The following is a 56302-nucleotide window of genomic DNA, read 5'->3' on the forward strand; positions in this document are numbered from 1 at the left end:
ATGCTGCAAGCCAACGCGAAAGCGGACTCAGGAAAAGTGTCAACCTTACCCAAAGGGATTGATGGCGTAACGCTTGATAAAATTAGAGCCATTTTTCAACAAGCCGACATTGCTGATATTACAGCAGATGAAGCAGGTGAACGTATTGGAGCAAGCCGAACCACCGCTCGACGCTATTTGGAATTTCTAATCACGACTGGTGAGTTAGTGGCCGACTTAAATTACGGGTCGGTAGGCCGCCCAGAACGCTGCTACAACAAAGCTAGAAGATAGATTTAGCGACAACAAGTCACAAAGACAAACGCGATGCTGTCAAATAAATATAAAGCCAGTTGAATAGGCTGGTTTTGCCTTTCTCTCCATTTCCTATTATTCACTCCACCGACCAGATGCCGTTCTTTCTTGACTACAATGTTTGAGAATACCGATTTGCTTCACTCTCGGGCTCGGCGAACTGAGCTATCGATTAGAATTTGTTCGAAATGAGTCAATATTTAATCGATTGCTTTCACAGTGGTTGATGTAAATCAAATACTCATAGACAATACTGTCCCGAATAGAGGTGATAGCTTTCACCCTCGTTTACCAAACGCATTCTCAAGTGTAATAGGCACTCGCTATTGATGTAATAGCCAAGACCTATTATCTATTTTCGTATGTCACTGATACCTTTGGCGAATACTAAAAACCTTGTTTTTATAGGAAAGATGATGGTAATACCTGAAAACAGCAGCATCGTTATTTTTGGTGCATCGGGAGATCTAACTTACCGCAAGTTAATTCCTGCTTTGTACCACCTGTATGCTAGCAATCAACTACCAAAATCCTTTGCGATTCTTGGAGTGAGCCGTACTGAGTACAGCGATGAGTCTTACCGTGAGAAGCTGAAGAAGTCTCTTCAGGAAATGGAAAAAACTGAGCCAGAGACGCTGAATGCATTTATTGAACATCTGCATTACCAAGCGATCAACACTTCAGATGTAGACGACTACGCTCGTTTAGCACAACGTCTAGACAAGCTTGAACAAGACTACCAATTCGAAAACCATAACACATTATTCTACTTGGCAACCCCGCCAAGCCTATACGGTGTGATCCCAGCAAACCTTGCTGCGCATGGCCTGAACGATGAAAAGAACGGCTGGCGTCGTCTGATCATCGAGAAACCATTTGGTTACGACTTAGCATCAGCTCAAGCGTTAGATGAAGAGATCCATCATCACTTCCAAGAACACCAGATCTACCGTATCGACCATTACCTTGGTAAAGAGACGGTACAAAACCTTCTAGTGCTTCGCTTCTCAAATGCGATGTTTGAACCACTGTGGAACCGTAACTTTATTGAATACGTTGAAATCACAGGTGCTGAGTTCCTTGGCGTTGAAGAGCGTGGCGGATACTACGACGGTTCTGGCGCAGTTCGTGACATGTTCCAAAACCACTTGCTACAAGTATTAGCAATGGTTGGTATGGAGCCACCAGCTCAAATCAATGCGGATTCAATTCGTGACGAAGTGGTTAAAGTACTTCAGTGTCTGAAACCACTGGAAGAAGACGACCTGCGTAAAGATTTGGTTCTAGGTCAATACACAGCATCAGACGTTCGTGGTCAGCACTTGCCTGGTTACCGCGAAGAGCATGGTGTCGCAGACGACTCTCGTACTGAAACGTACATTGGTCTTAAAGCACACATCAACAACTGGCGTTGGAATGGGGTTCCTTTCTACGTACGTACGGGTAAACGCTTACCAACACGTGTGACTGAAATCGTGATTCACTTTAAGAACACGCCACACCCAGTATTTGGTCAAGATGCACCAGAGAATAAGCTGATTATCCGTATCCAACCGGATGAAGGTATTCAGATGAGCTTTGGTTTGAAAGAGCCGGGTGCAGGCTTCAAAGCAAAAGAAGTGAAAATGAACTTCTCTTACTCTGACTTGCCTGAAACTCAAATGCTGACGGCTTATGAGCGTCTTCTTCTTGATGCGCTGAACGGTGATGCGACTCTATTTGCACGTACCGATGCAGTAGAAGCATGTTGGAAGTACGTTCAACCGATCTTAGATCTCAAACAAGACCCTCAAGCACTGTTTGGCTATGCTTGTGGTACTTGGGGCCCGCAAGAAGCCGATGAGCTTCTGCAGCGTGATGGCCGCGCATGGCGTTTCCCATGCAAAAACTTAACAGACACGGATTACTGCGAACTATGATCAATCACAAGATCTTTGCAACGCCTGAATTGGTCGTTGAAAACCTAGCAAATGAAATGAAAGCATACAGCGAGCAGGGCAAACCTGTTCACATTTCATTGTCGGGTGGCAGCACGCCAAAAATGCTTTTCAAGCTTTTAGCTCAAGCACCATACGCAGAAGGTATTCAATGGAATAACCTTCATTTCTGGTGGGGCGACGAACGTTGCGTGGCACCAGACGATGCGGAAAGCAACTTCGGTGAAGCGAATACACTCTTATTTTCGAAACTAAAAGAGTTTACAAACGTAAACCTGCCTGCAGAGAACATCCACCGCATCCGTGGTGAAGATGAGCCTAAAGCAGAAGCAGAACGTTTCGCGAAAGAAATGGCAGATGTGATTCCAACAGAAAACGGCACGCCAGTTTTTGATTGGATTCTGCTAGGTGTTGGCGCAGACGGCCACACAGCTTCACTATTCCCAGGTGCAACTGACTACCAAGATGAGAACCTATCTGTATTAGCTTCTCACCCAGAGTCGGGTCAAATCCGTGTTTCTAAAACGGCGAAAGTTTTAGAAGCAGCAAAACGAATCAGCTACCTAGTACTGGGTGCAGGTAAAGTTGAGATCGTTAAAGAAATTCATACAACTCCTGCTTCAGAACTGCCTTACCCGGCAGCAAAAATCCAGTCTAAAACTGGCGAAACAGAGTGGTTCCTAGATTCAAATGCAGCAAGTGCTATCGCATAAGTGCGAATAGCCGCAAGGAGATAAAATAATGAAAGGTGATATCGGTGTAATTGGCCTAGCAGTAATGGGTCAGAACCTTATCCTAAACATGAACGACCACGGCTTCAAAGTTGTGGCTCACAACCGTACTGCTGCTAAAGTAGACGAGTTCCTAGAAGGCCCAGCTAAAGGTACTAACATTGTTGGTGCTTACTCTCTAGAAGAGCTAGTTGAGAAGCTAGAAGCGCCACGTAAAGTGATGCTTATGGTTCGTGCTGGTGACGTTGTAGACACGTTCATCGACAAGCTTGTACCACTTCTAGACAAAGGCGACATCATCATTGATGGTGGTAACACTAACTTCCCAGACACTAACCGTCGTGTTGCTGCTCTTCGCGAGAAAGGCATCCACTTCATCGGTACGGGTGTTTCTGGTGGTGAAGAAGGCGCTCGTTTCGGACCTTCTATCATGCCAGGTGGTTCTCCTGAAGCTTGGGAAGCGGTTAAGCCTATCTTCCAAGGTATTTCTGCGAAAACTGACGCGGGTGAGCCTTGTTGTGATTGGGTTGGTAACGACGGTGCTGGTCACTTCGTTAAGATGGTTCACAATGGCATCGAATACGGTGACATGCAGCTTATCACTGAAGCATACCAGTTCATGAAAGATGGCCTAGGTATGAACCACGACGAAATGCAGGCTGTATTTGCTGACTGGAACAAAACTGAGCTAGATAGCTACCTAGTAGAAATCACTGCTGACATCCTTGGCTACAAAGATGAAGACGGTGAAGCGCTAGTTGAGAAGATCCTAGACACTGCTGGCCAAAAAGGTACAGGCAAATGGACAGGTATCAACGCACTAGACATGGGTATCCCACTGACTCTAATCACTGAGTCTGTATTCTCTCGTTGCCTATCTGCACTTAAAGACCAACGTGTTGAAGCTGAAAAACTGTTCGGCAAGACTGTTGCTCCAGTTGAAGGCGACAAGCAAGAGTGGGTTGATGCAATTCGTCAGGCTCTACTTGCTTCTAAGATCATCTCTTACGCTCAAGGTTTCATGCTAATGCGTGAAGCGTCGAACGAAAACGGCTGGGATCTAAACTACGGTAACGTTGCTCTTATGTGGCGTGGTGGTTGTATCATCCGTTCTGCATTCCTAGGCAACATTCGTGATGCTTACGAAGCGAACCCAGAGATCGCTTTCCTAGGTTCAGATGCATACTTCAAAGGCATCCTAGACAACTGCATGGGCGCTTGGCGTAAAGTTGCAGCTAAGTCTATGGAATCTGGTATCCCAATGCCATGTATGACTTCTGCACTAACGTTCCTAGACGGCTACACTACAGCTCGTCTTCCAGCGAACCTTCTGCAAGCTCAACGTGACTACTTCGGTGCTCACACTTATGAGCGTACTGACCGTCCACGTGGTGAATTCTTCCACACAAACTGGACTGGTACAGGCGGCGACACTGCTTCTACAACTTACGACGTATAATCGTTAGTTAGAATCAGTAGAGAACAAATTTGTTCTTTCAGCTGCAAGCTAGAAAACAAAAGGATGCCAATTGGCATCCTTTTTTGTTGGTTCCCGTTCTCTTACTTAGGCCTGAATAACAAAGAAGCCATAGTTTAAGCTGTCATTAAGTGCGGCTGAGCATCGTCATTGTATTGCTCCCGAATTGCCATAAAGCCGTCTAGGTTCTGTTTAAGAGCCACAACACACTCTGGGTCGAACATTGAACCGTTCTGCGCTTCTATGTATTCCATCACTTCATCGAGTGACCACGCGTGCTTATAAGCTCTTTTGCTCATCAGTGCATCGAATACATCGGCTAATGTCACTATTCGAGCCTCTAGTGGTATCGCTGTGTTACTCAAAGCATCAGGCAACCCAGAGCCATCAAACCGTTCATGATGGTGGCGCACAATATTCTTAATGAATTGAATCTCTTCACTGCACATCGAGCTGTGGTGGGAAAGGGCAACCACGTCATCAATCATCTCTTCGCCATACAAGGTGTGATTGTTCATGATGTTTCTTTCTTCTTCATTGAAACGCGCGCTACTGAACAACACCTTATCTGGAATTCGATATTTACCTATGTCGTGGAAGGGCGCATACAACCGAATTCGATGAATGAATTGATGTGTAATTTCTCTTTTGGTGTGCGACAGCGTGCGAGCAATTTGCTCACTGTATTTACCCATGCGAATTAGGTGTTCTTTGGTTTCTGGATCTCGAGCATGACCCATATTTAAAGCGATCGCTAAAGAAGATTGAAAGTGACGTTGGCGCTCAAACCACTGAACGAAAAGGCTAGAGATGACTTGAGTGAGATAGGCGATATCACACTGAATAGTTTGGTTAGCAAAAAATCCTGTCGATGAAGCATTGATAAACACAAACCCAAGATTACTTTCTTGATGATGAATCGGTGTTGTATAACTGCTTTGATGACCGAGATCGAGTAGGTGAGATATTTGTTTGGTTGAGCTAATGGTGGTGAGGTCGTTGATGATCCGGGTATCTAAAGACTCAGCCATGCGCGACAAAGCCGATTCTGGCGTAAGTTCTTGCTCGACATGGCGATGTTCGGCTTCTTGGCACAGAGTGTCCGAAACAAAGTAATTCGACGCTCTATTTTCGTTGCATAGCACAACCGAGAGCCTAGACAGAATGGGGTAATGTTCGCGAGCTAGCCGAAAGAGATCATCAACGATGGCGATAATGTCTTTATCTTGGGCGGCTACTCTGCTGATTTTTGAGTAGTCAAACATGGTCAAAGCCAACCTTTATTTATAATTATATCATTGTTTAGTATCGTTATTTGTAGGTTTCTATACCACTTCTAACATAGCATCGCGCTGTTAATTAGCAACACTGCGTTCTAATAAATTTATAATTCATTACTTAAATTAGGGATATTTCATGCTTCTATCATGGTTTTTGTTAACTTGAACGAATTTGGTCGAAATCTAAGAGAAGCACTCGTCGGGAGTGCATGGCGGTATTGCACGCAACATTAGGATAGTAAGTGACCATTTTAAAATTAAATTGAAAGATAAATAGGATAACGAGCATGCTTTATGCCATCATAAAGGCATAGATAAGGGCAATGGATGTAATGCCCAAATGATTGAGCTAGATATGGTCAGTGATGACGGTGTTCTAGAGTATATTCAAGGCCTTTAGTTGCCTTGAAAAAGGTAAAGATATGACTGAAGAAGAAAGAATCGAACTGCAACAAAACAACCCACTGCACGGCTTAAAGCTAGATACTATGATCACTGAATTAGTGGATCATTACGGTTGGGAAATTTTGGATGCAGCAATGCGCATGAACTGCTTTAACACTAAGCCAACGGTGGCAAGTGCTGTTAAATATCTGAAGAAGACTGAATGGGCTCGTGAGAAGGTTGAAAACTTCTACCTTTACCGTTTCAAGCGTATGCCTAAAGCATCTGATATTGAATACCAGATGCCTCCGCGTTCACGTACGTTCCGCCATGGGTTAGAACCCCGTGAGCCAATGGAATTGACGGTTGAATCGATTCTAGCATCACAAGCTAAAGCAGCGTCTGCATTTAAAGAGCGCCGCGGCGGTAACGGTCGCAACTTTCGTCGTTAATAGAAATGCGTCGCTAAGTAAGGCTATCGCTAATAGAAAGCCGTCGAAATAGCCTAATCAGCTAAAGCGATAAGCATAAAATACAAAAGGAGCCCAAGTGCTCCTTTTTTAATGCGTGTCGCTTTAGTCGTTCGTCTTAAGCTTCGCGGTTCTTTCTTTGATTCTTCCAAAGGTCAACGCCATAGACAATGGCGCTGATCAGTAAGAATAGCGCTGACACAGAAAACAGAGCGGGCATTTTTAAGATCCACGCGAATGTGGCAGCAAGAAAAGCGACAAAGCAAATGAGTCGACTTGATGACATGACATGACCGAGTTTAATGTTCATAACGCCTCCTAATGAAGTCTCACTTTCGACAGGAGAATTATCCCACCTTTGGCAAAATAAAGGCTAAAAAACAGTCTAAATTGTTATCAAATTTGCTAATTGAAGGACTCGCCTCACACATTTTGCCTTGGCTATTTTATAAGCAATAAAATAGCGAGATAGGTATCGAAAGGGAAAGTATTTTCGGTCGGTCTTTCCAGCTGCAAGTCTTGTTGCACTGAATGTTTAGTTAGCATAAAACTTAGTTTGTATAGTACCTACATAGCATAGAAGAAGTAAGCGGTGATCAAAAAGCTAGCGATGATCACTGTGGTACGAACATATTGTTGAGGAATGCGGCGAGAAACTTTTGCTGAATAGTAACCACCGACTAATGTCCCAAACAAAACGGCCATGCCTGACGGCCAATCAATCGAACCATTCACAACAAAGAACACGATTGCCGCGAGTGATGCGCATGCCGATACCAACAATTTGATGCCATTCATCACGTTGATATTGGTATACCCTGCCAGTGCCAAGTAGCTCAATGTCACAATGCCTAAGCCTGCATTAAAATAACCACCATAAACACACACGACCAAAAGCAATAAAGCGGAAAAGAATACCCCTGCGCTGGTGGCGTGCTTATGTTTTGCTGTTGCTTGCTTAAGCCATTTATTGAGTGTGCCACCAAACGTGAAAAGCAAAGCAGCAAATAGCAGTAGCCAAGGAACGGATTGAGTGAACAGGGCTTCTGGCGTGTGCAGCAATAAAAATGCACCAATGCCGCCGCCAATGATACACAAACCAATGGTCAGTTTTAGCTGCTTAGTACCAGATTTAATTTCGTGGCGTAGAGCGTAGGCCCCGCTAATGTAGCCAGCGCATGAAGCAAAGGTATTGGTTGCGTTGGCTGCAATCGGTGGAACTCCAGCGAACAAAAGAGCGGGGAAGGTGATGAAGCTACCGCCACCCGCAATTGAGTTGAGCACACCGCCAATCACTCCCGATAAGAATAGAATCAACCAATCCATAGTTTTGAATCCAATGCGTTAAATGACCGTTTACCTTACTTGATTTCGTTACGAATATCAGTGTCATGTGTGTTGTAAAGGTAGGTTTGTGAGTTTGCTACCATCTTTAACCGTTGGTTCAAATTGAGCACCTAATTGAAAAAAGGAGCCAATGGCTCCTTTCGTTGAGGTTTCGTTGAATTGGTAGAGTTTTACACTTCTACTGGCTTCGATTTAAAGCTTCTAAATAGTTTTACTAAGATTGGGCTAGATAGTACCAGCACAGCCAGAATAGTGAACGTCATCGTGATTGGTCGTTCCCATAGGAAGCTCAGCTCGCCATCGCTGATCATCAATGCACGTCGTAGGTTCTCTTCCATTAATCCACCAAGGATAAAACCTAGGAGTAATGGGGCAAGTGGGAAGTTAGCTAACCTCAGCGCAATCGCAACCATCGCAACAATGAGCATTACAAAAACATCCATCGTATTGAAAGACACCAAGTACACGCCTGTGATTGAGAAGAAGATAATCATTGGCAGTAGTACCGTTCTTGGTACCGCGAGCAGTTTAGAGATGTAAGGGATCAAAGGCAGATTCAAGATAACCAGTACGATGTTACCAAAGTACATCGAGATAATTACTGACCAAAATACATCTGGGTGTTCAACGAACAAGCGAGGGCCCGGCTGAATACCGTATGCGATTAGGGCGCCAAGCATGATTGCGGTAGTACCAGAGCCGGGAATCCCAAGCGTCAGTAGCGGAACGAATGAACCACTCGAAGCTGCGTTGTTTGCAGATTCAGGAGCAACAAGACCACGAATACTGCCTTTACCAAACTCTTTCTGTTTGTCTTTTGGCGCAAGGCTACGTTCCATACCGTAACTTAGGAATGCCGCAATAGTGGCTCCTGCGCCCGGTAGAACACCGGTAAAGAAACCGAGAATAGAAGAGCGAATCGAAACTGGCGCCACTTCTTTGAACTCTTCTTTGGTAATTTTCATGCTACCAATATCAGCCATCTTTTGGCTTTCTTCGCCGCTAGTGTCTTTCTCCGGTTTCAAAATACCCATTAAAGTCTCACCTAAAGCGAAGGTTGCCATAGCAAGAAGTAGGAAACTAAAGCCATCCATCAGGTCTGTTAGACCAAACGTGAAACGCTCAACACCAACGCCTTTGTCGATGCCAACAGTAGACAGCATCAAACCAAGAATGGTCATCATCCATGCCTTGATTACCTGACCTGGGCCCGCAAACGCCGCTACTGCCGATAAACCTAACAACATCAATGCGAAGTAGTCTGAAGACTGGAAGCTCAATGACACGCTGGCTAAAGCCGGAGCCGCAATCAAAAGCATGATTGCCGAAAGCGTGCCGCCGGTAAAAGAAGAGTAGGCTGCAAGGGCAAGGGCTTTACCCGCTTGGCCTTTTTGTGCCATCGGGTAGCCATCGAATGCGGTTACTACCGTTGAAGAACAACCTGGAGCGTTGATTAATATTGATGACGTCGAGCCACCAAATACAGCGCCGTAGTACACACCAGCCATCAAGATTAGGCCAGAAGAAGGGTCTAGGCCGTATGTAATCGGGATCATCAACGCGATTGCTGAAATTGGACCGAGTCCCGGTAGCATCCCAATAAAGGTACCAACAAAACAGCCAACAATTACCATCATGATGTTCATTGGCATCACGGCGGTCGAAAGTCCTTGTAAAATTCCGTCTAACATAATGTTATCCCTACCAAAGAGTGAAGATTAAACCAGGCTCTAGGTAGATATCTAAGCCTTGAGTTAATAAAAGAAAGAACGCGATAACGAAAGGAAACGACGCGCCAAATAAGACAGCTTTGCGGCGCTCACCCAGTAGGTAAAAGCCTGCAAGTAAGAAGAAGCTGGTTGCTAAAACAAAGCCAAGATAAGTCAGCCCAACACCGTACAAAGCCATTAACACCAAGAAGCCAATAAGCAGTTTCCAGTTCAACGGCGTAGTGTCGCATGTGACTTTTTTATCTGGCTGTCCGGTTATAAGCAGGATCAACGAAAGGCCAATGCCGATAAACGTTAGCAGGATAGGTAAGGTTCTTGCTGTGAAGGGTTCGTACTCGTCACCGGGGAACAAAGGAATCAGCGTGGTTTGGTAGCCATAGCATAAACACGCAAGCATAAAGAGCATGGCTCCGATGCGATCCTTCGAAAGCAAAGATTCCTTACTCAGAAATTTGGTTGGTAAGTCCGACATATCCAACTCCATTTGGGGTGGTATAAAAAGTAAAAAAGCCGTACATGAGCGAGTTAATGAAATGTCTGGGATCACTAACCAAAGGTAAGCGAATTACGGTACTGGTTTATCAGCCACTTGCGTTTACAACGAATCGGCAAGCGTTAGTAATACGTCTACGAATAAACAAAGGAGTTTGAAGTTAACTCATGCACGGCGAAACAAGGAAAGAGTAAGAGGGCACATAGGCCCTCTATGGTTGTTGGTTATTTCAAGAAACCAAGCTCACGCATTAGGTCGCCCATCTGTTTTTCTTGATCTTCTAGGAAGGCGTAAAAATCTTTGTCAGCTTTGTAGTTGTCGATCCAACCGTTACGGTCACGAACCACTTGCCACTCATCGGTTTTGTACATTTTGCCAAGCGCTACATTCCATTCGTCGATCTTCGCTTGGCTTGTGCCAGGTGCTGCAAAGAAACCACGCCAGTTGGCAAATACAGTCTCATTGCCGTATTCAGTCAGTGTTGGGATGTTAGGTGCAGCGTCAAGACGCTTTGGCGCCGTCACAGCAAGCACTTTTACTTGGCCAGATTTAGACATCTCTAGCACTTCACCAAGGCCAGTAGAAAGCAGCTGTGTTTCGCCAGAAAGCAGTGCTGCCATCGCTTTACCGCCAGCATCGTAGGCAATGTAACGCACTTTTTTAGCATCAAAACCTTCGCCTTTGAACGCTGCCGCAACCACAAGGTGGTCCATGCTGCCACGAGCTGAGCCACCAGCAATTTTCACTTTACGTGGGTTGCTTTCGAACTCTTTAACGACGTCTTCCCAAGTGTTGTACTTAGAATCCGCAGACGCGACGATTGCACCGTAATCGGCAATGGTTGCTGCTACAGGAGTTAGGTCACGGAAAGATTGTGGGAAGATCCCCGTTAGTGAACGAACAACGATAGGCGTTGAGTTCACCATTAGCGTGTCTTCTTGGCGTTGAGCCGTTTCGATTAGGTGAGCAATCGCTTTACCGCCACCACCACCAGAAAGGTTTTGGAAAGAGACATTTTCTACGATGTCTGATTTCACCAATACATCACCCGTACCACGAGCTGTCATATCCCAACCGCCACCAGCGCCGCCAGGGATTAGGAAGTGGATTTTTTCTACGTCAGCAGCAAAAGTGTTGAAAGAAAAGGTTGCTGCGATAATAGAAGCCGCAAGAGTAGGTTTCAGTGCCTTGAACATGGTTCACGTTCCTTATGTAGGGGATCTCTTCAATGGAGAGAAACTTATGTTTTATATCCAGCTACTAAATACACGAATAGGGTATTGCTTAGTAGATGACGTTAAAGTTAACGGTGTGTTAACGAAATGTCTGTAATGCGGCGATATTGAGAATAAAGAACATTGGATTAATATTGTTCATAAAGTTCACGAGGACGTGTTGTGCGAAGGCGAAAAAAAGAGAGCCATGTCAGGCTCTCTATAAAATCTGGAATGTTTGTAAGGAATTCCTTTATTTGTCAGACGTTTAATCAGATAAGGTCGATCCTTTCAAGATCTCAGTTGCCTTGTCAAAATCAAACTCTTCCAACGAAACTTCCAGTCGTTTGAATTCTGAAGAAGATAATCCAATCTTAGCGCCATCTTCAATGTTAAGAATTATGGTGAGCGCATCGGTGTCATCATTGGCCGTTGCCTCCAATAATTGGCGGTAGAGTTGCTGATCAGTAGTCGATTGTTGCTGCTGTTCAGAGCTCTCTTCTGACTTGGTAGAACTGTTTACTGCAGAATCTTTTGATCCTTCAATTTGAGAGAAGGCTTCCGTAAGTGATTGGCTTAGTTCAAGCGATGTGCTGATCACTCTGTCTTTCAAATCGGTATTGTCTGGCTGTGCTTCCAGGTTTTCACACAACGTGTGCAGTTGTTTAGCACCCAAATTGCCAGCCACACCTTTGAGGGTGTGTAAGTAACGTTGTTGAGTACTACTTGATAGTTCGGCAGTTAAGGTGTTTTCGTCAGAATAGGCCTCGACAAATCGATGCAATAGCTTGATGTACAGCTGGTGATTATTGTTGGCCCTGATTAAGCCAAGCGTAATGTCTAGACCTTCAACTTTGGAGAGTGCTGTATCAAAGGCACTGTTGTCTTCTGACTCGTCAGTAGAGCCTACAGATTCTTCCTGATGTGATATTGAGTCAACAAACGTAACAGGACGGGAAGGTGATACCCAATTCGCGAGAGTGGCAAACATTGAACCGACATCGATCGGCTTAGCAATAATGTCACTCATGCCACAACCGAGCGCCTTTTCTTTGTCTCGCTCCATGACATTGGCTGTCATTGCGATGATAGGTATGTGTTGATCGTTGATCTGCTGACGAATGTACTCTGTTGCTTCATAACCATCCATTACCGGCATTTGGCAATCCATCAAAATACCATCGAACGGTTGTTCGTCTGTAATGGCTTGTTGGTAAAGCTCGATCGCTAGCTTGCCATTTTCGGCTACCGAAACCTGAATTTGTTGTCCTTCTAATAACTCAGTCGCGAGTTCTTGGTTGATTTCATTATCTTCAACTAAGAGTAATTTGGCTCCGGCTAATTGCTGGACGTTGGCTAACTGATTTTGTTGCTCAAGTTCACTACGTGAGACACGATCGGAATCTAGCCCATAGAGTGAGACAATAGAGTCATAGAGGTGAGACGAGGTAATTGGTTTGTCTAGAATACTCGGTACTTCAAAGCCTCTTTGTTCAATGGCTTCAGCAAGCTCTTCTCGGTCGTATGCAGTCAGCATCATGATCTTAGGCATTGTGTTTAGCTGCTGCCCATTTATGAGCTCTGCTAGTAAGTCTACGCCGTCTCGCTTAGGCATCTTCCAGTCGGAAATAACTAAATCGAATGGCTTGTTCTGAGCGTCAGCGGTATGTAACTCAATAAGAGCTTCATCAACGGATGAACTCAGTGTTGGTGTTAGCTTCAATGACTCTAGAATGTCACCTACGATCAAGCGTGCGCTGGAGTTGTCATCGACGACTAACACTTTCAAATCGTTAATTGATGCTGGAACCACCACTCGTTGCTGCTGGATAGAATGACTGACGCGAGTGGCAATCGTAAATGAAAAGGTCGAGCCTTTGCCAAGTTCTGTTGAGACTTGAATATCGCCTCCCATCAGTTGGCTCAGTTCTTTACTGATGGCGAGGCCTAAGCCTGTGCCGCCGTATTTTCGGGTTGTTGAGCTATCCGCCTGAGTGAACTTGTTGAATAACTTGGCGGCTTGCTTTTGCGTCATACCGATACCGCTGTCTGAGACGGCAAAGCTCAACTTGATGTCATCGCCTTGTCTTTCTGCAACTGAGATGGAGATCTTCACCTCACCTTTCTCTGTGAATTTGACAGCATTGTTACTTAGGTTAATCAATATTTGCCCAATTCTTAACGGGTCCCCAATCAGGTTAGTAGGCACGTCTCTGTCTACTTGAATGAGTAGTTCTAGGTCGCGTTCTGAAGCTCTTAAGCCAACTAAGTTAGTAATATTGTCGAGTACATTCTCGAGTTGGAAGTCCACTTTCTCAATGTCGAGTTTTCCCGCTTCAATTTTAGAGAAGTCGAGAATGTCATTGATTAGCCCGAGTAGGGTGTCAGAAGAGAGCTTCACTTTGTGGATATAGTTGCGCTGTGCCTTGGTTAAATCTGTTTTCAATGCTAAGTAACTCATACCAATGATGGCGTTCATTGGCGTACGAATTTCATGGCTCATATTAGCTAAGAAATCGGATTTTGCATGATTCGCTGCATCGGCTTCATCACGTGCAGCAGCTAGGCTGTGCGCGAAGGTTTCTAAAGCTGAATGCGCTTTGTTGGCCAGCAAACCCATCAACAAAATAATGACGAAGAAAATCACGCCACCCACGGCCAAATGGTAAGTTACACTGGACGAGTCTTTAACATTGACGCTTTCTGAAAGGTGACGTTGGGATACGAAACCTCGAAACTTTAAGAAGTTCTCATCCATCGCTTTGAGTAATTGGTGGCCTCGCATTTGTGAATTGACTAACTGAGTGAATTGCGATTCATAGACGCTGATATGCTCGTCAAAGGCGGTGGTTTTTACGTTTGGCGCATACAAAGTAATAAGTCGTTGCGCATTATAAGACTTGGATTGCATCTCGTTAATAACGCGCGATACTTTGTCTGCGATGAGCTTCTGTTCCTTTGAATTTGCGAGCAGAAAATCTCGGTTGAATCGATTTGAACGACTTAGTAGCGTGCGAATTGCCAATAGGTCTTGCCCTATGAGCAATTGGGAAGAGAGTTCTGCTTGAGATTGAGAAACGAGGTGATTCAGTTCCGCGACTTGGCTCTGCTTGGTTTGATAGAGTAATCCAACCGAACGCGAAAATTCAGAGCCGCTCAAAGTGACTTGATTGATGAGCGAGGCTCTTAACTTTTTAGAAGAAACCGGTATGCCTTGAAGCTGAACTAAGTTGGTGTAATAGCGATTTTTTGCCTTTTCGACAATCTCTAAAAGCTGTTGTCCTTTGTCATCTAAAATCTGATCGTGTAATTCGGTAATCAACTGTGAAGCCTTTTGCATCTCAATCTTGACCAGTGAGTAGGTCTTTAGGTTACCGTCGAGTAAATACTCTTTTTCGAGGTTTTGTATATTAACCGCGAGAGTGGTGAGTTGACTGGTTTTTAAGGCAATGTTGGTGAGTTCTTCACTGGTTAATCGCAACCCTCGAATGTTTTGACTGCTTTGATTAATGGCTTGATTGTGCCGATCCCTCATCTCTCGCAATAGCTCGGTCGCTGCATTGGAACGTTCATTCATGAGTGCTCGGGTGGATTGGTTCAATTTAATAATGTCGCCGTATTGCTTGAATTGAATCAAATACTCCGTGAGCAGATTGATTGGCAGTGACGCTGCATATTGGTCGGCATAATCATTGGCTAACGGAACAGTTGTTTCTGCTTCTTTATTAAAGCTATCAATGACTTGTTCGTTGTAGTCGTTACTGAAAGACAGTTCATAAACACGCAATTTATCGAGGGAGGTCAGCACACGAGTACTGGAAGCGTATTCTTCAACGCCGATGAAGCGGTTATTGAGATTGATCCAAGCGGCCACTGCGACGGAAAACACAACGATAGCCGCTACGAGAAAAGAGACTAAGATTATTTTCGAATCGTTAGCAAATCTTGAAACAGTATTCATAAAATACCTGTATTGATAAAGTACCAGCGAACTTAGTGTTCTGGTTCATCAGTAAAAGAGTCTTTGATCGCTAACATCTCGTCGAGCTTACTAATGAATATTGGCACTAAGTTAGGATCAAAATGATGGCCGGCTTGTTCTTGAATAAGCTCAATGGCTTTTTGAATAGGCCAAGCTTCTTTGTAAGGGCGTTCGCTGGTCAGTGCATCGAATACGTCGGCAATCGCGACAATTCGTGCGCTGAGAGGGATATCTTCACCGGATAGCTTGTGAGGGTAGCCGCTACCATCCCATTTTTCATGGTGATAGAGCGCAATTTCTTGCGCAAGCTTCAGTAATTTGGAGTCATTGTCGCCAATAATATCACCACCAATGGTGACGTGTGTTTGCATGATTTCCCATTCATCAGGATCCAGCTTTCCTGGTTTGCCTAATATGGAATCAGGGATACCAATTTTCCCTATGTCATGCATTGGTGCGGCTTGGAAAAGTAGTTCTACCCAATCCTCATTAACGTCCAAGTGTTGAGCCAGAATTTTCGAGTAGTAACTCATTCTTACAACGTGCATTCCCGTTTCATTGTCTTTGTACTCTGCTGCACGACCGAGTTTGCGGATAATCTCCAATCGACTCATTGCCAGAGCTTCCGTTCTCTGCCTTACTTTGCGAGAAAGTGCTAAATTTTGGTCATACAGAGAAATATGGGTAGCAACACGCGCTTTGACGATCGGTGGGCTAACAGGCTTGGTAATGTAATCCACAGCACCCAATTCAAAACCACGTTGCTCATCGACTACATCGGTCTTGGCGGTAACAAAGATCACTGGAATATCAGAGGTGATGGGGTCACTTTTTAGTCGTCGGCAAACTTCATAGCCATCCATAATCGGCATCATGATGTCGAGAAGAATGAGATGAGGTTTTGGTGAAGAGGAAGCTATCTTTAATGCTTTTTCGCCGGATGTCGCCGCTTTGATCTTAAAATCGTCGTTGAGGATCCCAGAGAGTGTATGGATGTTGTCCGGAATGTCATCAACAACCAGAATAATCGGTTTATCTGTCGTAATTTGATTCATTTTTCGTCCCTAAAAAATTTAATCAGATTGCTATGTTCTATGCTAATAAAGCGTAGTGGAATTTGGTGGAAATGCATGATTTCTGGAGGGTTAATTCTTGGTTTTGGAGTCTAAAAGGAAATAATGGAGTCCCTTTCTATGAATAGATATTTTATATGTTAACCTTTATTTAACAAAGAATAACGACATGGATTGTGTAGTAGTGCGATCAAGGTTGAATAGTTCAGGATCTAGTTTGCTAAGACTGAATGATTCAGAGGTACTTAGTCGTTCAAGTAACTTTTCAAATCTAAAGTGGATTTGTTACAGGGAGAACGTACGATGCCGAATACAGGGCTGACCATCATTCAGAAAGACATGCTATCGCTGTTTGCGAATGCAGATTTGGTGGGTGTTACTAAAGTTGATAAGGTTAAAATGGCTGTTGCCGCCGCAACAGAAGTTGACAGCTTAACGGGCACCATTACAGAGGCTGTGACAGGGAGTGGAACAAGCCTTGCTGGTATGATTGAAAACATAACCGAGCAGATAAAAGAAAAATTCTTGGACTATGCGAAGAGTATTACTAGCATAGCGATGGATGATATTAAGGCTCAGATTCTCGCTATGATCCCTAGTTTGGTTAAACGAATATTTGCCGATCTAGCCCCTGCGATTGATGACATCAAAGAAGCGGCAACACGAATTTACTCGGCATTGGGTAAAGCGGTTAATAACCACAAAACCCGCCACTTAAGTTCAATGACAACGATGCGTGTTGGTGCTGACGTGATCGATAAAATTCGTGGTGAGATTCGCGCTGTTGCAATCGAAGACTCAATGATTGCACTGGCTCATGGTGGTGTAATCGCGATTAACTTAGCCAGTTCAGGAATCGGTGCTACCGTAACTAGTATTGTTAAAGCCGTTCTTTCTATCTTCAATTTTTTCCGCGGTTTATACGACAAGTGGGTAATGGAGCGTAAGTTTCGTAAGTTTAAGCAAGAGTGTGTGATGCTTAATCAGAAGAGAGATGTTATTGGCGCGAACTTTTTCCGAGACTGGTTCAAAATGAAGATGGAGGAGATCCCAGTTATCGCTTCCTACATGGTTTGCATGCCTTGCTATAGTTCACCATATAATTTCCTTTCAATTACCGACATAACGCCACCACCGCCTAATATGAGGACTCGCTTAACTCGAAGAATTAAGCGTAAGTTTGGCCGTAAGGTGAATACTGATCCTTCAGTGATCAAGCTATCTTTCCAGAAGTCGACCTTGAGTGCTTATGCCACTTTGCAAGAAGAGGCCAAGGCGTTTATTGCCAATAGCGAAATTGCGCTTGAGAGTAATAAACCGGGAGTGAAACAGGCTTTAAATGCCGCGCGTGGTGAACCGAATTTTATTCCGGGAACGGATGAAAAAGCATTTTCTAAGGCGGTAAGAAAGCAGCAGGTTAAGAACTTCTTTAATGGCACGACTATCAAAGAGAGCGTTAAAGAAAGCCTAGCGCCTAAAGCATTGGCAGCCACGGTGGCTGGTGGACTAGAATCGCTTCTAGTACCTGAATAATAAAGCTATCTGAATTATTTAACCACCGAGGCCAAAAGAATACGTAATGTGCTAAATGAATGTAAAAAGCGGATGTTCAGTCATCCGTTTTTTTGTTGCCTGCTGGTATGTTCGGTTTTCCGGTTTTGCTTCAATAGAATTTGATATCGACTTGGTAGGACGTCTGAATCATCGAACCATTCCTCTAACATAACCGCAAGAGCGAACCAATCATCAAGTCGGTTTGTAACCGAGTGCTGCATTGAATAGCGAGGAGTGTAGCTTTCAAAGCGAAGCGCAACACGTTCAGTTCCCATTTTAGTGACGGAGCCAAAGTCGATGAGTTGAGCTTGTCCTTGTGGGCTGAGCACGATGTTGGATGGCTTAATATCACCATGAACGAAACCCAACCTGTGGACTTGGTTAATCGTAGCTTCTAAAGTTCGAATCCAGTGAGAGGGTAAGCATTCCGCTAAATCTGAATCTGCTTGTATTTCGAGTAGTGTTTGACCATTCATGTAAGAAAGAACTAAACAGTCACTCTTGTAACTAGAAAAGTAATCACAATAGTTCGGCCAGATATCTTTTTTATTAGAGTCGGTATTGAAATTGGTATTTGAATACAGAAACTCCGCCTCTTGTTTTAGAAAGTGACGGTGTTTTAACTCTTGAGCAGATTTTATCGTAACCAGCCCCCAACTAGGATGTTGGGCTTTGAAAACCCGTGAACTTAAACGAGAGAGGTTAGTGTATCCATGAACCTTGAACACTTGCAGAAGCTTTTCATCGTTCAAGTTCGTTTTTGAGAATATATCATCCTCAGAAGTTTGAGCTCGCCTTGATGGACAAGACGAGTTGTTTGAAAATGCGTTATCAGATACCACTTGGCAGTGAGAATCCAGAGAAGAAACCGGGAACAAATGGGTTCGATTGACCTTGAGTTTTGATGGTCAGTTTTACTTTGCTGTCGCCGTATACAAATTCAACCTGAGTATCTTGAGCAGAGGTGAAACTCACGTTTGGCTCGAACAAGCGGAACCAACTCCATGTCCCTTTTACAGTGTTCTGGCCAATTGTAGAATCCTGAGCATTGAGTTGAATGCCTAACTTCTCGATAAACTTCGCGTCACCTTGCCATGATTGTTGGCTCCATAGTGTTGGGCCATGACGATAGGTAAAGATAGGCTTATCTGAAATGATCGAAAATTCCGTGATGTTTGGCGTCATATCGACGGCTTTCAGTTGGAAATTGATCAGAATGTTCGATGGATCAGCTAAGAATAGGGCGTTCTTTATATCAGCGGCCTTATCAATCATTGTCCAAACTTCAGGCGTAATGGATAACCCTGTGCCGGGTAATAATCCCGGTAAGTAGGGTGCTTCGTCACTATCTTTAACGAATCCATTAAGGCGAGTTTGAGAGAACTTGTCGATTATGCCATTCGTAACGAAGAAGGCTTTCACATCCGCAACACTCACATCCGATTTGGATTTTCGGTTGAACGGATAAAATGAAGCTAACCGCTGCTGGTAAGGTTGATACACTTCTTTCGACCACGCTGTATTCAGGTAGTCGTGAGCCAGTGACATTACCGTCTCATTACTCTGGTGTGCCACCTTATTAATCAGCTCTTCAGCGACCGCTAAATGATTGTTGGAGAGGCTTGATAGCGACGCAATCGGATTACCAGCTTGCAACGTTACTGACAGTGTTTCAAACGCGACCTTTTGTGGCTCTTTGGTCTCGTAAAACTTGTCTCCCCACTTTTTAGCGTTAATAAATGCGGTCAGTAGGTTATCGATGAGCTTCTTACCTTGGTCATTGGCAGAAACCTGTTTTTTGTATGCTTGGAAACTAAGAGATATCTGACGAGCGGATTCTTTTTTATCAGGATCTTGAATCGGCATGCTTGCAGGGTCTTGTTCCTTGTCATCCTTGGCTGGTATCTCTAGTTCTACATAGGTGTACTTAGCGATCGTCGAGTACAAACTGACTAATGGATTATTGCTGGCTTGCGACAGGCTCGTTAACGTATTTTTTAACTGCGTAGGGTCAGACACTTCTTTGACTTCGACATTACGAACCAAATCACGCCAATAGTTAATGTAATCATTCTGGTAGGTTTGCTTCAGCTCTCGGCTGATTCGGTGAAGCTCGAGTGCACTAGGGTAAGCCCCTGCAACTCCTTCATAAGACTGTAAGGCGGATTTTAGAGTCGGGGAGTTGACCGATAAATCGAGCTCGTTAAAACCCGTCGGTGTGTAGATATAAGGAACTAAGTAGCCAGCGTAGCTTGGCGAGAATTGAAGTACTGAGTCAAAGTTATCACCTAGTTCACCACGAATATCGACGCGCTTTGCGTAGGTAGTCGAACTTTGGATATGTTCGTACAACAGGGTTTCAATGCCCGTCTGGGTGATGACTTTCTTGGCTAGGCTCTCTAAATCATGGTTCGATTTCATTGGCGTCAGGTTACGTGCAAAGATGTCATTCAATAGCACTTCTAGCTGAGCAATGTTGACGCTATCGGCCTCTCCTTGGTCTTGCAGCGTACGAACGTAGTAGTTTTTAAGCTCTTGGACATTGGTTCTGTCTTTACTGAAAAGTAAACGATAGTTATTAAGCAGAGACAGCGTTTGAGATTGATCTTCAAGGTTTACGTATACAAACAGGTCTTTCTCGATCGTATTTTCCATCGAAGGGATAAGCACTTGTTGTAGCTCCGTGAAATAGGCCTCTTCGACTTCTTCCTTGATGCTAGGGTTCGGCATAAACGGCAAGCTATACCAAGGCTCGGGCTGCTTGTAGAGGTTATAGATTCGCTGCAGCGAGAACAGGTTCGGAATATTGTCAGCCATGTTCTCGATGTCATAAGGCGATGCCGAGATTGCTTCTTTATAACGTTCCAACATTACATCCGCCCTAGTCTCACGTTGATTTTGGAAATCAAAGTCGAACTTAATCACTAATAACACGGCTGCGAGTAAACCAATCCAAGAGAGCGTGAACAGAACTTGGTTAACCAACAAGGTGTTCTCTTTGCGCTTGTTTACGCCGACTAACTCGTGTTCCGATAGGATCACGTGTGTCATGAGGTATTGGGCAAACAAAGTCTGATTAACCGGGATTTGCTCGTTCTGTTGGTAGTGTTCATGTCCTACAGAATAAGAGACCGCACTCGCAAGTAAGTCGGATTGCGAAGCGCTTTGGCCATCATGAGTGAAATAGAAGCCTCTGAACTGCAGCGCGTCACTGAGTTGCTCACCTCGGTACAATCGATTGAGGAACAGCCAAAGGTTTTGTTTCAATAGTCCAAACTGGAAAGGAGCACTGGCAATAGAGTTTCGATAATCTTGATTCAATTGACCTGCTAATGCATTGCTCATGTTCGCAATCAGTTCACTGATCAAATGATCGTATTCATCATTGAACCAGTTCGCATCGATGCCACCGTGCACAGAATAAGGGGTTGTCGCACCGAATACTTCATCTCTTTTCGACTCGTCAAAAGCAGAGAAGAACTGACAAAAGTCGCTGATGCTGCCCATATTCGAGATGACGTTATAAATCGGAAGGCTGACACCAAAAGCTTGGTTGAATGTCTTGATTGTCGATTTAAGCTCGTCAGCCTGTTGTGTTATCTGTTCGTTGTTTTCAAGTAGTGACGATACGTCAGTGGTGAGTAACAGACCATTTGCAGCTTGTCTCGGGCGCCATGCAGTTAGAGACTGACTGAGTGTCTTTAGATATTCAGGGTGCTGGTCTTCGCCCATACTTACCGACACCAAAATAGAATGCTCGCTAACCCAAAACAGGACAGGGAATTCAATGTCATTGCCGAAGTCATCAAGCTTGTAGGCTTCGTAACCCATTTGAGTGATGATGCTTTTGTCTTTGTTTGGGTTCTGACTTAGTAGTAGATAGATTGGCTGGTCGTAACGGCTGGTTAAGCGAGTTTTGCGCTTTTGCCCGTTGATCATCCGTTTGAAATGATTTGCTAATTGCTTCTTTCTTTTCTGAATCAGTTCTTTGTCGAAAGACTCTTCTTGCGATTTTGCGCTGCGCTTGATGAGCACCCAATAGCAAATGAAGCCGATAAGCGTAGAGACGATGGCGATAGTCGTCAGCGCCCACACCAAATAAGCATTGAGCGGTGTTAACAGAATGACGCTAGAGGCTACGGTAAAAAAGGCGACAGAGGCTAGGGCTGAAATACCTACTGTTTTCTTAACGTTGCCTGACTTGTTTGATTTGGCATCCGGCATAATCAGTTAGACTCTTCCTTGTTTAAGTCATGCGCAGAAGTGCGAACAATAATGGCGTTTATTTGGTCGTTTTCTACGTACCAAGCTTTGGTTGTTCTTGCTTCTTCTGAGGTGTTGGCTCTTAATATCACTCGATAGTATTTTTTGTAAGGTGAGATAATTGGCTCATAAGCGGATGGAGATAGATTTTTGATGAAAGCTTGGGCATTTTTCTTACTTGAGAACGTCGCGAGTTGGACCAACCAATTGGCTGAACTTGGCGTGAAGTTAGTCGTTTTTTCGGCCTCTACCGCGTCAGCTTTACTCGCATGACGAGGAGGGTTTTCCAAGTCGTTATCTTGGCTGATGAAGACTATGTCTTTGATTTCTCCTGATAGAACGTAGCGTTGGCTAAAGTTCGGTAAAAAGGTGAAATCACGCGAGCGCTGTGCGTGGGTTTTGTTGTACCAGAACTCTGTTAAACCAATACTGGTCGCTATCAAACAAAAGAAGAACAAGCTGGTAATGAAGTAACGTTTACGTCTAGTCGGTTTTCTTACGTCAGGAAGCTTTACCTTCGTGCGGCAGTGAACGCCACTGGCGGTACGATATTGACTGATGGTTTGTTCTAGTTGGTGGACGAATGCTTTTAACTGTTCAGCGCCGCCTTCACGATATTGGCCTTTGAATCCAATATTGATGAAGAGGTAGATAATCTCCAGAAGATCGATCAGTTTGTGTGGTTGTCTTGCGGCTTTTTCAGCAACAGAAAAGAAGAGCTCACCACCATTACGCATGCCAAATAGTTCGCTAAGCAGGGTTTTGTTTTCCCAGCTGCGTTTCTCTCCCCACTCGGTATAGATGATGAATTCATCGATGACTACAGCGTACAAAAAGCACAGCTTATCGATAACAGCAATAGGGTAGGTAAGCTCGGTTGCTTGAGCCTTTATGTCGTTAATGCCCTGAATAAACTGCTCTCGGAAAACGGTTAAATCTTCAGGTTCAGACAGCGTTGAGATCTTGAGTGTTTTGGTCAGCAAACCACTGCTGATGTTGATCAGTTGATTCTCTGCCTTATCAAAGTGACGCAGAAACTCTTCTTGGGTGCTGGTGGAGTGCACCGCAACCAATTTAGACAAAGCTTGGTCAGACTCTGTATTCGCAGAGCCTTTTGATGCTTTATCTATGACCAGTGTTTCTTCGTCTAAATAATCCATGGCCATTATCTCAACGCGTAAAGAACGACTTCGAGAGCGGGTATGCGAGCATCGACGTGCAGCGCAATCGCATCTCGCGTATCTAGCATATCCAACCAATTTCGATCTTTGGCATCGACTTCAAAATAAGCGACACCTTGCATCGGTTTGAGTTCACTCGGTGCGATCGGAAGTGGGGTTAATGAGATACCAGACAGCGAGCTTCTCACTAGCTCAACAATCTTGTTGTTACTGCTCAACTTGGCTGAAATAGGGAACAGCTCATTAAGCTCTGTGCTGCTAATATCGGACTTAACACTGAGAACGAAACGACGGTTATAAACGCTGCTAGGGTCTTTGATTAACGTGCGAAGTAAGCGGCGTTTCTCAAACAGTGAAACATCCCACTTGAACTCAATAACCGAATCTTGTTGAACTAGAGTGAGTAAGTTTCTCAGGCTCGAAAACAGTGGGTTAAAGTTGTCATAGAGTTTGTCGTATTTTAAAGGCTGGCATTCGTCTGGAATCGCTGGTGTTAACGCCATGACTTGAGCTTCAAACTGTTTCAACTTTGAATACAGTTCGTGTGTCGGGTATTTGCTGTTACTGATGGTTAATTCAAACCACGGTAGCCATGTGTTGAGCGTTTGAAGCCACAGGAAATCTTGCATCATAGACTGAGGACTTTTTTGCCCTTGGCCAGCTTCAATGCGTTTCAATAGGTTTTGAGCGCGATTACTTACCAGCGCATGAATTTCTTTGACTCGTTCGCTAAGGAGGGTTGAAGCGCCGTAATGCAAGCAAGCTGGGATGAAGGCTCTATCAAGCATCACTTCGTCTGAGTCGCTGATTTCTAAAATCTTAGCCACTGGAATGAGGGTAAAGCCAGAGGTGTCTTCTCCCGCGAATTTGAGCCCGATATTCAGCTGAGCTACGTCGACTTCGACGCTGGCGTTTTCGGAGGTAGAAGTATCGAATACATTGATTGAACGTGTGATGTAACGGCTCTGCTCTTGTCCATCTTCGCTGTAGTCATTGTTGCCTTGTAAAGAGATTGGCAGAGCAAGGTAGACGATGGTTTCAATGGTGCCTTGCGGAATATCGACAACAATCTCTTGTTTGAGGTTGAATTGGGTTCCATCGGGGAACACACCTGAACAGCTCGGTATAGATAGCTTACCGATCTTTAAGAGATCGTGGTTAAGCACTAGCTCGGTGATGCCAAAGAAAGGGGCAAAACCAGCCAGTGTTTCAATGTTCTGACGAATGTAGTTTTGCACATAGCGATCTTGCTGCTGAAAGTGCTGAGGGGCAATAAACATCCCTTCTTGCCACACTACTTTTTTGAAAGCGTCCACGTAAAATCCTTTTCTATTATTTTTATATATTGGCTTTTTTATTAAAAGATTTGCCACCAGCTCGAGTCAGGCTGTATCACGGCTAACTCTGCTTTCTTCCCTGTAATCGTTAACTCTAAGGTTTGCTCTGGATCGGAAGGCATAATCAAAACGGTCTTGGTTGTGCCATTCTGGTAATCCGCGAATTCGACCAGAGCTGCAATGTATTGCGTGTTTTTGTTGATGTCTAACGTCAGCTTTTGCTCTGAGTTAGGCAGTACTATCGGTAACACCTGTTTTGAAACTAAGTTTGCCGCCAATAGCTGCAAGTCATTGTTGTACAAATCAATAAACGGCAGCTGTTTGAACAGCTGTTGATCCGTGAGTTGGTAAAGCCTAACCACAACAGGGTTCGCTTGGTCATCATTGTATTGGTTGACGGTCGCATCAGCTTTAACGGTCAACGAATATTGAGTGACAACAGGAGTTGGATCTGATGAAGAACATGCTGTGATCAATACACAAAGAGATAAGAGTATGAGACGTTTCATTCTCTTTCCTCACTTTGCTTCTGCATGTTCTCCATAAACAACGCTTTGAATTGACGTCTGAAGTCTCCGTTGTCTTGACGGTGTTGAAAATGCTTTCGGTAAATCTTCCAATACTTTTTATCTTTGTTGGTAAAAATGCCGCTACTGACATACTCACTAAATTGGCTCTCAAGCTGCTTTGGTGCAAACTCATTTAAGAACTGATCAACGGTTTGTTCTAGGGCGTCGAACAGCGCTTTTTGTTGAAGCTGAGGATTCTGTAAGTATTGTTGATTCTTTTCGGTCAGCGTGATGAGTTTGTCGATTGACTCTTCAATGCGCGTATTGTTCTCAACATTGACGGGCAGATATTCTAACTCTGCAGAAGAGAGAGTGTTGTTATCGGCGTGAGAGATTTCGTCTACTTCAATGTTCGGTATGACTTTGTCATCGTCCAAATCTTCAAATGGATCAGATGAAAAGGGGTCGTCACTCAGAACATTCTTTGAAGAGAAATTCGAGGTCTTCTGAACGATTGCAACTTCTGGTGAGTCATCTAAAAAGTCAGTATCGCTGTCATCAAGCTTTAAGTTAAAAGGTTCTATAAAAGTTTCATCCTGTGTGGTGTTATTGGCCGCGTTGACTTTTGGATCACTCAATAGGCTAATCAGCAGTGTGTAGCCACCAAGTTTGATGATGTCGCCGTCGGTAATGACGTACTCTTTCTCTTTTGCCAAAGACTTATCGTTTAACGATACGCCGTTGTTACTGATGTCTTTAATCACGTAACCACGATCTGTCGGGTAGAGCTGGCAGTGAGTTCTAGAGATCCATTTTGATTGATCGGGTAGCGCAATATCACATGACGGAGAACGACCTAAGCTTCCGCCACTTTCGGGCAGATACGTCACTCTAGAGGAAACAACCTCTTCAGCAGGTACAGAAATCATGTGGACACTGATGGACAATGGCTACTCCTTGCACTTGGATATGGCTGAATTAAAACTGTCTAAGAAACCCGAATAGGTTTTAAGGAATCGATTCGAAAAATAGACCCCCATATCCTTGGTATCTAAATTCGTCGAATTGAAGTAATCGAGTGGTAAAGAGGCTTTATTCAACTCTCTTTTAAAGACCAACTCATCTTCTAAAACAACATCAATTTCCCTTTGTTTTAAAAGTCTTAGTAATACTTTAGCATCTCGTGGCTGCTTAACGACGTTAAATCCATTACGTTTTAGCCAAAACCATTTGTTTGAGCCAAATTTGGCAGAAAAGTTAAGGTTTAACTTTGACAATTCATCAACCTTCGGCTCCACTCCTGGGCCAAAATACCAATTCAACGTCTGTTTTGCGATGGGTGCTGAGAGCGTAGCGTATTCATCACGCTCAGAAGTTTTAGTGGCGACGAAAAAGCCGTGTTGGCTACCACTATGCACACGCAGTTGTGCGTCCGACCAAGTGGTCATCGTAAGTTGATAAGGCTGTCCCATCATGCCTAACGCGCATTTAACTTTGTCTAATGCGATGCCTTGCATCGAAGCGTTTTCATAGGTTTGGTACGGTGGCCAATCTTGTGTGGTCAGCATTAGGCGAGATGGCCCAATTTTTACTTGAGCAGAAGCACTCATCGACCAAAACGTCGAGATGAGTAGGGTGACTAGCGATAATCTGATGGTAGAGGCTCTAGTTAACATCATTAGAGTGTCCTATCACTTCAGAGATCTTCAAGATTGACACTGGCGGGTAATAGTCGAGCTTATGAGCGGCTTCGATATTAACAATATAGGAATATTGGCTAAGTGACTCTATCGGAATGTCTGAAGCTTTCTGAGTTCCTTTCAATATGTTCTTCGCTTTGTATCCAGCGAATTGACCAACATTGTAGTAACGGCTGACAATACCAAACAGGGCCTTATGTTTTCTTATCGGACTCTCGGTCGCCGAAAAAGTAGGTATGCCTGCGGAATGTAGCCCCGAGACGACTTCCCCGCCTTGGGTGATAATGTATGAATCCGGGGGTAAATAAGCCATATCGATACCATCACGTTTCATATTGTTTATCGTGATGTTAATTAAGTCGCTGTTTGACTTGGTTTTATCAATGTTTAATGGGTACAACATAACACGCTTGTTATAAATTTCCGATAACTCCATCATTTTATTTGCGGTGATAATCGAATTATTTTCGTCAGCGTTATATATAACCCCAAGGCTTGAAATGTTATTGAGCTTTTCTATCGCTTTAAACTGTATTTCATGGGGTACGATGTGCGATACACCAGTAAAGTTTCTGTCTGTTGAAGATAAATCAGTGATTAACTTCGAACCCACAGGGTCGGTCACGATACTGAACACAACCGGCGTCGTGTTGTTTATTCTAAATTCGCTTGGTTCTGTGTAAGTTCCTAATAAATTCAATGTGATAGTGGTACCAAATGAATAAATGAGGTCGGCTTCTTTATATTCTAGATCTCTAATATGTTGTTTGAGCTGAGCTTTATCTCTGTTTGCATCAAGAACGGTAAATCTCACATCAATATGTTGGGATAAATAATCCATGAAGCCTTGTTCTGCGTCCGTTACTCCTCGCCATAATAAAAGAATGACGTGTTTTTCATCACTCTTAGCAAATGAGGATGGGGACATTAAAATCAAGCTAAGAACGAACACTATAAATCTCATGATTGAACCCCTAGCTTCTGTTTATCAGACTTCAGGAATATTGAGAAAAACACAATTAAACTAAAGGAACTCGCGAGAAGCGACGCACCAAATATAAGAATAGTTTGGTCGTAACCGAAGATACTCAAACAAACCCCAGCCAGCATTGGCCCCGCGATATTACCGATACGCTCAGTAAGTCTAAATATGCCGATGATTTTTCCCTTCTCGATACCCTGACCAGATAGGAGGTCGATGACCAAAGGTATTTGTGGAGAAACACAGATGCCGTGTGCGACACCAATAATGATTACGATGAGTAGCAGCCCTAATGTACCTTGGAAGAAGTAGAAGTTGAGCAAGGCAAGGGACGAAAGTAATCCGCCAATAAAAATAAAGGCCATTTTGTTTTTAAGCTTATCGACCAAAATGGCACTCAATGGTGAAATTAGAATGATCGCGAGGCCATAAGCCATAATCACACGACCAGATACAGAGCTACTTTCGCCAAGGAATTGCAGATAAACAGGACAGATGTAGTAAAGGAAACCGGTGAGTACGATCTTTGCTGGTATGGCGCTGAATATTGTGATTAAAGTAAAGTACTTGTTACTTAACAACAGCTTGAAATCTTTTAGTTTGACGGGTTTACTTGAGTTTCCGGTGTTTGATTTTTCAAAAAACACATACACAAGTAACACACTGAGTGTTGCCAATAACCCTGCAAGCATAAACGTTTCTGAGTATCCAAGTTTCTCCGCTAAGATTCCTCCGATAGCTGCACCACATAAAGAGCCAGAAAAGAATGATGACAAGAAAGTCGCCATTCCTTTGGTGCGATTAGAATCGTTAGTGGTATCTGACACATAACCTTGTGCTGAAATAAATACGATACCGTAGCCTACAGCAGTAAAAGCACGAGCCACCAACAAGAGTTCGAGAGATTGAATGAAAGCAGTAGCAACCAAGCCAATACAAGTGATGAGTCCACCTGTCATCAATGAATGCCTTCTGCCTACTTTATCTGACCAGTAACCTGCAAATGGCAGTGAGATAGCCCAGCAAAGCATGAATAGGGAAATGGGTAAGCTAGTGACTAGGTTTTCAGGTATCCAACCGGTTGTATTTTCCAGTGAAGAGACAAATCTAGGGAAAAAGGCCAGCGAAGACGCCTCTGAGAACACCAATAAAAATAGGGGTAAGCGAATGAATCGAAAGTCTTGTTTGTCGATATCTTGAGATGGCTGATTAGGGTTTAGCTTAGTAATGGCTTGATTAGTCAGGTTGAGCAGTTTGCCAATTTCATCGCGGGTCGAGATCTTTGCCAAATGATTCACGATGTCTCGGTTTACAAGCATGAAGACTTTCTTTACTTGATTCCAAGGTGAAATAATCATGAAGTTACACATGAATAGAATGATTTCGGCCACCACAAGACAAGAGGCAACCAACACGGTAATCATGTCCATGACGCTTTCTTTAAGTAGGTTAATGATCAAGTTGTTATCGGTGGTGACGTTTAGTTGAATCGTATGACTGTTGTTGAGTGAGAACGTCGATTCTCGAATAGAAGGGTGCACAACTTGTTCTTCTGGGTAGCGATAAGAAGAGCCTGACTGTCCTTCAAAGTTAATCGACAGAATTTCGCTATGGTGATCAACGAAGAAAGCAAATTCATCTTCTAAGCCATGCAGTTTGTCGTCAGGAACGCCTTTGTCTAGTAACCCTTTAATCATCTGATTTAACGAGTCGCCAATCAGGTTGGATTTCTGTTCGAGCTTAACCTCGTAAATCTGTGAAAACTTGTCTAGCGATTGATACGAAACCCCAAGGTTAGCAATGATGGTCAATAGGATGGCAAGAGAGATGATAAACACTGGAAAGTGCTTGTTTTTCAACTTCTCAAACTTAGACAATGAGTTCGGGGATTGCAGCGCCTTGTGAGCTTGGGTGATCGTTGGTAGCAATTCATCCGAATCGGTCGCGGATTCAAATATAGCAGTTGCGCCTTTTACTCGGCCTACAATACCTTTCAATAGGTACTTCAAGGCGATAAAGGCAATCAGGCAAGAGAGTAGTATCCAAATTGCCGAATAGAGGAACTGGAGCTTGAGTAAGAAGGTTTTTTGTTGTTCTAACAGAGTTGTGGAATAGTAGAGCTTTACTTGGCCTTCGACTAAACCAAAGGAGTTAGTGATATCGAGCGATAGCTGACGGTTATTTTCGTTGTTTTGTTCTCCGGTACCAAACAGTCGTTCGCCAGAGCTTGATACGACAACCAAAGCGGTAATACCGTCAACGATTTTTAAACGACGATCCAGCATGCCTTGTATGTTTGATATTGCAGAAAGCGGCAAGCCTAAACTGATCGCTTGGTTGATATCGTTATGTGTTTCTTCTAATACAATTTCATAGATGGAGTCGGAGGTTTCAGTGAGCCTCTTCTCGAAATTAAAATAGTTCAACGTTGCATTTAAGGTGATGGAAAACAGCAAAACCGCCATGATGGCCAGCATCAACTTAACCCTAAGTGATAGGTTAATTAGTGAAGGTTTGACCAATGTTTGGCTAGCTTTGCTGTTCATAGTTAAAACCTACTTAATCGATAAATCGAAGTCAGCACTGTTGTTGGTCGCGCTAACAGTGACTTGAGTTATCGGTTCGCTACGGCTGAGTCGACCAATACATTCTTCAGCCAATCTAGGCATCAATGAACGATTAATGATTTGTTCAACAGCACGGCCACCCGTCGTAGGATCGGTATTACGGTCAACAACAAACTGGATGAAATCTGCGTCCCAAGTAAAGGAAGCTTGATACTGTTCTGCGAGCTTCTTCTTGATTCGATTGAGCGAGATCTCGGTGATTTTCGCTAATTCTTCATCGTTAAGCGGATAGTAAGGGACAATGGTAGTTCGTCCTAAGAAAGCGGGCTTAAAGTATTGCTGCAGATCTGGACGAATTGCTTCAAGTAACTCATCGTTGTCGATACGGTCTGTGGTTTTAGCGCACACATCACAGATAGCTTGGTCAGCTGCGTTCGACGTCATAATGATGATGGTGTTTTTGAAGTCAACGGTTCGGCCTTCACTGTCTTTGATATGGCCTTTATCGAAGATTTGATAGAACAAGTCATGCACGCCAGGGTGCGCTTTTTCCATCTCGTCTAATAGCAGTACTGAGTATGGGTTACGTCGAATAGCTTCCGTTAACACACCACCTTCACCAAAGCCGACATAACCAGCAGGCGAGCCGAGTAACATAGAGATCTTATGTTCTTCTTTAAACTCGGTCATGTTAATCACGGTAAGGTCGTTGCTACCTCCGTACAGTTGCTCCGCAAGTGCCATGGCGGTTTCAGTTTTACCCACACCACTAGGACCACACATCAGGAACACACCAATCGGTTTACGATTATCGGTTAACCCAGCGCGTGATATACGAATCGCTTTTGCGAGCTCGTTTTTCGCGACATCCTGACCAATAACTCGAGTATTAAGCTCGTCTTCTAAAGTCAGCAGCTTGGCGATTTCATCACTCATCATGTTACCAACAGGAATACCTGTCCAATTCGCAATCACTTGCGCAATGGTGTTGTCGTCTACCATGGCGTAAACAAGAGGTTCTTCGCCTTGCAACTCGGCCAATTCAGTTCGCAGGGTGTCGAGCTGTTTTTGCTTGTTAGCGTCGACAGCATCTTGCTCTTGTTCTTCGGTGATCTCCTGTTGAACCGTTTTTATTTGGTCAACTAACTCAATCTCTTTCTCCCAGCGCGTGTAATACGCTGCCAATGTTTGTTGGTTTTCTTCAATCGATTGTGTGAGCTCTTTGATCAATTCAGCGCTATTTGAGAACAGTGCATCTTCTTTTTCTAACGCCGACTTCTCGTTTTCTTGGTAACGAATGGTTTGCTCTAACGTTTCCAATACTTCTGGCTTCGCGCCTTGTGTCAGTGCGATTCGTGCACTGGCAGTATCAAGAAGACTAATGGCTTTGTCTGGCAGTTGGCGACTTGGAAGGTAACGGATCGATAAGTGGACCGCCGCTTCAATCGCGGATTCAGCAATAAAAGCGCCATGGTGAGCTTGCAATGAAGCGGCTACGCCACGCAGCATTTGCATCGCATCTTCTGCATTTGGCTCTTCAATCGTCACGACTTGGAATCGACGTGTTAGAGCCGGATCTTTTTCGAAATACTTTTTGTATTCAGCCCAAGTTGTCGCTGCGATGGTTTTGAATTCACCACGAGCTAGCGCTGGTTTGAGAAGGTTGGCTGCGTCATTTTGTCCAGCAGCGCCACCTGCGCCAATGAGGGTATGAGCTTCATCGATGAAAACAATGATGGGTACTTCTGACGTTTTCACTTCGTTGATCACGTCTTTTAAGCGGTTTTCAAACTCACCTTTAACGCTCGCGCCTGCTTGCAGTAAGCCAAGGTCTAAAGAGTGGATTTGCACGCCTTGCAGAGCACTAGGAACTTCGTCGGCTGCGATTCTTAACGCTAAGCCTTCAACAACAGCGGTTTTACCTACGCCTGGCTCACCGACCATAATCGGGTTGTTTTGGCGTTTACGACATAAGATATCAATCGCTTTTCTTACTTCGGCATTACGGCCAGAAATAGGATCTATGTTGCCGTCAATCGCTTGTTGAGTCAGATTAACCGTGTACTTGCTCAGTGCGTCGTTACCTGCTGGGGTGGTATCGACAGAGCCACCGGCTGAAGGCGTTGCAGAATTACGGGCAATAGGGGTTTTCTTGATCAGACCTTGCAGAGACTCTAGTGAAACACTGCTTAGCGTTTCTAGTTGTAGGGTGCTTACGCCTAACACGTTCTGTTGCATCAAAGCTTGAATAAGATGCAAGCTGACGATTTCGCCATGACCATAGTTTACCGATGCAATCATCCAAGCATCTTTGATTAATTCAGTTAAGCCATGGCTTAGTGTCGGCTGACCTTCGCTGCCTTTTGGAAGCATAGCTATTTTTTTGGAAAGCTCATTCACTAAGGCGTCTAATGACAGCTTTTGAGATTCGCACAACGCCATTAGCTTTGGATCTTTTTGGGAAATAAGCTGAAGGATCCAGTGTTCTGTTTCTATCGCTCCAACACCTTGGTTCATCGCCGCGCCCGCAGACGCTTCCAACGCTTGCTTCAGTTCGGGAGATAGCTTTCCTACTAAGTTAGTGAGAGTTACTTGTGTCATAGTCAATTCCTTGTATCTCTATAATCTACACATTCCGTATTTATGAACTACAAAAGCAAAATCTTTACGGTTTCATTGGGGTTACGCTCAGGTGCAAGGTAGTCAATTTCACCTAAACGAGCGGCTATAGAAACCTTGCTTGATAAACGGGGTTTGGTTAAATATGAACGTTTGACGTTCAGATAAATGGCAACAGGCGTACTGTCTTTTAAATAGTGCTGAGTCAAAGACAACACAGCTTTTGCAAATTGGTCATCTTGTTGAATCTCGAGGAACTCATTTCTGTTTTTTGGGGTAACAAAAATACTCAAGTTGTTGAAATGGGCTAAGCAAGTTTTGCCGACCAAAAAACCTTGCCCTAAGCGACTGTTAAAATCTCGATTAACACCGATGCGAGTTAACGAGTCGGTCGGTAATAGACGTTGTTCAAATGCCTTGCACTCCACGTCGATGGAGTAGGGAAAAAAATCATTTAAAATCTTTTTTAGAGTCGTCAGGTTTCGGCTTTGTTGGCTTAGCAGTAATGAATATTGGAGATACTCTTTGTGCTCTTTTCCAAGCGCAGCAAAGTGATTCAATAGTGCTGTTTTCTTTGGGTTTTGCTCACTTTCAACGAGCAGCCAACGTCGAGCATTGGTTCGATAGGTGATCTCAAAGTGTCGTTGATTAAATACGTCCAGGAAATCTTGCAGTGAATGATCTTCATTGTGGATCGCGGCTAACAACTCTTCGTAAATGTAATTAGGTATCACGCCTTTAACGCCTGAAAGCGCTTGTTTTGCTAATCTGAGTTTGGCTTTGTTTCCCTTTAACGAGAAGTATTGGATCTCTTGAGGGTTGCCAGTTGGCATCGCTTCCGATTTTAATTGGATCTGTATCGGCGAGCTACTTTGGGACTGAAGCTGCTCCAAGAGCCTCATTGCCTGAGAGAAATCGTACTTTTCAGGCTGAGCGGCTAGGTCTTCGATGAAAGGCTTCATATATCCCCCTTGCAGTCTAAGCTCTGGTGATTTTCAGTTCGCAGGATTTCCGACATTCGCTGAGTTATAAACACAATTGGCTACCGTGAATCTTAGGATACTTTTTAACGATACCATCTCGACCGTAGATTCGGATCTTGAGTTGGATATATCGATCAAAGCTACAAAACTGTTGGAAGAATCGATTCAGTACATCGGCAAACGCCAGGTAGGGTGAGGTTGCATCGAGTGTGAGTTCAATCTCGGTTCCTGGAGAGAATACGTTTTTGCCCAACACGCGAATAGCGGACACTTGAGAGTTAAACGTGATCGAGTGAATCATCTGAATTTCAGCGCTCGATACTTGCTCACGACTGCACAAACTCAACATGTGTTTTAGGTCGGCCACTGGATTACTTGATTGAACCAAAGAGGAAAAGTTGGTGTTCAGTAAACTAATGAATTCCCAATGGATATTTTGGTCGACTTCCTTTGTGATAGGTGCTGAAGGCGGATAAATAGGTGAAAAATCACCGGGTAAATCAATACTCTCTAGGCACTCCAAAGTCCCGCTTACGCCACACGCTTGCTTGCCATTTGTGCACAATAAATGAGTACCAAGTAGCTTACTAAATTCCGCCTCTGGCGCTTCAGATAGCGAGATAGCGATGCTCATTTCACCAAAGTGATTGTGTTTACTTTGCCAGTAGTCATATTGCTGATTGTGGGTGTATTTCTCTTTAAAAAGAGGAACTAACGGTATTTCACCGTTAGGCGTGATTTCATACACCTTCTGAATTTCGATGATTTCGATATTGTTGTCGCTATGCGCGTCGGCATTCACAGGGACTGAAAGGGTTCTGTGATCGTACGGAATAGGTTCGCCTGTCTGCTCAAACAAGTTAATTGCTGGCATTACGTTTAACTTGAAAACATCTTTATTGAATAGGCGGATAAATTCAGACGGCAATGACGACATGAACAAGTTAATGATGATCTCCGATTCATCAAATTGGCCTGCGTAATCTGCAAAGTTCTTAAGCCTAAAGAACTGTCGCTTCTCTTTGAAAAAGAAAAACTCGTTAATCAGTTGGTAGCCCGTGAATTGATTACCATGCTCAGGTAAAAACTTAAACTCGAGATCGCTGATTCGATTTTTGAGCTGGTGGCTATCAATGGTGACATGTCGAGCGCATTCGTTGTCTGAGATAGAAATCGCTAAGGTGTTATTGAGAAGAAGCTCGACTAACGAGTCCGCATTGTTTTCAAACCCTTTGACGAAGAAGTCGAGGTCATTTAGTTCTAAGTGGCTGAAGTGTACTTCGGGGTCGCCAGTGTTCAGTGAGATCTGAACGACCGCTGAGCTTTGATTAGCCGATTTGGGTCTATTGAAGCTAAACGGGGCGCTTAGCGCTTTGATGTTGCCTAAGCTAAATGGTGCTATTTTGAGTTCATCGACGGTTCTAAATAGGCATTCGTTTTTGGTGTTGGTGCTCGAAAACAGCGAACCTTTTGGCAAAGTACTCGATTCAATAGGGCCTTCTTCAGCAACTAACTCAAGATAAGCAACGCTAGGAACGGTTTGTATATAAGACGGATAGAGCACTCCTAATATACCTTCGATGACCTCAGGTAACTGCTCTGATAGTTTCTTTTCTACCTTAGCATTTAATAGTGCGACGCCATCTAATAGACGAGCCATGCTAGGGTCTTCAATCTTACCTTGATGAATATTGAGCTTCTCAGCGTGCGTCGGGTATTCCTGACCGAACTGACCTAACGAACGGCGCACAAAAGCCAGTTCTTGCTCGAAGTAACGCATAATAGGTTCAGTCATAGTTATCTTCTTCTAATGAGGTGGTTAGGTCACTTAATGCGATTTTGGAGTCAAAGATAAGGTCTTGTTCACCATGACTTGTTTTAACCTTGGCGATGATGTTGAACGACAGTGAGTTGTCACCTTCTTTGCGCTCTCCAAGCTCTACCGAGATGTCATGGAGTCGAGGTTCAAAGCTTTTAATCCACGTTTCAATACGTAGAGTCAGCTGCGTTTTTTCTAGAGTGGCGCTCAGTAATTGAATATCTTCGATACCAAACTTTAAGTTAGAGCGGTTGACTTCTATCAGTCGTTTATCGATATCTGTCAATGATGCCTCAGCTTCAAGTAGCTTGGTGAGGTGGAACTTGATGTCTTCAATCTCAGCATCCTGATAGGGCTTTGAATCACTGATAAAGGTCTTCCAAAAGCTCATTACGCCACCTCATTTAGGTCGGTGGTCAGCACTACTTCACCGCTGAAATAATCAAATTGGTATTGAGGAACAATGCGCAGAGTACACGCGAAGCTGCCAGCTTGAGAGCTTGATTCGGTCACACTCACTTTGGCGAAGCTGAGGGGGTATTTGGATAAGGTCTCTTCATTGGCAAATGAAACGTTACTCGAGAACTTTTCAATCCAATGGGTCAAAAACAGCTCACACTCGGTTGCGTTGTTGAAGCTGCCGATCATCTCTCTGACTTGAACTTTTAGGTAATGAGCAATTCTGCAAGACATCAGTGTGGTTTGAATCTGCGTGAGCACTTTGTCATTGTCGTTTTGTCCGCACTGCCAAATTGAGTTGTTACCATTGAAGTAAAATTTATCGGTTAACGGGCTCTTCGCTAATGGGATAAAGCCGCTTTGAGCGTAGAAATTCGACAGTTGGCCGAACAAGCTAATATCCGTCACTGGTTTTTGCAGGTGGCTGTCGAAATAGTGATTGGTTGGTAGGTTAACGACGGCACCTTGTAGTTTGTCGTTCCAACGGGATTTTAGGAAGCCAAACCAGTTAACGCGGTGAAACTCTCGCATGATAGTGGTAGTCAGTACCATATTGGCTAATCCCCAAGCTCCTTGACCTTGCTCGTTGTAAATGAAGCCAGCGCGTCGATTCTTGTATGCGTCTCTCAGGCGAACTTGTGGTAGCGCCATGCCAATAAAGCGAGAGCTCGGTTTACTGCGTAAATCCTGCCACGCCTTAAAGTCGGGACCGGAAAGGATCTTATTGATACGTTCGATATCAGACAACCAATCAGCACCGCTTTCACCAAAGAATGTTGCTACTGGAGAAAACAGCATAGGGCAGAGTGTTGCTTCGCCTAATTTGCCTAACAGCTCTACGGTAAACAGATCGTCGTAGTCGGCATCAAAATCGATGTCCATCGAGATAGGGTGGCTAAAGGTGATGCAACCAAAAGGGTGACCACCTAAGGTATTCAGTTCGTTATTGCCGATCTTGTTATACAAGTCGCTGGATTTGGTTGAATAGGCTTGATTGACGTCGCTAGAGATCTCCGCCCAGTTCATATCGAGCAGTTTTACATGCGCTCTTTGGTAGCTGACGGGTAGGGAAACAAGCTGCTGAAGGCTTAACCAGTTACGTTCCAGTTTTTGAAACTCGGGTTCATGGAGGACTTCATCAAGCTGTAAACTGAGTTTGGAATCGATTGTTGATATAAGTGTTGATATCAATGAAATTAGTGAGGATTTAGAGCTTAAGGAGTGTTTGTCTAGCTCAGATAACAGAGATAAAGCCTCTTTCATAAAGGTATTATCTGTGTCATCTAATTGATTGAATCTGTTTTGCCATTCTGTATTTAACTTCATACAAAATTTTTGGCCGGATTGCTCCGGCCAAATCCATATTAGCCTGGAATCTTAGCAACCATTCGAACTGAGGTCGTCAATTCTTCAAGTTGTAACCAAGGTCTTAGATGAGCGACAGCTGAGTATGCGCCTGGCTTACCAGGTTGCTCGACCACTTCAATGCGAGATTCGCAAAGAGGCGTTCTTGCACGTTGCTCATTACCAATGGCACCCGCGTTGGTGTATTGGTCGATCCATAGTTGTAGCTCTCGTTTGATATCCGGAGCTTCAAGATTCGAGCCTAACTTGTCGCGACCCATTACTTTCAGGTAGTGGGCGATACGGCTACTTGCCATGATGTAAGGCAGGCGAGCTGAAATTGCCGCGTTTGCCGTTGCATCTGGGTCAGTGAAGGTTTTAGGCTTTTGCGTTGTTTGACCGCCGATGAACACAGCGTAGTTAGAGCTTTTGTAGTGAACCAAAGGAAGGAAACCAAGGTCTGAAAGCTCTTTCTCGCGCTCATCTGTTAGGTTAACTTCTGTTGGGCACTGCTGAAGTAGATCGCCAGCTTCAGACTTGTAAGTTAGGTTTGGAAGATTCTCGACCTTACCACCGTTATCAAGACCACGAATAGACGTACACCAACCTGAAGCCGTGTAAGCTTGAGTCATTTTAAGACCAAGATCATACGCTGCATTAGACCAAACTAACTGATCATTGCTGGTTGGCTTAGGATTACCATCCATATCGGTACCAAGCTCTTCATAAGCGAAGACATCAGTACTCAAACCTTTGTCACCATAAGGTAGGCGAGCAAGAGTTCGTGGCAGTGTTAGGGTTACGTAGCGAGCATCATCACTCTCACGGAATGAATTCCATGCAGCGTAAGCAGGAGAGTCGAAACCTGCAGCAACAGGTTTGCCTTCAGAGAATGTTTGGAAGTCATTAAACTCGAACATCTCAGCATTGGCAGCAGCAACGAATGGTGCGTGACACGCTGCAGCGACTTCACCCATGTAGCGAAGTAGAGCAACATCTTCATCTTTCGCGCTGAACTCGTAATCACCGATGAATGTGCCGTAAGGTTCACCACCAGCAGTACCGAATTCGCCTTGGTAAACCGCATTGAATAGCGGGCTACGGTCAATCGCAGGCGCATCTTCGAATTGATCAAGCAACTCTTCTTGTGTGTAATCGACCATTTTGATCTTTAGATCACGACCCAGTTCGCTCTCTTTAACGAGTTTTTGTAGACCACGCCAAGAGCCTTCAAGCTTCTGTAAGTCTTTTTGTTGCATGACTTCAGATAACTGTTGAGATAGCTTTTTATCTATCTCTGAGATTGCGTTTTCAATTGTTTTTGTAACGTTCTTATCCCACGTCACGGTGCCAGAAAGAGCTTGCTCTGTAAGTACAGAAAACAGTTCTTTCGTGGTGTCAGCGGGAGTTTGAGTGGTTGCTTCAATCGCACGGTCTAGGAAGCTCAGTGAGCCTTCCGCCGCCTCCGGTTGCGCTTGATTCTCAGTTTCAGTACTCATTACTCAGCTCCTTCTTCTTTAATACCAAGCTCATCAGAAAGAGCATTAATCGTATCTGCACTTTGTAGAACTTCTTTAAGTAGCTTTTCTAGGTCGCGAGAACGATCGGCTTTAGAAAGCAGTACCTTCAGTTGATTACGGGTTTCGACTAGCTTCTTAAGCGGTTCAACCTGTTCGATTATCGCTTCAGGTTCGAAATCTTTCATCGAATTGAACTTAAGACTCGCCGCAAATTGGCTGTCATCACCGGCAAGTACATTGTCTACTTTTAGGGATAATTCAGGGCCAACACGCTTCATTACCGTATCGAAGTTGTCTTTATCAACGTTATAGAAGGTACGATCTTCTACTTCTTCTTTATCTTGCTTATGGCCTGAGTAGTCACCAATAACCCCAACAACAAAAGGGAGCTCTTTGGTTTCTACAGCGCCATTAGTCTCAACGTCATAGGTAATACTTACGCGGTTCTTACTTACGCGTTTATGTTGGGAATTTAGTGCCACGGTAACTCTCCTTGTTTAATTACTTAGCAGTTGAAGTGACTTTAGCTGTTGTAGCATCGAAGCCAACCTCAGGGCCTTTCTCGATCTTACCGCCGTCGGATTCAATGTAGTAAGCCTTAGAAATTTCAGTGTAGGTTAGGCTGAAAGATTCGCTTGGAAGTGAACCGTCTGTGCCAGACATGTTGTAGCTAGACATACGAGCCATTTTTAGCGTTAGAATCAGGTATGGATCAGCACCAGAGCCTTCACGGTTTGGTTTTGTCATTACGATTTCAACGGTGCGACCTTCTGGACCCGGCGCATATAAGAAAGTGGTTAGATGAGGTGTTGCACCATCACAGCCACGAGTCATGTTGACTTCACCAAGAGCAACCATACCTTGGTCCGCATTGTTTGCATTACCTACATCGATACCAACACCACGTACTGCACTCCAAGAAACGCTATCAAGTGCAAAGAATCCATCTTTACCCCCGATCTTTTCTACCGTTGCTGCACCTTTTGGTGTCGTACCATCAATTCTCATAAAAATAGAAGCCATTACTTTCTCCTTGCTCAACGCATTAATGTGCTTTACCACTCAAAATCTTGCAGGCTGCTCGATGATGAGTTGGAAGTCGGTTCAGATGTTTGGTTTGTATCTGTCGTACTATTTGAACTATCAGGAACTGGCGATACTGCCGCTGGCTCTTCAATAGTCGATGTTGCTACCGGAGTTCTCTCCGGAGCGGAAGTCATTACTGGAACGGATTTTCCTGACAAATCGGTTTTGTCTAGGTTGTCCATTCCTGTCATTTGATTGATTTGTGCGATGACACTTTCATTGCCAACCATTTCTTGGAGTAACTCTGGGAAGCTCATGTAGCCCCAACGAATTGAACGTTCGAGTAAGAAGGCAATAGGGCTATGAGGCTCTGTTTCTTTAAAGTACTCAGCGATTTTTCTAATTTCTTGAAATGCATGATCGCGATTAACAATGCCGTTGATGCTCGAGACGTTTTGAACAATCGTTTGAGTTTGGTTTTGGGAGGTAAGGCTGTTTAGTGCTTGGGCTTGCCCGTCACTAGCCACGCTTCCGTTACCTTGGTTTACCGGATTAGTTGCCCCTGAATTTTGGCTTGTCTCAGTGGCTAAACTTGAGTCAATAGGGGTATCACTTGCTTGCTGGGGTGCCGAATGTATCGAATCGTCTTGTTGAGTTACTTCTGTTGAGTTTTGGATAACGTGGAAGTTGTCATCCAAAGGCCAAGGCGAGAATCTTTCTCCAACAAGAAAATGTATCGCTTTAATCAGATCACGTACGTTGGTCTTGATGAAGTTGAAACTGATAACGGTTGCGCCAACAGCTTGGCACTTTTCAGCTAGGTTTTTCTCAGCACCTTCCAATTCACTATAAATACTCGCTAATTGAAAGAGTGTCTCTGAAACGCTTTGATCAAATGAACCTAACGCTGTTTCTTTCAGTTCTGCAATGTTGCCTTTACGTTCAGCGGTCAGGTAATCACCGAATGTGACACCAGCGCAAAAATCGAGCATTTGAAAGGGGATATACACAGAGCTTGAGTCAACAGACTCACCAACGAGTTGAAGTAGGGGTTTAGTTTTAAATTCAGTGATTTCCTTCGCTTTCCCTGCATCGTCAGAAGCTTTGAGTTTAGCCTCCGGAAGCATTGGGTTTAACGTATCCCAAAATTGGTCGATGAAAAGGTTTAAAGCAGGGATAGCATTAGCAAGGTTATGAAATGGCTGAGATGTAAAAAGTTGGCTCGTGATGTACCAACCTAATATCTCTAAGTCTTTTGACTGTGAAGTAAGTGTTTCTTCTGAAACCTTTCTCAACTCAGCCCAGTTTTTTGTATTGGCATCCACGATAGCAGGATCAGACGATGCATCAGGCGTTTCAACTAACTGTCGAAATGAGGATTGAGCGCTATTGTAAACGTTTCTCAAACTGCGATAGGCACTTCGATCTAACTTCAAATAAGGGCCTGAAGGCTCTTCATCCGAGATTGGAACAAGTAGGTGAACGATTTCTGTCATATACATCCTGTAAAAATCTATTGTTATCCCGATCGCACCAAAGTGTCATATTTGATACATAATCCTTATGCTTCGTAAACACTTGTTAACATTTATTAATTCTAGAGCTTTTTCGTGAAAAGTCTCATGCAAAATAGATATTTACTTAAAACTTTGAACTTCATCTAAGAAAGTGGACCGATGTCACGGTTTTTTGAAACCCCATGAAAAGTAAGGTATTTAGCCTCCAATCATCACAGTAGGCATACCCAGAACAATAGTACCGCCGTGACTGGTTGTATCGCCCATACGTGCCGCTGGTTTACTCATTATGAGCACAGTGGCACTGCCTTTGATGATGCTATCGGGAGGGCCAACACAAACACACATGTCCCCAAGTGTCGCGGCTGGCATATTGCCAATTAAAACCGTCGGTACACCGGGGCCACTGATTGGCCCGCCTATGTGGGGGATAGGTGGAACAGCGGGTGTCTGCATTGGGCAAACATGCATATCGGTTAATCGTGCGGCTAACGTCATCAGTAACTCCTATGCCTTATTGCCTTTGGCAAGCTCAAGAGCTATGCCGATGGATTTTTTGTAGTACTCGTCTGTCTTGTCCCAATTTGGTAGAGCAGCAGAGTGATTGATCGCACCTGCTACCGCCTTAGAGTATAGAAAAGGATTTGGGAGAACCGTTGGCAAATCTGGTGCAACAATACTGCCAGACCCGTTCCAAAATACGGCTTGAGCCAACCAAGATGGCCCACAATTTAAATTGAGTTTGTTAGAGAATAGTTCACTCTTGCGCCTTTGCTCTTCTGATGGTGATTTGACCCAAGCTTTGGCTGTGGAAATACATTGCTTTTGCATTGCAGACCAGACGTCATTTCTTGCATCGAGCGTGTGCGCTCCCCACCAAATGGCTTCTCGAACTGGAAGCCCGTGAGCAAGAAATTGAACCAAATCGAAATAGAGCTCGTTTTCCAACAACGCTTCAATGGAGTCATCAACATTGAGCTCTTCATCGATCAGCGCTTGAGCTTCATCAGAGCTTGAGAATCTATCGAGCAATTGTCGGCCTGTCTGATACGGAATCTTTTTATACATGTTTTCGTTCTACCTAAATTTGTGCTTTGGTGTGGTTTAAGTACTAGCGTTTTGAATTTGCTAATTAACCTTAACAATCGCACCTTTTAACTCACCCATCACGCCACCATCGAAAGTGCCTTTTAGTCCGGATTTAAACTCAGCACTTAATGAACCTTCAGCTGAGAGGGTGGTATCGGCTTTAATCGCGACACTGAGACCTTTAATGCTGTTGGAGCTCGTAGCTTCTAGAGCTGTCGTCACACCGGAGATCTTGTTTGCAGATGTAGCCTTACTGGTCACGTTCATCCCTTCGAGGTTGAGCGCACTGCTGGCTTTGATATCAATGTTGCTGGCTTCGATACTGATTGAAGATGAAGACATGGTGATCTTACTTGAACCAACGGTCAGCTCTATCTTGTCATCGGCTTCAAGTGAAATGGATTTACCTTTCTCACTGATCGCTTTATCCGAGGTAAGTGTGTAGTTATCTTCTGTTGAGACGGTAACTTGCTTGGTGGTTTTTTGAAGCAACTCACCTTTGATTGTCTCAGTCAGGTTGTTCTCGACTTCTTTGGTGAAGTCTTTGGTCGCGTGCATGTACAACAGCTCATTGTCTTTCTTGTCATCGAAATAGAGCTCATTCGCTAAGCCACTTAATTTGGTGCTAATGCCTGTTTTTGTGGCGTTCGCCTCTTTGTAAGGTGGCGGATTTTTACTGTTATAAACGCTTCCGGTGATAATCGGTTGGTCAGGGTCGCCATCAATGAAGCTGACTAATACCTCTTGTCCGACTCTCGGAATAAACTGAGCACCGTAACCGCTGCCTGCCATCATCTGAGCGACACGCACATAGCAACTTGTTTTGTCGCCAGAGGCTTCGGTATCCCAATGAAATTGAATGCGCACGCGGCCTTGATCGTCTTGATTGATTTCACCTGCCGTACTGCCTGCGACAATCGCGCTTTGCAGACCGTGGATTTTCGCTTTGTCTCTCGGTGACGGGTAATTAGGAATTGATGTATCGAGTAGGGTCAGTTTGGTCTCACAGTGATTATCTGTGTTGTATCGAATGTGAAGTTCTGTGACCAGATAATCGCCGAGTTGAGACTTGTCTAAATGGGAAGATAATGAGAACCAAGTTCCTAATTCAAATGAATCGTGTTGAGCTTCGGCTTCAACGGTTTGATAACTTTGTTCGAGCTGTTCTATTCGCCTTTTAACTAGGTTACTGGCGAGATCCTCCATGCCACCAGTGATACCAAGGTTAGGGTAAAACTGCTTGGTCAACTTGGTGTTGTTGGCGATCTTATGGCTGGATTTTTTCTCTTTGCTGCTCACCAATTTGGTTTGTGAGTAGTCGTAGCTGGTTAGCTCAATGCTAGCACCATGAAATTGCCCTTGTGGCATCCATTTGTTGATTAATGGATTACTGCCTGATGGGACCTCAATCATGTCGAGTTTGCTAGCATCGGATTTTTGAAAGGGGCTTTGAGCATCTTGCAGCATCATTAGGTGGTCGGAATCGCTGTGTTGGAAAAAGTAGTGAACGCCTTCCTCAGCGAGTAATCGGGTTACGAAATCAAAATCGCTTTCATCGTATTGAACGCAATATTCACGTTTAGACGAAGGCATGGTGCCTGTCTTATAAGATCCACTGAAGCCAGCTTGGGTTAACACGTCTGAAATGATGTCTTTCGTTGATTGGTTTTGGTAAACGCGGAAAGAGTGGGTGTGCTTCAGTAACCAGAACCAAGGCCTTAGAGTGACGCGGTAACTAGAGTACTGTAGGTTACCGTCCATACCGAGTAATTGAACCTGCGTAACAATACCGTTGAATACTCGGGTAGCGGTCAAATTATCGGTGTCATTAATGAAGCGGGTGATAGAGAGCTTTTGCCCCAATTGATCATCGATCACAAAGCTTTTTGAGATGATGGTTAGTTCGATTTTAAAAGGCTTCGATAAGTACTCAGAAATAGCAAAATCGCTGACTGCATGCTCGTTGCTTTTAGAATCTTTTGCCACAATAGTGCTGGCAGAAGGGGAGAAATTATCCGTCATAGGCTCGCCTGATAATGCTCGAAGGTGTCCTGACATAAGGTTATGTCGATACTAACGAACTGACTTGATGTTAAAACTTTATATCTAAATTTATAGCATAAAGTAAATAATATAATAAGCATCATAACAAAGGCGTGAGGTGTTTCCATTTTATGAAAACAAATACCATTAATTTAATTATGGTAACTACTTGCTGGTTTATATTGTTAAATGTCATTTAAATACGAGGTTATTGCGACGCAGAGGGGGATATAAGGAGATCTTAAATTATATATAGAATAATGTGTTGCTAGAGACAGTATGCCGTAGTAATAATATAGATATTGCTAGCATGTTACATTTCTGGGCTAGTGGTTATTCAAGGATAGAATAATGACGAACACAAAAATCTCGTTACGGTTTACCGTTGGAGGGATGTTTTTGCTTGCAACAGTACTGACAGCGATCGTTGCGGTTTCACTTCAATATTACTTCAGTAAGAAAATGGCGACCGAACATACTTTGTCGAAGTTGACCATGGTATCTCAGGATTTAAGCGACTATATCGGCAACGTCGATTCAGATGCGATAAATACCGCTCGTTTACTCTCTTCAGTACATCGCTCGATTAGCCATCAAATCTCTCGGGAAGAGTCGCGTGGGATCCTCTCTGAAGCAATAAAAGACAACCCTCTGTTTTACAGTATTTATATCGGTTCTTCTAACGAACGCTTCTTCCAAATTATCAATCTGGAATCCTCCCCTTTTGTTAGAGAAAAAATTGGTGCCGATCGCTCAGACCGCTGGGTCGTGATCGAGATCAGCGATAGAGAAGCCGGCCGTATCCGTACGACTAAGTATTACGACCTTGAGTTTAACCTCCGAGACTCAAAGACTGAGCCAAGCAATTACTTTCCTACGACACGGCCTTGGTATGTCTCTGCGAATACGGAGGTTGTTGAGAAAACACAGCCTTATCTTTTCCAACATCTCCAGATCACGGGCCAAACGTATTCTCTAGCCTTTGAATCAAAAGCTGCTGGCGATACGCAACATGTAATAGGTATAGATATCGTGTTGTCTTCTTTGGCAAGCAAGTTATCTGCCAGTGCATTGGATCTTGATGAAGACAGTCAGGTTGAATCTTTCTTATACTCCAAATCCGGCAACATTATCGCGTCTAATCGCGATATTGAAACGACACAAGTGCTTCTTAAAGCGAGTGACATCAATTGGTCTTCTGAGCAACAAGCCATCATAGAAAAAACACCACCTTTGTTGTTCTCGAATCAAAATGATTGGGGTCCGATGGATTTCTCTGTATCTGGAGAACCACACGGCTACGCGATTGATCTCTTGAAAATGATCAGTGAAATGAGCGGGGTTAGGTTTGAATTTGTGAATGGCTTTTCGTGGGCGGAGTTAACTGGCAAGTTTCATGAAGGAAGCATTGATGGACTGCATTCGATTCAGAACTACGAAAGCAATGGCGTGAAAGGTTTATACACTGACGCTATCTATGAACTACCTTTCTCTGTTGTCACTCGAGGCGAAGTTCAAACCCTATCAAATTACGCTGAACTTGAAGGTGAAAAAGTCGCGATTCTATCAGGGTGGTCGATTACACCTCAATTGAGAGCCGACTTCCCAAATATCGATCTAGTTGAGTTTTCCGATATGGAATCGGCACTGGATGCTGTTGAGAATGGCGAATATTTTGCGGTACTCGACGCGAAGCCCGTGCTTTCATTTTCTTTGGACAAGTTTTTCCATGTAAACCTTAAAGTTAATGAAGCGCTCTCGGACTTGAAAGTGAGCTATCCAAATCAGTTCCACATTGTGCTGCAGAATAAACATCAACAGCTGTTACCGATCATCAATCAAGCCATAAATGCATTAACGGATGAGCAGAAAGCCGCATTATCTCAAAAGTGGTTTCAACATACGGCCCTAAATACAGGAACAACCATTCCTTATACTGAGCTCTATGATAGAACCGCGACAGCGACCGCCGAAGGCGAAATGGTTAAGATTGTGCTCAATGGTGAAGCTAAGCGTTTATATCTGAAAAAGATTGAGACAGGCGAGCACTACTCTGAATATTTTGCAGTAGCGATACCAGAAGCGGAAATTTACAGCGCTGTGAACAAGAGAGTGGCGACCTCCATTGGCGTGACTGTGCTTCTTATGAGCCTAACCTTACCGGTAGCTTGGATCTTTGGTGCGCCAATTGTTCGTCCTATTCGTCAATTAAAAGCAGAGACGAGTAAGATTAAGTTGCGTGATTATGACAGCGTGACCGTGCTGGATACTCGAATTAAGGAAATATGGGAGTTGTCAGTTGCAGTCAAAGAGATGTCGACAGAACTCAAACAACATGAGCAAACTCAAGAGGCGTTTGTTGAGTCGTTTATCAAGCTCATCGCTCAAGCGATCGATGATAAGTCCGCTTATACGGCAGGGCATTGTAATCGTGTACCAGAACTCGGCTTGATGCTGGCTGACGCGGCTGAAAAATCGCAGTCTGAGCACTTCAAAGATTTTGAGTTTAAAAATGATGACGAACGTCGTGAGTTTAGGATTGCAGCTTGGCTTCATGATTGTGGCAAGATCACGACACCGGAACACATCGTCGATAAAGGTACGAAGCTAGAAGCGAACTACAACCGAATCCACGAGGTGAGAACTCGTTTTGAAGTACTTTGGCGTGATGCGGAAATCACCGCTTTGAGAAAACAACTTGATGGTACGCTATCAACGCAACTGATAGCCGATGAACTTACGGCAACGAAGCAGCAGCTACAAGATGACTTTGCCTTTATCGCGATATCAAACGTTGGTGGTGAGTTCATGGGTGATGACAAAGTTGCTCGTATTCGTTCGATAGCTGAGACGACTTGGATCCGTAACTTTGATGATCAACTTGGTCTATCACCCATAGAAGCCTTGAATCGAGAACCGATTTCAAGCTTGCCAGCGACAGAGCCGCTGTTAAGTGATAAGCCTGAACATATAGTGAAAAGAGATAGGCCGTTAGAGTTTGACCCGAAACATCAAATCAAAATGGATGTGCCGGAGCACCTATACAACTTAGGCGAAGTCTACAATCTGAGCATTGCACGTGGCACGTTAACTGCTGAAGACCGGTTCAAGATAAATGAGCATATGCTTGGCACGATTAAGATGCTTGAGAACCTGCCATTCCCGAAAGAACTAAGCCGTGTTCCTCGCTATGCTTCGACTCACCATGAAACACTCAAAGGCACTGGATATCCAAGGAGGTTAACTGGCGACGATCTTTCAATTCCAGAACGTATTCTCGTGATATCGGATATTTTTGAGGCGCTAACTGCTGCGGATAGGCCGTACAAGAAAGCGAAGCCAATCAGTGTTGCTGTCGATATCATGTACAAAATGGCCTTGGACGAGCATCTCGATATAGAACTGTTTAGGTTGTTTCTAACTAGCGGGACACATATCCGTTACGCCGAAACGTATTTAAAACCGGAACAGATCGATCATGTAGACCTATCAAAATATGTAGTTGAAAGCGTCGCTGCTTAACTTTGCCAGAAAGCATGAATGGCTGTTGACCTCACTTCATGTAGTGAGTGGGGGTTTCTCCGGTGTGTTGCTTAAAGAAATGAATAAACGCACTGTCACTGGAGAACTCTAACTCGTGGGCAACCGCAGAGACACTCTTTTTTTCTGACAATTGCTCAATGGCACTTAACAGCCTCCATTGTTGACGCCAAGCTTGGTAAGGCATCCCCGTTTCTTTGATGAATAATCGGCTTACGGTCTTGCTGCTTGCTCCAATATGCTTGGCCATTTCATTGAGTGGTTGAGGTAACTGTGTTCCTAGTTTTACTTTTTCTAACCACAACGCTAATCGTTTATCTTTGGGTAAAGGCAGCGTTAGCTCGTTCCTTTCTGCGTAAGAAAGTTCCTCGCAACACAACGCCAATGTGTTTTGTTGCTCTTCACTAGGTTTATCCCAATCCCAAAAAGCCATTCGTTCGATCAACTCCTTCAGTAGTGGTGTGACGTTAAGAATACTCAACGTTATAGGTAAGTTTTTAATGCGAACAGGATCAAAATAAAGCGAGCGATAGGCAACGACATTGATCATGGTTGCACAATGCTCAATTCCCGCGGGTATCCAGGCAACTTTGGTGGGCGGCAACACACAATGCATTCCGTCGAGGGTAATACTTATGCAACCGTGTGGTGCAAATAACAATTGTGCACGGTTGTGTGTATGCATACCCGAATCGTGCTTGCCGACTTGGGCGGCAATGCCGACAAAGGGATAGGGCATTCCATCAACATAAAAAGGTGTGTTGTCATCGATCAACATGATTTGTCCTTATTTTGATGTTTGTTGTTCTACTGTTGATATTTGAACACAAATGAAATCCATATACTTCTCTTATTCCAGTTTTAGAAGAGAATAATATGAATAAAAAACCCCATATGGGACTGATCATCATTCTGCTGATGTTCCCCCAAATTGTTGAAACTATCTACAGCCCAGTATTGCCGCACTTAGTTGATTATTTTGGTGTATCAATGGCAAGTGCAAGTCAAACCTTGTCGATTTACTTTATTGCTTTTGCTGTGGGTGTTGTTTTTTGGGGGCGAATTTCTGATCTTATTGGCCGCAGAAAAGCGATGTTGTGTGGTTTGTTTACTTATGGCGTTGGTTGCCTGTTAGCCATCACGGCAACTCAATTTGATATGGTCATGATTGCGCGGGTTGTGTCAGCTTTTGGGGCAGCGGTAGGCTCAGTTATTGGTCAAACAATATTGCGAGATAGCTATGAAGGCAAAGAGCTAGGGAAAGTGTTTTCGCTAGCAATTGTTGCAGTATCAATCAGCCCTGTTGTTGGTTTAATGTCAGGAGGATTGATTGCTGAATATTTTGGACACTTAGTGGTGTTCAGTTTACTGCTTGTCATGGCTTTTATATTGCTGATCGTATCGGCCTTTTCTTTACCCGAAACGAAACCTGCTGATACTAAAACAGTCAGCTTTATTGGTATTTTCACGGTAATGCTAAAAGATAGGGATATTTGGAAAAGTGCGATTCTTGTGGCTTGCTTTAATGTCATGATGTTTAGCTATTATTCTTTAGCGCCATTTATGTTCAGCCAGTTTGGCTTAAGTTCCATTGAATTTGGTTACAGTGGTGTGATCTTAGCAGCAGCATCTGTTTTAGGGAGCTCGATGAATAAACGATTGCTAGTAAAAGAATGGGGTTCCCAACGACTCATTCAGATCGCGGTGTTAATCAGCTTTGTTGGGGCTGTTCAGGTGTACTTTTGCCAAGACAGCCTTTGGTTTCTTTTAGGAATGGCTGCTGTGGTTGTAGGGTTTGGTATGGCAAGTCCTAATATATTTAGTACGGCGTTGGTCAATTATAAACAGCAAGCAGGCACGGCAGGGGCGGTTCTAGGATTGTTGTATTACTGTTTAATTGGTGGGGGACTAGGACTTGCTGGTGAGATTGGTAACTTAGGGGTTGTGCTAATAGGAATGTCGTTATTGGCAAGCACCATGTTGATGTCTCGTGATTAACCTATTTTGAGAGTGTTAACCTTGTGAATAATAAAGAGAGGCGATCATTGCTTCTCTTTTTTTTTGGTCTAAATCGCTGATGAGTAGAAATGAATACTATATCTAAAAGGTGGATGGCAAGTTGTCGACACATCGATTTCTAATAATTGTAGGGTAAGCAAGGGTTTGTTGAGTCTCTCCTAGGTTAATTCATTTATTAACAGTTGGTTAAGTCATTATTTACGTGTTTTCTAACAAACTTTATCGTCTATAAAAAATACTACCTTAGTCTAAATTGTCGACAATCTACTTGATTGTCGACAATTCGATCGTGTATTTTATGTTCATGTTATGAAATTGTTGACAGTTAGGGTCGGCAATCAGAAGTGAGCAGCGTGAATATGAATACTGCGATAAAAGATCTCACCTTAAGTGCAAACACGAAAACACGTGTGAGCGACAAAGAAAACACCAAGTCGGAAAATCTGACGGAGTACCTCGTTGAGGCGATTGTTAACGGTGAACTACCACCGGGCAGTAAGATCTCGGAACCTGAACTGGCTAAACGCTTTGAGGTAAGCCGAGGTCCACTACGTGAAGCGATAATGCGTGTTGAAGGGCTTGGCTTGATTGAACGCATTCCTCATGTAGGGGCTCGAGTTATTACCTTTTCGGCAGACAAACTACTCGAGTTGTACGCAGTGCGAGAGGCATTGGAAGGCATGGCGGCTCGCTTAGCAGCGCGACATATTACACAAGAAGAGCTTGTCGGGCTTGAAGGGTTATTGTCGACACACTCAAAACACATCGATGAAGTCGAAGGTTCTTCTTACTTTCATCAACATGGGGATTTCGATTTCCATTACCGCATTATCAAAGCGAGTCGTAACAGCAAACTCATTTCGCTGCTGTGTGATGAGCTTTATCACCTATTACGCATGTACCGCTATCAATCGCCTAGGGCTCAGTCTCGACCAAAAGAGGCGCTTGATGAACATAAATACATCCTACAAGCGATTCGTAACCGCGATGAAGAGCTAGCAGAAATGCTAATGCGACGACACATCTCGGGTAGTCGATTGCTTATAGAACAACAAATTCAATCCAAAGATCTTGATTAAGCGGCCATTGGAATCTGTCAGCGGATCAGTGCTGGCGATAACTAAAAGCCGTAAGTCTTAAAGGTTAGCTAGAAATAAACAATTAACAGGGAGCGTCATTATGAAGTTATCAGCAGGAGCAAAGTTCAGACAAGCTGTGCAAGACAACGACCCATTGCAGATCGTCGGTACGGTGAATCCGTATTGCGCGATGATGGCAAAGAACTTAGGGCATCAGGCGATCTATTTGTCTGGTGGAGGCATCGCCAATGCGTCTTATGGTTTACCTGATTTAGGTATTACGACATTGAACGATGTGTTGGTGGATGTTGAACGTATTACCAATGCGTGTGATTTGCCTTTGCTGGTGGATATCGATACGGGTTTTGGTGGCGCATTTAATATTGCACGTACCATTCGCGCTATGGAGAAGGCAGGCGCAGCTGCAATTCATATGGAAGATCAAGTGGCCCAGAAACGCTGTGGTCATCGACCAAATAAAGCGATTGTGAGCCAGCAAGAGATGGTCGATAGAGTCAAAGCGGCAACCGATGCTAGAACCGATGAGAGCTTTGTGATTATGGCGCGTACGGATGCATTGGCGGTTGAAGGTATTGATAGTGCGATTGAACGAGCGATTGCGTGTGTTGAAGCGGGCGCTGACATGATTTTCCCTGAGGCGATGAATCAGCTAGACCAATACGTGAAGTTCTCGGCGGCGTTGAAATCAGCAACGGGTAAGCACGTGCCTATTCTTGCGAACATCACTGAGTTTGGCCAAACGCCACTCTACAACTGTAACGAATTGGCCCAATCAAGTGTCGACATGGTGCTTTATCCATTGAGTGCGTTCCGTGCGATGAACAAAGCGGCGGAGAATGTTTACAAGCACTTGTTAGTTGAAGGCAATCAAGAAGCTCTGTTGGATTCAATGCAAACCCGTAAAGAGCTTTACGAACACCTGAATTACCACGACTACGAAAACAAGCTTGATCAGTTGTTTTCAAGTGAAGGGTAAATCCCGTTTCAATTAATCCAAAATCAACTTAATCCAATAACGTGAAATGGTTAGTCGCCATATCCAGTACCGATGATAAAGATCATCGGACATATAAACAGGCAGCACCAAAGAGTGCAGGCGGCTAATACAGAAAAGGAGTTCATCATGTCTGTATCTTTGAGTGATAAAGCAGCTGTCGAAAAGGCTTCAACAGAAAACCAACAACAAAGCGAAAAAACAGCCAGCGCACCTGTAATCGGTGGTGCTGGTCTACGTGGTCAGAGTGCGGGAACTACGGCGCTATGTACGGTAGGAAAATCAGGAACCGGCTTAACCTACCGTGGTTATGATATTACCGATCTTGCTAATCACGCTCAGTTCGAAGAAGTGGCGCACCTGCTACTAAGAGGTCACTTACCCAATGCAAAAGAGCTAGACGATTACAAAACATTGTTGGTTGGTCTACGCGGCTTACCTCAACCTTTGAAAGCAGCACTAGAGCTTATTCCTGCAGACGCTCATCCAATGGATGTGATGAGAACGGGTTGTTCAATGTTAGGTAATCTAGAGCAAGAGTCTGACTTCTCTGAGCAACTGTTCGCGACCGAACGAATGCTTGCTCTTTTCCCTGCGATTATTTGTTATTGGTATCGCTTTAGCCATGATGGCGTGCGAATTGATACTGAAGATCAAAGTGAAGCCTGTCTGGGTGGCTACTTCTTGAAAATGCTAACGGATAAAACACCTAGTGAACTTCATAAGAAGGTGATGCACTGCTCGCTAACCCTTTACGCAGAACATGAGTTTAATGCTTCAACCTTTGCCGCTCGTGTGTGTGCATCCACACTGTCAGATATCCACTCTTGTGTCACCGCAGCGATTGGTACGTTGAGAGGTCCTTTACATGGCGGTGCAAATGAAGCGGCGATGGAAATGATCCAAGATTGGCAAACCGCCGATGAAGCTGAAACGAACATCATGAATATGCTTGCTAACAAAGACAAGATCATGGGCTTCGGCCATGCCATTTATCGTGAAAGCGACCCACGAAATGCTCTAATCAAGCGTTGGTCAAAAGAGCTAGCTCAAGAAGTGGGAGATAAGCAGCTTTACGCCGTTTCTGAGCGTGTTGAAGCGGTAATGAAGCGCGAGAAAGGCTTGTTCTGTAATGCTGACTTCTTCCATGCATCGGCTTATCACTTCATGGACATCCCAACCAAATTGTTTACTCCTATCTTCGTGATGAGCCGCCTTACGGGTTGGACGGCACACGTATTCGAGCAAAGAGAAAACAATCGAATTATTCGTCCAAGTGCAGACTACACCGGGCCAGAGCATCAAGACTGGCTACCAATCCATTTACGTTAGTCCTCTATATCGAGCCGACTTATATCTCGAGGTGACTTTTCTCTTCATGTGATAAGGCCTCGAGAACCAACGAATAGAATTTAACAGATAATGGTGGATGTATGTCTGATGTGAAACTTGAACAAGCTCAGTACCTTGATAAAAACCAGTACCGAAAACTTTTACCCGGTACCCATTTAGAATATTTCGATGCCCGTGAAGCGGTAGAAGCGATATCCCCGGGCGCTTATAAAACCTTGCCTTATACGTCGAGAGTGTTGGCGGAACAATTGGTAAGATGCTGTGATCCTCAAACTCTTGAAGACAGCTTAAAACAGATCATTGACCGTAAGAGCGACCTAGATTTCCCTTGGTATCCTGCGCGTGTCGTGTGTCATGACATTCTTGGTCAAACAGCCTTGGTTGATTTGGCTGGGTTAAGAGACGCGATTGCCGACCAAGGTGGAGACCCTGCCAAGGTTAACCCCGTAGTTGAAACCCAACTGATTGTTGATCATTCGCTTGCAGTGGAACACGCAGGCTTTGATAACCAAGCGTTTGATAAAAACCGAGCGATTGAAGAGCGCAGAAACGAAGACCGTTTTCACTTTATCGAATGGTGTAAAACCGCGTTTAAGAACGTGAGTGTGATTCCTGCGGGGAACGGGATCATGCACCAGATTAACTTGGAGAAGATGTCTCCGGTGATTCAATCCAAAGAGGGCATCGCGTTTCCTGATACTTGTGTCGGCACAGACAGCCATACACCGCATGTTGATGCTCTGGGCGTTATTGCGATTGGTGTGGGCGGCTTGGAAGCTGAGACAGTGATGCTCGGTCGTCCGTCAATGATGCGTTTGCCTGATATTGTCGGCGTTAAACTGACGGGTCAACGACAAGAAGGGATAACCGCAACGGATATTGTGCTTGCGATTACTGAGTTCCTTCGCAATGAGAGAGTGGTCTCAAGCTATTTGGAATTCTTCGGTGAAGGGGCTCGTGCACTGACCATTGGTGACCGCGCAACCATCTCCAACATGACGCCAGAGTACGGTGCGACAGCGGGTATGTTCTATATCGATGAGCAGACTATTCAATACCTGAAACTCACTGGTCGAGAGCCTGAGCAGGTTGAACTAGTCGAACGCTACGCCAAACAAACAGGGCTTTGGGCGGACGATTTAGATTCCGCCCAATATGAACGTGTGCTTGAGTTTGATTTGTCTAAAGTTGAGCGCAATCTAGCAGGGCCATCCAATCCACATCGTCGTTTGCCAACCAGAGAGCTGGCTGAACAAGGCATCAGTCAAGCATCTTGGAGAGAGCAGCATGCTAAGCAGTACAGCGACGAGCAGATGCCTGATGGTGCGGTGATTATCGCAGCAATTACCTCTTGTACTAACACCAGTAATCCGAGAAACGTGGTAGCCGCAGCATTGGTGGCTAAGAAAGCCAATCAGCTTGGATTAGTTCGTAAACCGTGGGTGAAAACGTCATTTGCGCCGGGCTCTAAAGTTGCCAAGCTCTATCTTGAGTCGGCAGGTTTGCTACCTGAGCTGGAACAATTAGGCTTCGGTATCGTGGGTTATGCGTGTACTACCTGTAACGGAATGAGTGGGGCGTTGGATCCTACAATCCAACAAGAGATCATCGACCGCGACCTGTACTCAACCGCTGTGTTGTCAGGAAATCGAAACTTTGATGGTCGAATCCATCCCTATGCAAAACAAGCGTTTTTAGCCTCACCGCCATTGGTGGTTGCTTACGCGTTGGCTGGCACGATTCGCTTTGATATCGAGAAAGACAGCTTAGGCACAGACAACAATGGTAAGCCAATCTACTTAAGTGATTTATGGCCGAGTGATGCCGAGATCGATGCCGTTGTCGGTGAGCACGTTAAGCCTCAGCAATTCCAACAAATCTACGTGAAAATGTTCCAGCCAGACGAGGAACAGGTGACGACTGAACCGCTTTATGACTGGCGACCTCAAACTACTTATATCCGAAGACCACCTTATTGGGAAGGTGCTCTTGCGGGGGAACGAAGCCTTTCAGGGATGAGGCCTCTGGCTATTCTGGGGGACAACATCACTACGGATCACTTGTCCCCATCAAATGCGATTCTCGCTTCGAGCGCGGCGGGGGAATATCTCACCAAAATGGAAGTGCCGGAAGAGGATTTTAACTCTTACGCGACCCATCGAGGTGATCACTTAACCGCGCAACGAGCAACATTCGCCAACCCTAAGCTGTTTAACGAAATGGTGAAGGACGCTGGAGAAGTCGTGCAAGGTTCATTGGCAAGAGTTGAACCCGAGGGGCAAGTTACGCGAATGTGGGAAGCGATAGAAACCTACATGAACCGTAAACAGCCTTTGATTGTCGTGGCGGGTGCGGATTATGGACAAGGTTCA

Annotated in this window: 41 protein-coding genes and 1 pseudogene; 12 read left to right on the plus strand and 30 right to left on the minus strand. The window is 44.2% G+C overall.

Translation table 11 applies throughout. The features are described 5' to 3' along the window. From AACR09_RS06105 to gnd, 4 genes and pseudogenes are all read left to right on the plus strand, one after another. Nucleotides 1-273, plus strand: a pseudogene (locus tag AACR09_RS06105) (two-component system response regulator); the annotation flags it as partial. 437 nt (nucleotides 274-710) lie between these two features. Beyond that, a complete protein-coding gene (gene zwf, locus AACR09_RS06110; RefSeq protein ID WP_004733585.1) occupies nucleotides 711-2213 on the plus strand; it encodes a glucose-6-phosphate dehydrogenase in 1503 nt (500 codons plus the stop codon). Then, the gene (gene pgl / locus AACR09_RS06115) at nucleotides 2210-2944 is read left to right on the plus strand and encodes a 6-phosphogluconolactonase (protein WP_076647956.1); all 735 of its coding nucleotides are present in this window, start codon (nucleotides 2210-2212) and stop codon (nucleotides 2942-2944) included. Before zwf ends, pgl begins: the two co-directional genes overlap by 4 nt. 28 nt (nucleotides 2945-2972) lie before the next feature. Beyond that, nucleotides 2973-4421: a decarboxylating NADP(+)-dependent phosphogluconate dehydrogenase gene (gene gnd, locus AACR09_RS06120; protein ID WP_004733587.1), complete on the plus strand. Its 1449-nt coding sequence runs from the start codon at nucleotides 2973-2975 to the stop codon at nucleotides 4419-4421. 134 nt (nucleotides 4422-4555) lie between these two features. On the opposite strand, the gene AACR09_RS06125 is transcribed toward gnd, so the two are convergent. Further along, on the minus strand, nucleotides 4556-5716 hold the full coding sequence (locus tag AACR09_RS06125; RefSeq protein WP_076647953.1) for an HD-GYP domain-containing protein: 1161 nt from the start codon (nucleotides 5714-5716) through the stop codon (nucleotides 4556-4558). Between the two features lie 425 nt (nucleotides 5717-6141). On the opposite strand from AACR09_RS06125, the gene AACR09_RS06130 reads away from it, so the two are divergent. Continuing rightward, nucleotides 6142-6555 (plus strand): VF530 family protein, encoded by a 414-nt coding sequence (locus AACR09_RS06130; RefSeq protein ID WP_004733589.1) that lies wholly within the window; start codon nucleotides 6142-6144, stop codon nucleotides 6553-6555. 136 nt (nucleotides 6556-6691) lie between these two features. On the opposite strand, the gene AACR09_RS06135 is transcribed toward AACR09_RS06130, so the two are convergent. The 7 genes from AACR09_RS06135 to AACR09_RS06165 form a co-directional block, all read right to left on the minus strand. Continuing rightward, nucleotides 6692-6883, minus strand: coding sequence for a hypothetical protein (locus AACR09_RS06135; protein ID WP_009846584.1), 192 nt, complete (start codon nucleotides 6881-6883; stop codon nucleotides 6692-6694). A 257-nt stretch (nucleotides 6884-7140) separates the two neighbouring features. After that, nucleotides 7141-7899, minus strand: a complete 759-nt coding sequence (locus tag AACR09_RS06140) for a sulfite exporter TauE/SafE family protein (RefSeq protein ID WP_193836181.1) — start codon at nucleotides 7897-7899, stop codon at nucleotides 7141-7143. A gap of 191 nt (nucleotides 7900-8090) precedes the next feature. Then, entirely contained in the window at nucleotides 8091-9611 is a 1521-nt protein-coding gene (locus tag AACR09_RS06145) for a tripartite tricarboxylate transporter permease (RefSeq protein WP_004733593.1), read from the minus strand. Between the two features lie 10 nt (nucleotides 9612-9621). Then, entirely contained in the window at nucleotides 9622-10122 is a 501-nt protein-coding gene (locus AACR09_RS06150; RefSeq protein ID WP_004733594.1) for a tripartite tricarboxylate transporter TctB family protein, read from the minus strand. 245 nt (nucleotides 10123-10367) lie between these two features. After that, entirely contained in the window at nucleotides 10368-11339 is a 972-nt protein-coding gene (locus tag AACR09_RS06155; protein ID WP_009846588.1) for a tripartite tricarboxylate transporter substrate binding protein, read from the minus strand. Between the two features lie 286 nt (nucleotides 11340-11625). Further along, nucleotides 11626-15318: a response regulator gene (locus AACR09_RS06160; RefSeq protein WP_193836182.1), complete on the minus strand. Its 3693-nt coding sequence runs from the start codon at nucleotides 15316-15318 to the stop codon at nucleotides 11626-11628. A gap of 32 nt (nucleotides 15319-15350) precedes the next feature. Continuing rightward, nucleotides 15351-16394 carry a response regulator gene (locus AACR09_RS06165; RefSeq protein ID WP_121603176.1) on the minus strand — a complete coding sequence of 348 codons (1044 nt, stop codon included), beginning with the start codon at nucleotides 16392-16394 and terminating at the stop codon, nucleotides 15351-15353. Between the two features lie 321 nt (nucleotides 16395-16715). On the opposite strand from AACR09_RS06165, the gene AACR09_RS06170 reads away from it, so the two are divergent. Then, complete coding sequence (locus AACR09_RS06170; protein WP_193836183.1) at nucleotides 16716-17945, plus strand: hypothetical protein; 1230 nt, start codon at nucleotides 16716-16718, stop codon at nucleotides 17943-17945. Nucleotides 17946-18025: 80 nt separating this feature from the next. Here AACR09_RS06170 and AACR09_RS06175 read toward each other — a convergent pair whose 3' ends face one another. The 21 genes from AACR09_RS06175 to AACR09_RS06275 all read right to left on the minus strand — a co-directional run bounded on the left by AACR09_RS06175 (nucleotide 18026) and on the right by AACR09_RS06275 (nucleotide 44903). Then, nucleotides 18026-18718, minus strand: a complete 693-nt coding sequence (locus tag AACR09_RS06175) for a protein kinase domain-containing protein (RefSeq protein WP_228010961.1) — start codon at nucleotides 18716-18718, stop codon at nucleotides 18026-18028. 79 nt (nucleotides 18719-18797) lie between these two features. Continuing rightward, nucleotides 18798-22190: a type VI secretion system membrane subunit TssM gene (gene tssM, locus AACR09_RS06180; protein WP_193836185.1), complete on the minus strand. Its 3393-nt coding sequence runs from the start codon at nucleotides 22188-22190 to the stop codon at nucleotides 18798-18800. A gap of 2 nt (nucleotides 22191-22192) precedes the next feature. After that, the gene (gene icmH, locus AACR09_RS06185) at nucleotides 22193-23389 is read right to left on the minus strand and encodes a type IVB secretion system protein IcmH/DotU (protein WP_193836186.1); all 1197 of its coding nucleotides are present in this window, start codon (nucleotides 23387-23389) and stop codon (nucleotides 22193-22195) included. Between the two features lie 5 nt (nucleotides 23390-23394). Further along, nucleotides 23395-24726 (minus strand): type VI secretion system baseplate subunit TssK, encoded by a 1332-nt coding sequence (gene tssK / locus AACR09_RS06190; RefSeq protein ID WP_102501093.1) that lies wholly within the window; start codon nucleotides 24724-24726, stop codon nucleotides 23395-23397. Between the two features lie 41 nt (nucleotides 24727-24767). Then, entirely contained in the window at nucleotides 24768-25256 is a 489-nt protein-coding gene (gene tssJ / locus AACR09_RS06195; RefSeq protein WP_121603180.1) for a type VI secretion system lipoprotein TssJ, read from the minus strand. Then, nucleotides 25253-26203: an FHA domain-containing protein gene (locus AACR09_RS06200; protein WP_102501095.1), complete on the minus strand. Its 951-nt coding sequence runs from the start codon at nucleotides 26201-26203 to the stop codon at nucleotides 25253-25255. The genes tssJ and AACR09_RS06200 overlap by 4 nt, the downstream gene beginning before the upstream one ends. A gap of 3 nt (nucleotides 26204-26206) precedes the next feature. Further along, complete coding sequence (locus AACR09_RS06205) at nucleotides 26207-26935, minus strand: transporter substrate-binding domain-containing protein (protein WP_102481957.1); 729 nt, start codon at nucleotides 26933-26935, stop codon at nucleotides 26207-26209. Continuing rightward, on the minus strand, nucleotides 26922-27920 hold the full coding sequence (locus AACR09_RS06210) for an ABC transporter substrate-binding protein (RefSeq protein WP_102462408.1): 999 nt from the start codon (nucleotides 27918-27920) through the stop codon (nucleotides 26922-26924). Before AACR09_RS06210 ends, AACR09_RS06205 begins: the two co-directional genes overlap by 14 nt. Continuing rightward, nucleotides 27917-30484 carry an MFS transporter gene (locus AACR09_RS06215; RefSeq protein WP_193836187.1) on the minus strand — a complete coding sequence of 856 codons (2568 nt, stop codon included), beginning with the start codon at nucleotides 30482-30484 and terminating at the stop codon, nucleotides 27917-27919. Before AACR09_RS06215 ends, AACR09_RS06210 begins: the two co-directional genes overlap by 4 nt. Before the next feature lie 9 nt (nucleotides 30485-30493). Next, nucleotides 30494-33106, minus strand: a complete 2613-nt coding sequence (gene tssH, locus AACR09_RS06220) for a type VI secretion system ATPase TssH (protein ID WP_193836188.1) — start codon at nucleotides 33104-33106, stop codon at nucleotides 30494-30496. Nucleotides 33107-33153: 47 nt separating this feature from the next. Next, nucleotides 33154-34086, minus strand: coding sequence for a type VI secretion system baseplate subunit TssG (locus tag AACR09_RS06225; RefSeq protein ID WP_102444804.1), 933 nt, complete (start codon nucleotides 34084-34086; stop codon nucleotides 33154-33156). Nucleotides 34087-34150: 64 nt separating this feature from the next. After that, nucleotides 34151-35902, minus strand: coding sequence for a type VI secretion system baseplate subunit TssF (gene tssF, locus AACR09_RS06230; protein WP_193836189.1), 1752 nt, complete (start codon nucleotides 35900-35902; stop codon nucleotides 34151-34153). Next, the gene (gene tssE, locus AACR09_RS06235) at nucleotides 35895-36317 is read right to left on the minus strand and encodes a type VI secretion system baseplate subunit TssE (protein WP_102444806.1); all 423 of its coding nucleotides are present in this window, start codon (nucleotides 36315-36317) and stop codon (nucleotides 35895-35897) included. Before tssE ends, tssF begins: the two co-directional genes overlap by 8 nt. Beyond that, nucleotides 36317-37711 (minus strand): type VI secretion system contractile sheath domain-containing protein, encoded by a 1395-nt coding sequence (locus tag AACR09_RS06240; RefSeq protein WP_193836190.1) that lies wholly within the window; start codon nucleotides 37709-37711, stop codon nucleotides 36317-36319. The genes tssE and AACR09_RS06240 overlap by 1 nt, the downstream gene beginning before the upstream one ends. Nucleotides 37712-37749: 38 nt before the next feature. Continuing rightward, entirely contained in the window at nucleotides 37750-39228 is a 1479-nt protein-coding gene (tssC, locus tag AACR09_RS06245) for a type VI secretion system contractile sheath large subunit (protein ID WP_102444808.1), read from the minus strand. Next, entirely contained in the window at nucleotides 39228-39731 is a 504-nt protein-coding gene (gene tssB, locus AACR09_RS06250) for a type VI secretion system contractile sheath small subunit (protein ID WP_017110737.1), read from the minus strand. Before tssB ends, tssC begins: the two co-directional genes overlap by 1 nt. Nucleotides 39732-39750: 19 nt before the next feature. Beyond that, nucleotides 39751-40272, minus strand: a complete 522-nt coding sequence (locus AACR09_RS06255) for an Hcp family type VI secretion system effector (RefSeq protein WP_065111266.1) — start codon at nucleotides 40270-40272, stop codon at nucleotides 39751-39753. A 32-nt stretch (nucleotides 40273-40304) separates the two neighbouring features. Then, nucleotides 40305-41771 carry a type VI secretion system protein TssA gene (locus AACR09_RS06260; protein WP_193836191.1) on the minus strand — a complete coding sequence of 489 codons (1467 nt, stop codon included), beginning with the start codon at nucleotides 41769-41771 and terminating at the stop codon, nucleotides 40305-40307. A gap of 219 nt (nucleotides 41772-41990) precedes the next feature. Beyond that, on the minus strand, nucleotides 41991-42290 hold the full coding sequence (locus tag AACR09_RS06265; protein WP_102315316.1) for a PAAR domain-containing protein: 300 nt from the start codon (nucleotides 42288-42290) through the stop codon (nucleotides 41991-41993). 9 nt (nucleotides 42291-42299) lie between these two features. Continuing rightward, entirely contained in the window at nucleotides 42300-42860 is a 561-nt protein-coding gene (locus tag AACR09_RS06270; protein WP_193836192.1) for a DUF6931 family protein, read from the minus strand. A gap of 60 nt (nucleotides 42861-42920) precedes the next feature. Continuing rightward, complete coding sequence (locus AACR09_RS06275) at nucleotides 42921-44903, minus strand: type VI secretion system Vgr family protein (RefSeq protein WP_193836193.1); 1983 nt, start codon at nucleotides 44901-44903, stop codon at nucleotides 42921-42923. 372 nt (nucleotides 44904-45275) lie between these two features. Between AACR09_RS06275 and AACR09_RS06280 the strand changes: the two genes are divergently transcribed. Then, nucleotides 45276-48446, plus strand: coding sequence for an HD domain-containing phosphohydrolase (locus AACR09_RS06280; protein ID WP_193836194.1), 3171 nt, complete (start codon nucleotides 45276-45278; stop codon nucleotides 48444-48446). A gap of 31 nt (nucleotides 48447-48477) precedes the next feature. On the opposite strand, the gene AACR09_RS06285 is transcribed toward AACR09_RS06280, so the two are convergent. After that, nucleotides 48478-49242 carry an AraC family transcriptional regulator gene (locus AACR09_RS06285; protein ID WP_193836195.1) on the minus strand — a complete coding sequence of 255 codons (765 nt, stop codon included), beginning with the start codon at nucleotides 49240-49242 and terminating at the stop codon, nucleotides 48478-48480. 98 nt (nucleotides 49243-49340) lie between these two features. On the opposite strand from AACR09_RS06285, the gene AACR09_RS06290 reads away from it, so the two are divergent. The 5 genes from AACR09_RS06290 to acnD form a co-directional block, all read left to right on the plus strand. Next, nucleotides 49341-50462: a multidrug effflux MFS transporter gene (locus AACR09_RS06290; RefSeq protein WP_157938487.1), complete on the plus strand. Its 1122-nt coding sequence runs from the start codon at nucleotides 49341-49343 to the stop codon at nucleotides 50460-50462. A 380-nt stretch (nucleotides 50463-50842) separates the two neighbouring features. Continuing rightward, complete coding sequence (locus AACR09_RS06295; RefSeq protein WP_102350585.1) at nucleotides 50843-51562, plus strand: GntR family transcriptional regulator; 720 nt, start codon at nucleotides 50843-50845, stop codon at nucleotides 51560-51562. Nucleotides 51563-51662: 100 nt separating this feature from the next. Further along, nucleotides 51663-52559 (plus strand): methylisocitrate lyase, encoded by an 897-nt coding sequence (gene prpB / locus AACR09_RS06300; protein ID WP_009846616.1) that lies wholly within the window; start codon nucleotides 51663-51665, stop codon nucleotides 52557-52559. A gap of 147 nt (nucleotides 52560-52706) precedes the next feature. Further along, entirely contained in the window at nucleotides 52707-53909 is a 1203-nt protein-coding gene (prpC, locus tag AACR09_RS06305; protein WP_193836196.1) for a bifunctional 2-methylcitrate synthase/citrate synthase, read from the plus strand. Between the two features lie 101 nt (nucleotides 53910-54010). Continuing rightward, on the plus strand, nucleotides 54011-56302 hold a 2292-nt coding region (gene acnD / locus AACR09_RS06310; RefSeq protein ID WP_228010964.1), incomplete at its 3' end, for a Fe/S-dependent 2-methylisocitrate dehydratase AcnD.

The sequence above is a fragment of the Vibrio sp. OPT20 genome, assembly GCF_963889365.1.
In the GTDB taxonomy this organism is placed as follows: Bacteria; Pseudomonadota; Gammaproteobacteria; order Enterobacterales; family Vibrionaceae; genus Vibrio; species Vibrio splendidus.

What these genes read in the sequence shown, in the direction of transcription:
- zwf (WP_004733585.1), top strand. Translation starts at nt 711, where the DNA reads ATGGTAATACCTGAAAACAGCAGCATCGTTATTTTTGGTGCATCGGGA.
- pgl (WP_076647956.1), top strand. Translation starts at nt 2,210, where the DNA reads ATGATCAATCACAAGATCTTTGCAACGCCTGAATTGGTCGTTGAAAAC.
- gnd (WP_004733587.1), top strand. Translation starts at nt 2,973, where the DNA reads ATGAAAGGTGATATCGGTGTAATTGGCCTAGCAGTAATGGGTCAGAAC.
- AACR09_RS06130 (WP_004733589.1), top strand. Translation starts at nt 6,142, where the DNA reads ATGACTGAAGAAGAAAGAATCGAACTGCAACAAAACAACCCACTGCAC.
- AACR09_RS06135 (WP_009846584.1), bottom strand. Translation starts at nt 6,883, where the DNA reads ATGAACATTAAACTCGGTCATGTCATGTCATCAAGTCGACTCATTTGC.
- AACR09_RS06140 (WP_193836181.1), bottom strand. Translation starts at nt 7,899, where the DNA reads ATGGATTGGTTGATTCTATTCTTATCGGGAGTGATTGGCGGTGTGCTC.
- AACR09_RS06145 (WP_004733593.1), bottom strand. Translation starts at nt 9,611, where the DNA reads ATGTTAGACGGAATTTTACAAGGACTTTCGACCGCCGTGATGCCAATG.
- AACR09_RS06150 (WP_004733594.1), bottom strand. Translation starts at nt 10,122, where the DNA reads ATGTCGGACTTACCAACCAAATTTCTGAGTAAGGAATCTTTGCTTTCG.
- AACR09_RS06155 (WP_009846588.1), bottom strand. Translation starts at nt 11,339, where the DNA reads ATGTTCAAGGCACTGAAACCTACTCTTGCGGCTTCTATTATCGCAGCA.
- AACR09_RS06160 (WP_193836182.1), bottom strand. Translation starts at nt 15,318, where the DNA reads ATGAATACTGTTTCAAGATTTGCTAACGATTCGAAAATAATCTTAGTC.
- AACR09_RS06165 (WP_121603176.1), bottom strand. Translation starts at nt 16,394, where the DNA reads ATGAATCAAATTACGACAGATAAACCGATTATTCTGGTTGTTGATGAC.
- AACR09_RS06170 (WP_193836183.1), top strand. Translation starts at nt 16,716, where the DNA reads ATGCCGAATACAGGGCTGACCATCATTCAGAAAGACATGCTATCGCTG.
- tssM (WP_193836185.1), bottom strand. Translation starts at nt 22,190, where the DNA reads ATGCCGGATGCCAAATCAAACAAGTCAGGCAACGTTAAGAAAACAGTA.
- icmH (WP_193836186.1), bottom strand. Translation starts at nt 23,389, where the DNA reads ATGGATTATTTAGACGAAGAAACACTGGTCATAGATAAAGCATCAAAA.
- tssJ (WP_121603180.1), bottom strand. Translation starts at nt 25,256, where the DNA reads ATGAAACGTCTCATACTCTTATCTCTTTGTGTATTGATCACAGCATGT.
- AACR09_RS06205 (WP_102481957.1), bottom strand. Translation starts at nt 26,935, where the DNA reads ATGATGTTAACTAGAGCCTCTACCATCAGATTATCGCTAGTCACCCTA.
- AACR09_RS06210 (WP_102462408.1), bottom strand. Translation starts at nt 27,920, where the DNA reads ATGAGATTTATAGTGTTCGTTCTTAGCTTGATTTTAATGTCCCCATCC.
- AACR09_RS06215 (WP_193836187.1), bottom strand. Translation starts at nt 30,484, where the DNA reads ATGAACAGCAAAGCTAGCCAAACATTGGTCAAACCTTCACTAATTAAC.
- tssH (WP_193836188.1), bottom strand. Translation starts at nt 33,106, where the DNA reads ATGACACAAGTAACTCTCACTAACTTAGTAGGAAAGCTATCTCCCGAA.
- AACR09_RS06225 (WP_102444804.1), bottom strand. Translation starts at nt 34,086, where the DNA reads ATGAAGCCTTTCATCGAAGACCTAGCCGCTCAGCCTGAAAAGTACGAT.
- tssF (WP_193836189.1), bottom strand. Translation starts at nt 35,902, where the DNA reads ATGACTGAACCTATTATGCGTTACTTCGAGCAAGAACTGGCTTTTGTG.
- tssE (WP_102444806.1), bottom strand. Translation starts at nt 36,317, where the DNA reads ATGAGCTTTTGGAAGACCTTTATCAGTGATTCAAAGCCCTATCAGGAT.
- AACR09_RS06240 (WP_193836190.1), bottom strand. Translation starts at nt 37,711, where the DNA reads ATGAAGTTAAATACAGAATGGCAAAACAGATTCAATCAATTAGATGAC.
- tssC (WP_102444808.1), bottom strand. Translation starts at nt 39,228, where the DNA reads ATGAGTACTGAAACTGAGAATCAAGCGCAACCGGAGGCGGCGGAAGGC.
- AACR09_RS06255 (WP_065111266.1), bottom strand. Translation starts at nt 40,272, where the DNA reads ATGGCTTCTATTTTTATGAGAATTGATGGTACGACACCAAAAGGTGCA.
- AACR09_RS06260 (WP_193836191.1), bottom strand. Translation starts at nt 41,771, where the DNA reads ATGACAGAAATCGTTCACCTACTTGTTCCAATCTCGGATGAAGAGCCT.
- AACR09_RS06265 (WP_102315316.1), bottom strand. Translation starts at nt 42,290, where the DNA reads ATGACGTTAGCCGCACGATTAACCGATATGCATGTTTGCCCAATGCAG.
- AACR09_RS06270 (WP_193836192.1), bottom strand. Translation starts at nt 42,860, where the DNA reads ATGTATAAAAAGATTCCGTATCAGACAGGCCGACAATTGCTCGATAGA.
- AACR09_RS06275 (WP_193836193.1), bottom strand. Translation starts at nt 44,903, where the DNA reads ATGACGGATAATTTCTCCCCTTCTGCCAGCACTATTGTGGCAAAAGAT.
- AACR09_RS06280 (WP_193836194.1), top strand. Translation starts at nt 45,276, where the DNA reads ATGACGAACACAAAAATCTCGTTACGGTTTACCGTTGGAGGGATGTTT.
- AACR09_RS06285 (WP_193836195.1), bottom strand. Translation starts at nt 49,242, where the DNA reads ATGTTGATCGATGACAACACACCTTTTTATGTTGATGGAATGCCCTAT.
- AACR09_RS06290 (WP_157938487.1), top strand. Translation starts at nt 49,341, where the DNA reads ATGAATAAAAAACCCCATATGGGACTGATCATCATTCTGCTGATGTTC.
- AACR09_RS06295 (WP_102350585.1), top strand. Translation starts at nt 50,843, where the DNA reads ATGAATACTGCGATAAAAGATCTCACCTTAAGTGCAAACACGAAAACA.
- prpB (WP_009846616.1), top strand. Translation starts at nt 51,663, where the DNA reads ATGAAGTTATCAGCAGGAGCAAAGTTCAGACAAGCTGTGCAAGACAAC.
- prpC (WP_193836196.1), top strand. Translation starts at nt 52,707, where the DNA reads ATGTCTGTATCTTTGAGTGATAAAGCAGCTGTCGAAAAGGCTTCAACA.